The sequence below is a fragment of the Rivihabitans pingtungensis genome (assembly GCF_003201855.1).
Taxonomy (GTDB): Bacteria; Pseudomonadota; Gammaproteobacteria; order Burkholderiales; family Aquaspirillaceae; genus Rivihabitans; species Rivihabitans pingtungensis.
This window is the reverse complement of sequence record NZ_QJKI01000027.1, coordinates 1-46,167: the sequence shown is the minus strand read 5'-3', so window position 1 is coordinate 46,167 and position 46,167 is coordinate 1. Positions and strand designations below refer to the sequence as shown.

The following is a 46,167-nucleotide window of genomic DNA, read 5'->3' as shown; positions in this document are numbered from 1 at the left end:
CCCCACTCCTTCCCATCCCGAACAGGACAGTGAAACCACTTCGCGCCGATGATAGTGCGGATTACCCGTGTGAAAGTAGGTCAACGCCAGGCTCCTATTACAGCCCCCTGTAGCTCACGCTACAGGGGGTTTTGTATTTTTAACTCGGGTGTTAATTTGAAACTCAGCCATAAAAAAACGCTGGGGCATATTCTGCCGCAGCGTTTTTTTATGGGTTTGGCAAAGTATTTCAGGCCTGCTCCTGACGTTGCCGGCGGTGCTGACGAAACACAAAATGCGCCCACAAGTCTGCACTGGCCTCGTCTAGCGCCGGCGCCAGGCTGGCGATGGTGTGGCCATCTGCCTGGGTTTGGCAATGCACCGGAAAGGTCAACGGCAGGGGGCAGTGTGTATCCGGGTAAAACGTCAGCGTTGCTGCGCCGCTGGGCTCGTCGGCTTGGCTGCGCCAAGCAAATTGCTCCAGCCCCAGTCGGCATAGCCGGCTGTCGCCGTGCTGTTGTTGTGTGCTGTGGCCCAGCCAGGCCAGGCAGACGTCCAGCTTGGCTTCGATGCGCAACAGCACCGGGTCTTCGCTGGTTTGCTCGGCAGCGCCCAGCAGGCGCAGCGCCAGGCGGGTGTCGTGCTGCTGTGCGGCGCTGATCGGCTGGCTGCTCAGACGGCAGACCAGTTCGGCGTCAAAACTGAGGGTGTTCAGCGTCGGCAGCGGCATGGTGAGGGTGTCAGTCGGCAAAGAGGTTGATCACGCCGTCCAGGCCGCTGTAGCTGAGCGCCACATGCGCCTGATGACGCACCACCGGCTTAGCGTGGTAGGCAATGCCCACGCCGGCGGCGGCCAGCATTTTCAGGTCGTTGGCGCCGTCGCCCGTGGCAAACACCTGGTCGGGGCGCAGGCCCAGCTCGCCGCGCAGCTTGAGCAGCCAGTCGGCCTTGGCTTGCGCGTCGATGATGTCGCCCTTGACCATGCCGGTCAGCCGGCCGTTGACCACTTCCAGGGTGTTGGCGATGGCGTAATCCAGGCCCAGCTCTTGTTTGAGCCGGTTGGTGAAATAGGTGAAGCCGCCGGAAATCAGGCCGATTTTGACGCCCTTGGCCTGGCAGGCGGCAATCAGCTCTTTGGCGCCAGGGTTGAGTTTGACCTTTTTCTCGTACACCACTTTCAGCGTGGTTTCTTTCAGGCCGGCCAGCAAGGCCACCCGCTCACGCAGTGATTGCGAAAAATCCAGCTCGCCCGCCATCGAGCGCTCGGTGATGGCGGCGACTTTATCTTTCAGGCCGAGCATGCCGGCGATTTCGTCGATACATTCGATCTGGATCAGCGTGGAGTCCATATCGGTCATCCACAGGCCAAAGTGGCTGAGGGTAAGGCCGGCCGGCACATAAGCCCAGTCGCATTCCAGCTCGCGGCAGGCTTGCGACACCCATTCCTTGCTGCTCTCCTTGGCGTCGAGAAAACGCCAGGCCGTTTTGCTCAAAGGTTCAATGGCCGGCGAGCCGGCTTCCACGGCCAGTTCGGCCAGCACATCCATGGCCAGCGGTTTGCCCTGGATGATCAGATTCAACGACGACATGGCCTTGCGGCTCCTGCAATGCAAACAAAGCCGGAATTATACCGTCAGCCGGCGTCCGGGCGGCGGTATTCCACCTTGGGCCACAGCGGAATGCCGCCGCGCGGGGTGAAGCGACCTTCCACGCGCAGCCAGCGCGGCTGCAACAGCGCCACCAGATCATTGGCGATGCGGCACACGCAGGCTTCGTGAAACTCGCCATGCATGCGGAACGAGCCCAGATACAGCTTGAGTGATTTGGACTCCACGCACCATTGGTCGGGCTCCATATCAATGACGATGGTGGCGAAGTCGGGCTGGCCGGTCACCGGGCACAGGCTGGTGAATTCCGGGCAACTGATGTTCAGCGTGCCGGTCACCCCGGCCGGGTTGAGCTCGCCACGGGCAAACGGGTTGGGAAAGCGCTCCAGCAGAGCGGCGTCGGGTTGGTCGTAGCGGTAAGTCGTGCCGCTGCCCAGGTGTTGCAGGTGTTCGTGCAGAGTCATGGCCAGGTCTTTACAGGTGAATGCGGCCGAAGCGGCGTGGCCTCGGCAGAAATAACAGCAAAACTCGCCGTCAGCGAATGCGCAGCCATTTGTGCGTTTGCAGCGACAGCTTCCAGCGTGGGTGCGCCAGACAATAGTCCAGCGCCGCCTGTTGGTGTTCCGGGTGGGCGGGATCGTCCAGCGCTTGCAGGTAAAAATGGCGAAAATCCAGATGCGCCACCTGTTCCGGCGTGCAATCCGCCTGCGGGTAAACCAGCTTGAGCTCGTGCCCCCAGGTTTGCGCCAGCCGCGCCTTGCCTTTGGGACTGACGCAAATCCAGTCCAGCCCGCGCGGCGCCGGCAGCGTGCCATTGGTCTCAACCGCCACTTCAAAGCCTTGCGCGTGCAAGGCGTCGATCAGCAAGGCATCCAGCTGCAACAGCGGCTCGCCGCCGGTGCACACCACATAGGGTGTGCCGCCGCCCTGTGCCGGCCAATGGCCGGCAATGCGGCGCGCCAGCGCCTGCGCGTCGGCAAATTTGCCGCCATCCGGGCCGACGCCGACAAAATCGGTGTCGCAGAAGGTGCATTGCGCGCGTGCGCGGTCTTCTTCGCGCCCGCTCCACAGATTGCAGCCGCTGAAACGGCAAAACACCGCCGGTCGGCCACTGTGGTGGCCTTCGCCCTGCAAGGAGTAAAAAATTTCTTTGACGGTGTAGCTCATGCCGCCTCCACGCTGAATAGGCTGCCTTCGCCGGGGCGCTGATAGACATCCACCCGGCACAGTTCCGGGGTATTGGCCAGCTTGGCTGCCGCCCATTGGGCAATGCCGGCGCAATTGGCCACGCTCAGCCCGTCTACTTGGTCCAGCGGATAATGGTCCAACTGTTGGTAAAACGGCTTGAAGCGGGTTTTGACGTCGCCAAAATCCTGCACCCAGCCCATCACCTCGTCCAGTTGACCGCTCAGGTGCAGGCGCAGGCTGTAGCTGTGGCCGGTGTAGCGGCCATGGGCATCGAACGGCGTGGCGGCTTCAAAGCGCTGGGTTTTCCAGATGCGGTGAGTGTGGCCATTGAACTGGCTGCCGGCGGTGGCGGTTTCCCGCACGATCACATGGTCCAGCGCCAATACATCAGCCAATTGCCGCCACAGCCAGGCGCTGATCACCTCGCTGGTGGGGTTTTCCAGGCCGGGAATATCGTTGAGCATGCGTTGATGCAGCAGCGGGCGCAGCCGCGCCCAGGCTTGCTCCAGCTCGGCGTGGCTGGCGGCGGCGCACAGCGTCACGCCAAAGCCGTGACCGTGCAGGCGGCCGCACTGGTGGCCGGGCGGCACATTGGGCAACTGGTGGGCGGCTTCGAAGTCGGCGTGCAGCCAGTGCAGCAGCGGCGTCTGGGCGCTGGCGCGCAATACGCCGCGATCTGGCGCGCTGCGCAGCCACAGGCCGTCAGCGTGCGGCAGATGCCCGGCAATCCAGCCCAGCAGGCTGGCGTCGTCCGGCACGGCAACCGCCTGGTTGAGGTCGGCATAATCCAGCGGCGCCAGCGCAGTGGACAGCGCCGCGCCCACATCGGGCGCGCCGTCGGCCCAGCGCGCGCTGCACAAAAAGCTGTGGCCATGCAGGCAGCGGCGCAGGTCGGCGACGTTGCGCACGCTGCGCGCGGCCTCAAAGCCGCAACTGGCGGCGTGCATCAGCGGCATGCGGCCTCCTCGCGACAGCGCGCCACCAGCGGGTCTTCCACTCCGGCTTCGGCAAAGCCGCGCGCGCGCAGCTGGCAGGCGGCGCATTCGCCGCATGGCGGCACGGCGCCGTGATAACAGGTGTGGCTGTGCGCCAGCGCCGGCAAGGCGCCGACATCGGCGGCCAGACGCACGGTGTCGGCCTTGCTCAGCTGCATCAGCGGCGCGTGCACGGCAATGGCGCGATCCAGCCCCAGGGTCAGCGCCTGTTGCAGCGCCGCCAGTGTGGGCGCGCGGCAATCCGGGTAGCCGGAATAATCGGTTTGCGCCACGCCCACCACCAGGTGATCGAGCTGGCGTTGCCAGGCCAGCGCGGCGGCAAAGGTCAGGAAAATCAGATTGCGGCCAGGCACAAAGGTGTTGGGCAACTCGCTGTCGCCATCGGCGCGCAGGCCTGTTTCTGGGGCCATGGCCACGTCGGTCAGCGCATTGCCGCCCAGGGCGCTAAAGGTGTTGATGGGCAGCAGGTGCTGGCGCACGCCGGCGTCGGCGGCAATGCGCGTGGCGGCGGCCAGTTCCACGCGGTGGCGTTGGCCGTAGTCGAAAGTGACGGCTTCGACATGGTCAAAGCGGCGCAGCGCCCAATACAGGCAGGTGGTCGAGTCTTGTCCGCCCGAAAGCACGACAAGCGCCCGCCCACCGGAATGGTCGGTAGCAGGTGACATCATTGGCAGGGTCCGATAAACAGTCGGTGTGCGCCCTTCACGGCGAAGGGCTTGCCCGCGCTCGGGATCGGTCTCACCCGGCGCGCAACGCCTTGTTGGCGTCAAAGGCGGGCAGTATACGGGAAAATACGCAATAAAGGGGCACGATGGCGCGCTGAGGGCATGGAGAGGGCTTCACCCGGATGGGGTGCAGGCGGCAAGCCCGTGGTGTACTGAGCGGACATAAAAAAACCCCGCGACAGGCGCGGGGTTTTTTGCACGAGGCAAGGGGAATTACTTGGCAGCTTGCACGCCAGTGATTTCCACTTCCACGCGACGATCCGGCTCCAGGCAGTCCTTCAGCTTGGCGTAGGACAGCTTCTTGGCCTTGCAGGTTTCGGTCATCTTGGTTTCGGTTTCGCCCTTGCCGACGGCGGTCACTTTGTCGGCCGGGATGCCGTTAGCCACGAAGTAGGACTTCACGGTGTTGGCGCGGCTTTCCGACAGCTTCTGGTTGTACTTGTCGGAGCCCAGGTAGTCGGTGTGGCCTTCGACCACAACGCCTTGCAGGTTGGCGCCGTGTTGCTTGATCTTGGCAACAACCGGGTCCAGCTCAGCCTTGGCTTGCGGACGCAGGTTGGCCTTGTTGAAGCCGAACAGCACCTTGGCGGACAGGGCGATGCGCTCCTTGCTCACGGTCGGGGCAACGGCTTTCGGGGCGGCAGCAACAGCGTCGCCGCACTCGGCCAGGCCGTTGGCCTTGTCGAAGTAGGTGGTCTTCCAGCATTCGCCGTAGCTGTTGCGGGTCACAGCGTCGGTGCTTTGATCAACCACATAGCCCGGCTTGGCGGCGTGGGCCTGGGCGGAAAACAGAGCGACGAGCAGCGCGCCAGCCAGACCGCTGAGTTTCAGTTTGTTCATGGTATTCATCCGTGTGCCTCTTTCGTTAGAGAGTGTATTAAGCAGATAGCATGTGTTGTGCGTGCCGCAAGCAACAGGAAACGGTGGCTCGCAGTTACCGGGAATATAGGTTTTTGACTATATATTGTCAATTCGACCGGCATCCACAACTGTGGCGAGCAAGCAACATGTCTCTGACTCGCCACACACAATAACGCTATCAGGCCTGTGTTGCAGCCATCCTGTCAGCGCGCATGGCGGAACAAAGGCTGCTGACGCAGGAAAGTCTGCTGGTAGCCTAGGCTGAAGTCATGCAAACCAGCGATATCTTTGGCCGGATCGCGGTCTTCTCGCAGCGAAAAGGCGTTAAAACCGACTTGTTCCAGCGGATAGAGCTGGTCACGCAGCACATCGCCAATCGCACGCAATTCGCCGGCAAAACCGTAGCGTTCACGCAACAGTCGGCCAATGCTGTAGCCGCGTCCGTCGGCGAATTGCGGGAAATCTACGGCAATCACCGGCAGTTCGGCCGCCGCGCCGGCCAATTCGGCCGGGTCGTCGGCCGGGGCCAGCCAGACGCCAGTGTCGGCGGCGGCGCGGCTGTCGCGCAGGGTTTTCCACAGCGCCAGCGGCAGGATGGCCGGGCCTGCCGGCGCGCCGGCCTCGGCGTCGCGCACCAGGGTCCAGGCGTCGTCGATGATCTGGCGATCTTTAATGAGCGGCTTGGGCATAGACCTTCTCCTTGAACGGTTCCACGCCAATGCGGCGGAATGTGTCGATAAAACGTTCGTCAGCGTGACGTTGGGCCAGGTACACGTCGATGATTTTTTCGATCACGTCAGGCATGGCGTCCTGGGCGAACGACGGGCCAATCACCTTGCCCAGGCTGGCGTGTTCGCCCTGGCTGCCGCCCAGCGACACCTGATACCACTCGCTGCCCTGCTTATCCACACCCAGAATGCCGATATGGCCGATGTGGTGGTGGCCGCAGGCGTTCATGCAGCCGGACATGTTCAGCTCCAGCTCGCCGATGTCGTGCTGATAGTCCAGATTGTCAAAGCGCTGCTGGATAGCGGCGGCGATGGGGATGGACTTGGCGTTGGCCAGCGAGCAGAAATCCCCGCCCGGGCAGCAGACGATGTCGGACAGCAGGCCGATATTCGGCGTGGCAAAGCCGGCGGCGCGGGCTTGCTCCCACAGCGCGAACAAATCGGTTTCCCGCACATCGGCCAGAATCAGGTTTTGCTCGTGCGACACGCGCAGCTCGCCAAAACTGTAGGCGTCGGCCCAGTCGGCCACGGCGTCCAGCTGCTCGGCGGTGGCGTCGCCCGGCGGCACGCCAGTGGCCTTCAGCGACAGGGTGACGGCGCGATAGCCGGCCACCTTGTGCTTCAGGGTGTTGCGCGCCACCCAGCGGGCAAAGGCCGGTGATTCGGCCAGCTTGGCGGTAAAGGCCGGGTCGTCGGCGTTGAGGGTTTCATACGCCGGGGCGGTGAAAAATTCGGCCATGCGAGCGAATTCGCCATCCGGCACGGTGGCCGGGCCGTCTTTCAGGTGCGACCATTCTTCTTCCACCTTGGCGGCAAAGCCGTCGGCGGTCATCGCCTTGACCAGAATCTTGATGCGCGCCTTGTACTTGTTGTCGCGGCGGCCAAAGCGGTTGTACACGCGCAGGATGGCGTCCAGATAGGTCAGGATGTGCTTGGCCGGCAGGAATTCACGAATCACGCTGCCAATCATCGGCGTGCGGCCCAGGCCGCCGCCGACGATCACGCGAAAGCCCACTTCGCCCTCGGCATTGCGCACGGCGTGCAGGCCGATGTCGTGCACCAGGGTGGCGGCGCGGTCTTGCTCGGCGCCGGACACGGCAATCTTGAACTTGCGCGGCAGGTAGGTGAATTCCGGGTGGAAGGTGCTCCACTGGCGGATGATTTCGCAATACGGGCGCGGATCCACCAGCTCGTCGGCGGCCACGCCGGCAAATTGGTCCGTGGTGGTGTTGCGGATGCAATTGCCCGAGGTCTGGATGGCGTGCATTTCCACTTCGGCCAGCTCGGCCAGGATGTCGGGCACGGTTTCCAGCGCCGGCCAGTTGAATTGCAGATTCTGGCGGGTGGTGAAGTGGCCGTAGCCACGGTCGTAAGTGCGGGCAATGTGCGCCAGCTTGCGCACCTGGCGCGAGGACAGCATGCCGTAGGGCACCGCCACGCGCAGCATCGGCGCATGGCGCTGCACATACAGGCCGTTCATCAGCCGCAGCGGGCGGAATTCATCTTCGCTCAGTTCGCCGGCCAGGTAGCGGCGGGTTTGGTCGCGGAACTGGGCGACCCGCTCATTGACCAGGCGAAAGTCAACTTCGTCGTAACGATACATGTGGCGTCTCGGGGATAAGGATCAGGGGCGGAGCGCGGCTTGGCGCGGCGCACAACAATCAGTGCAGCGCGCGTCTCGTCAGGCACGCTGCATTGAGTTGGGTTGGCGGGCGCTTAGCTGCCGGGACGGCGCAGCGGCGAGGCTTTCAGATGCAGGCCACACTCCTTGGAGTCGGGGTTTTCCCACCACCAGCGGCCGGCGCGGACGTCTTCGCCCATGGAAATCGCCCGGGTACAGGGCGCGCAGCCGATGGAGGGGTAATGCTGGTCGTGCAGGGCGTTGTACGGCACGTCGTGGGCGCGCAGGTATTCCCACACTTCGGCTTCGGTCCATTCAATCAGCGGATTGAACTTCCACAGGCCGTTGTCGGCGTCGAACTCGCGGTCGGCCAAGTCCACGCGGGTCAGCGACTGCTGACGGCGCAGGCCGGTGATCCAGGCCTGGCGGCCGGCCAGCGCGCGCTTGAGCGGCTCGATCTTGCGCACCGCGCAGCACGCCTTGCGCTGCTCCACCGACTGGTAAAAGCCGTTGATGCCGTGTTCGCGCACGTATTGCTCGGTGGCGGCGGTCTGCGGGAAGTACACCGTCACCGGGTGGCTGGGGTAGCGCTCACCCACTTGTTGCAGCAGGGTGTAGGTTTCCGCCGGCAGGCGGCCGGTGTCCAGGCTGAAGATTTCAATGCCCAGGCCCAGTTTGGCGATCAGGTCGGTGAGCACCATGTCTTCCGCGCCCAGGCTGTTGGCGAAAACCGCCGGGGAGAAATCACGGGCAATGCTGGCAAGCAGCTGCTCGGTGGCGGGAAGTTTGTCGGCGTAGGCCATGCGGCAAAGCTCCAGAGTGGGAATCGTCATGCGGGCCGAGCCGCCGCCGGCGACGCCATGCCCATCTGCGGCCAACCCGCGCCGCGCGCTGGGCGCGCACTGGGGGATGAAACCGAAGCGGCATCTTACCCAAAGCTCAAGCGCACGCAAAAGAATAATGTGTTAGCATTTAAGAGCAGCTGGTTATTTGCCAACCCTGGCGGCCATGGCCCAGCCTGCCCGCCGCCCCTGTCTGATTGAACCACGCCCCATGAAACTGCAACAGCTCCGTTATTTGGTCGAAGTCGCCAAGCAAGGCTTGAACGTCTCTGAAGCCGCCGAAACCCTGCACACCTCCCAGCCGGGCATCAGCAAGCAAATCCGCCTGCTGGAAGACGAATTGGGCATTCAGGTGTTTATTCGCAACGGCAAGCGCGTGGTGGCGGTGTCCGAGCCGGGCAAGCAGGTGCTGCGCATTGCCGAGCGCATCCTGCGCGAAGCCAAAAACCTCAAGCGCGTGGGCGAAGAGTTCGCCAGCGAGGCCGAAGGCAGCCTGATCATCGCCACCACGCACACCCAGGCGCGCTATGCGCTGCCAGAAACCATCCGGGCGTTTCGCCAGCACTACCCGAATGTGCGCCTGCAACTCAAGCAAGGCAACCCCACGCAGATCTGCGATATGGTGGTGGCTGGCGAGGCGGACTTCGCCATCGCCACCGAAGGCATCCTGCTGTACAAAGAGCTGGCCGCCCTGCCCTGCCACAGCTGGAACCGCAGCGTGGTGGCCCCGCACGGCCACCCGCTGACCGAGCTGAATCGCCCGATTACCCTGGCCGATATCGGCGCCTATCCCATCATCACCTACGACACGGCGTTTACTGGCCGCACCCGCATCAATCACGCCTTTGAGCAAGCCGGGGTCACCCCCAATCTGGTGCTGACCGCCATCGACACCGACGTGATCAAAACCTATGTCGGCATTGGCCTGGGCGTGGGCATTATCGCTTCGATGGGTTACGAGCCCGAGCGCGACCGCGACTTGGCGGCGCTGGACGCCAGCCATCTGTTCGAGCCGTCCATCACCAAGATTGGCATCCGCAAAGACGCCTACCTGCGCGGCTTTGCCTATACCTTTATTGAACTGTTTGCCCCACACCTGACCCGCGCCAAGGTGGACGAAGCCATTCTGGCCGGCCAACAGCCCTGACGATTGTTTGCCGTTTGCCTGAGCCAAAAAACACGCCCCCGGCGCGCAAGCGCCAGGGGCGCCGTCTTGTCAGTTCCCGCAAGCACACATGCTTCAGCCGAAGCTGATGTCCGCCATGCTCAGCGTATGCGCTCCAGCCAGCTTGATGGCCAGATCCGACGCCGCCCAGGTCGGGTCGGCGGTGGTGTCCATGACCAGATACGTATCACCTTGCCAGACAAACTGGGTCAGCGCCGGCTGCGTGTAGGTGGTGGTTTGATGGATGGCCTGTGCCAGCAGGCTGGCCAGTGTGTCTCCGGCTTGTACGGCGAGAGTGTGAATGGTGGTCGGCGCAGCAATGCCGGCAGGCAGGCCAAAGCTGAGCGTGTCAGCGCCTTGGGTGAAATCGGTGATCAGCACCGTGTTGTCGCTCTCGGTATGGTTGCCGCTGTAGCCGGCCTGAAAACGGAATACATCATTGCCGGCGCCGCCGGTCAGCGTGGCTCCTTGCTGGGCGGCCGGGCCGCTGTCCAGGCGCAAGGTGTCGTTGCCGGCGCCGCCATCCAGCACATCCACTCCGCCACCGCCGTCCAGCAGATTGTCACCGCTGTTGCCGATCAGGGTTTCGTTGCCCAGCCCGCCCACTGCGCTCAGATTGGCCGTGCCTTGCAGCTCGACGCGCTCGATGCCTTCATAGATCACGGCGTATGGCTTGCTGGTGTCGAAATTGAAGTTGCCCATGGTCACCGAGGTGTAGGCTTTGACCACGTCCACGCTGGCGTCGGTGCCGGTATCCCAGATTTGATTGTTGCGGCCCACTACCCAATACGTGTCGGCGCCTTCGCCGCCATCGGCCATGTCGCGGCCAGTCAGATAAAGGATGTCATTGCCGTCCTGGCCGCTCAGAATATCCACTTCAGCATCGACGGTCACGCCGTCAATATTGCCAATCAGGATGTCATCGCCGGCACCCCCCAGCAGGAAATCTCCCCCTGTGCCGCCGATCAGCACATTGGCGCCATCGTTGCCAGTGAGGAAATTGTTTCCTGCATTCCCTGTGCCATTTACATCAGCCGAGCCGGTGAGTTGCAGATGGTCTTCCCCTGCGCCCAGGGTGTAGTCGGTCGAAGCGGTGATGATGATCGCCATGATTTAATCCTCTTCTTCGTGAAGGTGCGAACATTCGCCAGGTAAAGTTAATTTAAATAACAATGGCTCGCAATTCGTGCGAATACGGTTACTGCCAGGTAACTTGCTCAGGGGGTTTTGGGCGAGGGTTGTGAATGTTAACTGTTTTTTCGTGATGGAGTTTTCCCAGAGCGCAGAAAGAACAGCACAAAAAACGGAAGGCCAGTGGCCTTCCGTTTGACATGGCCGCGCCATATTGCCGCGCGGCCTGATTCATGCCATGTGCTGACAATCAGGCAAAGCTGAAGTCCGCCAGGGTCAGCGTCGGCGCACCCGCCAGTTTGATGGCCAGATTGCTGCCCACCCAGCTCGGGTCGGCCGTGCTGTCCAGCACCAGATAGGTTTCCCCGCCCCAGACAAACTGGCTCAGCGCCGGCATGGTGTAGGTGGAGGTCTGGTGCGAGGCGCGCGCCATCAGCGTGGACAAGGTATCGCCCGCCTGCACCGCCAGGGTGTTGATCTGGCCGGGCAGATACAAGCCAGAGGCAATGCTCAGGCGGATGGTGTCCACCCCGTGGGTAAAGTCGCTGATGACCAGTGTATTGCTGCCGGTGGCGTGGTCACCGCGATAGCCGGCATCAATCCAGAACGTATCATTGCCGCCATTGCCGGTCAGCGTGGCGCCTTGCTGGTAGTCGATGCCATTGCTCGGTGTGGCGGTGACGTGCAGCACATCATTGCCAGAGCCGCCCGTGGTCGGGCTGCTCGGTGCGGCCAGGCCAAAATCGGCCAGCGTCAGGGTTTTGGCGCCGTTCAGCTTGAAGGCCAGGTCGGTGCTGGCAAAGCTGCTGCTGGTGCTGGTGTCCAGCACCACATAGGTATCGCCGTTCAGGGTGAATTGGCTCAGCGCTTGCGGTTGGGCGGCCGTGGCCTGATTGCTGGCTTGTGCCAGCAGGCTGGCCAGGGTGTCGCCAGCTTGCACATTCAGCGTGGTCAGGGTGTTCAGCCCGGCATGCGACAGGTTGATCCAGTCTTGGCCCTGGGTGAAGTCGGTGATGGTGATGGCGGCCGTCCCTACGGTGTGATTGCCGGCAGCGTTGCTGGCAAAGCGGAATTCATCGATGCCGGCACCACCGGTCAGCGTGGCGCCGGTTTGCAGCGAGCCGACCCGCAGCACGTCATTACCGTCACCACCATTGAGGCTATCCACGCCGCTGCCGCCATCCAGCAGATTATTGCCGCTGTTGCCGGTCAGGGTGTTGTTCTGGTTGTTGCCGTAACCGTCAATGTTCAGCGAGCCGCTCAATTGCAGGTTTTCGATTTGTGCGCTCACCAAAGACGTGCCTACTTTATTGGCAGGGTCAAGGGAGATCGATTCGTCCGAAATCACCGTATCCACACCGCCATAATCACCGACGAAATTGTTGCCGCCAGTCAGCACAAAGACATCATCGCCATATCCGCCCAGCAAGAAGTCGCTGCCATTGGCGTACAGCGTGTCGTTACCGTTGCCACCATCCAGGGTGTCGCGCAAGGTGTCTTGCATGGCGAACAGGGAATTGTCTGCATAGAGTGTGTCGTTGCCATCACCACCATACAGACTGTCTGCGCCGCCATTGCCAGCCAGCAGGTTATTGCCGCTGTTGCCGATCAGCGTTTCGGCAGTAAACCCCCCGGCTGCGTCCAGGTTGGCCGAGCCTTGCAGCTCAATCCGCTCAATGCCGCCACTGGAGAAAGAGTACTCGGTGACGTCGCTGCGGCCCGAATCACCCTGGAAGAACGACACCGAGGCTTTGACGGTATCCACGCCAGTGCTGCCGTCATCAATTGTCAGGTTATAGGAGCCCGACACCCAATACGTATCCGCCCCCTCGCCGCCCTCGGCAAAGTCATTGCCATCCAGATACAGCACATCGTTGCCGGCGCCGCCATCCAGCCAGTCATTGCCGCCCAGGCCGTTGAGCACATTGGCGCCCGCATTGCCGATGATCTGGTTATTGCCGGTATTGCCCGAACCATTGATATTGCCCGTGCCTTGCAATGTTAGATTGTCTTCACCTGCGCCCAGGGTGTAGGTGGTGCTGCTGGAGATTGTTGTTGCCATGATGTTTTCCTCTCGATTCGCTGGTATGCGAAAGTTCGCCCTACAAAGTTAATTAATTTTACACATGCGGACAAGCGGAGAAACAAAAAATGATATTTGATTTTTGCTATGCGGCTCGCGCTGCGGGACTATGCACGGGAATTACGTAGAAATACGGAGTAAGTGTTTGCCGGGGTGGGTGGCAAAAATTGCCGGGATCAATAGTAATGTAAATTGTTATTACAAATACGGTAGTTGAAACAAGTGCTTGTCAGCTTGAGCATCACCGGTATCAGTCGGCAAAATTTTCATTTGCATAAAATATGTCGATACCAATCCGTGTGTCTGCTTTTTGCGACAGTTACCAAACGGTAACCTTATGGCATTATTTGGCGTTCAACAAAAAATGCCGCGCCAGGATGACTCCGGCACGGCATGGCTGAAAAAATGTTCGCTGGCAACACTCAGGGCGCGGGCTCAGTGACAAAGGCAATCTTCACCAGCCCCGCCTGCTGGGCGCTGGCAATCAAGCCGGCCACCGCCTCATAAGGTGTATGGCGGTCGGCGCGCAAATGCAGCTCGGGTTGCTCGGCCGCCACGGCGGCCAGCTTGGCGGCCAGCTGCTCGTGCGGCAGCGGCGCATCGTCCCAGAACACCTGCCCCTCGGCGTTCAGCGCCACACGCACCACCCGAGGCTCGTCGGGCAAAGGCGCGGCGCTGGCCTGCGGCAAATCCAGCACCACCGCCTGCTGCAACACCGGCGCGGTGATCAAAAAAATCACCAGCAGCACCAGCATCACGTCCACCAGCGGCGTGGTGTTGATCTCGGCCAGCGGCGGCGGGTGGCCGCCCTGACGGGAAAACGATGAAAAAGCCATGGTTCAGTCTCCTGGTGTTCAGGCGCGCGCATTCGGGGTGACGCGCACACCCGCAGCCAGCAAGGCATGCAGGCCGTGGGCAAAGCCGTCCAGATGCGCCAGCGTCAGCCGGTTGGCGCGGGTGCAGGCGTTGTAGGCCAGCACCGCCGGAATGGCGACAAACAAGCCGGCGGCGGTCATCACCAGCGCTTCGCCCACCGGGCCGGCCACTTGATCAATGCTCATGCGCGATGCGCCAGACAGGCCGATCAGCGCGTGATAAATCCCCCACACCGTGCCAAACAAGCCAACAAACGGCGCCGTGGCGCCCACCGACGCCAGAAAGGTCAGGCCGGATTCCAGCCGCGCCTGGGCGTGGGTCAGCGCCTGTTGCAGGCTGCGGCCGATGAATTCGCTGGCGTCCACCCCAGCGCCGATGCCGCCGCCCGCGCGCTGCTGCTCGTAGGCGCGCGCCGCCTGTTCAGCTTCCTGCGCCAAACCAGCAAACACCCCGCTGGCGTCTTCGGCGCGCAGGGCGGTCAGCGCCGCCTCACGCGACGGCGCCGCCCAAAAAGCCGGCGTCGCCACCCGCACCGTGTGGCGCACACGCCAGTGCGCCCACACCTTGCCCAGCATCACCGTCCAGCTCCACACCGACATCAGCAAAAGCGCCAGCGCCACCGTATGCGACACCGCGTCGCCTTGCGCCCAGAAATGGGCCAATCCAAGAGATGCATTCATGCAGATTTCCTTACGGGTAACTGAAAACAAAAACGGCCAGGCGTTTGGCTCGACAAGACAGTGCACCACGCACAACACGCAGCAAAGCCTTCCTGGCCAGGCGTGCGTCGGTCAATCAGAGCGGCATACGGCAAGGCCGCACCAGCACGTCAGGCGAGTTGGCTGCGCGGCGCTCAGGATGCGTTCTCCAGCCGGAACACAATCGGCACCAGCACGCTGGCGGCCACGGCTTCTTCGCCGCGCCGCGCCGGCACAAAGCGCCACTGGCGCACGGTGGCCAGCGCGGCCTCGTCCAGGCGCGCATAGCCGCTGCTGTGGCGCACCTCCACCTGTTCGGCCCGCCCTTGGGCGCTGACGCGCACGCTGAGCTGCACCCGGCCTTCTTCGCCATTGCGCCGCGCCATGGCCGGGTAGGCCGGCGCCGGGTTGTGCAGGTAGTCGGCGTCAAAGCGCGGCGCCGTCGGGGCAGCCTCGGCGACGGCGGTCGGATGGGCTGGCGCGGCGGCGGCGGGAGCAGGAACGGCGCTTGGCGCGCTGGCGGCGCTGGGCGCGGTGGGGCTGGCGGGCGCACGCGGCGCCGCCAGCGGCATCGGCCGCGCCGCCTTGGGCGGGGTGGGCGCGGGCTTGGGTTTGACCATGGGCTTGGCCGCTGGGGCGGGCGTCGCGGCAGGGAGCGCGGCCAGCATGCGCACCTGCATTGGCAAGGCGCGCGGCGCTTGCGTGGCTTGTGCGGGCGAGCCGCTCCACAAGGCGGCCAGGGCCGCGCCATGCGCGCACATCGCCAAGACGGCAATCGGCGCGTGATCACGCAAGGTGTGGGCCATGGCGTCGTCCCTCAAATCAAAACTGGCAAAGGCCGTCACCATAGCAGCCGGATCCCGGCTTGTCGTGCGACAAAATGCCGCATTCCCGCCCGTGCGCGATTTGCCCATACTGCCGGCCGACTCAGCCCCACCAGCATTGCGTGATGGCGGCAAAACATTGATTTACAAAAAAATATAATTTACCCGGAGCCCTGCCATGTCCTCTCTCTCCTCGCCCGTGCGCCCGCTGACCCTGGCGGTGTGCGCCGCGCTCGCGGCGCTCTCTGCTGTTTCCGCATTCGCCGACGAAGCCCGGCTGGGCGAAGTGCTGGTCAGCAGCGGCCGCGACAGCGCCGCGCCGGTCAACCTGCCCGCGTCGCAGGCCGGCATGAGCGCCGCGCAGCTTGCCGCCGCGGTGAATGTGATCAACACCGAGGACGTGGTGAAATACCTGCCCAGCGTGCAGGTGCGCAAACGCTATATTGGCGACCGCAACAGCATCATCGCCACCCGCACCTCGGGCCAGACCAGCAGCGCGCGCTCGCTGGTGTATGCCGACGGCGTGTTGCTGTCCAATTTGCTGGGCAACCGCTATGACTTTCCGCCGCGCTGGAATATGGTGTCGGCCGACGAAATCAGCCGGGTGGACATGGTGTATGGCCCGTTTGCCGCGGAATTTCCCGGCAACTCGGTGGGTTCGGTGGTGCTGCTGAACACCCGCGCGCCAGACAAATTTGAAGCCCACGTCAAGGCGCAGGCCTTCCGTGAGGATTTCTCGCTGTACGGCACCCAGCAGCATTACGACGGCAATAAACTGGAAGCCAGCCTGGGCGGTCGCACCGGTACGCTGGCCTGGCAGCTGGACGCCAGTCATCTGGACAGCCACGGCCATCCGATGACCTTTGCCACCAACCCCAGCCACTACACCGGCAGCGCCGCCGCCACGGCGGTCAGCGGCGCGCAGCGCGACACCGACCCCTACGGCGCCAGCCGGCTGGTGCTGGGCGCCACCAGCGTTGATCACACCACGCAAGACAGCGCTCGCGCCAAACTCACCTGGGACATCACTCCCACCCTGCGCGCCAGCTATCAGCTGGGCTACTGGCAAAACCGCTCGGATTCGACGGTGGACAGCTATCTGCGCAATGCTGCTGGCGAGGCGGTGTATAGCGGGATTGTCAGCATCGACGGCCAGAAATACACCCTCGGCACGCTGTTTGCCCCCAGCCAGCGCCAGGAAGCCCACCTGAGCAATGCGCTGACCCTGGCCAGCCACAGCGGCGGCGAATGGGATTGGCAGGCGGTGGCCAGCGATTACCGCTATCTGAAAGACCACAGCCGCGCGCCCAGCGTGGCCATTGCCAACCCGCGCCAGGGCGGCGCCGGGCGCATCACCCTGATGGACGGCACCGGTTGGCAAACCTTTGACCTCAAGGCCGACTGGCGGCCAGGCGGCAGCCGCGCCAGCGAGCACCAACTGCGCTTTGGCTACCACTACGACCGCTACACCCTGGACAGCCGCACCTACGCCACCAATGACTGGCTCAGCGGCGTGCAGGGCGCGCAAACCGACGCCTTTGCCGGCCACACCAGCACCCACGCGCTGTTTGTGCAAGACACCTGGCGCTTTTTGCCCGACTGGCGGCTGACCCCCGGCCTGCGCTACGAGCGCTGGCAAGCCTGGGGCGGACGCACGCTGACCGCAGGCAAAGCATTCAACCACGCCGAGCGCGACAACAATTACTGGTCGCCCAAGCTGGCGCTCAGTCACGACCTCAACCCCGACCTGACCCTGCGCGCCGCCTGGGGCCGCGCCTGGCGCATGCCGACCGTGTCCGAGCTGTTCCAGGGCAGCGCCGCCGGCAGCAACAGCATCGTCAACAACGACCCCACGCTGCGCCCGGAACGCGGCGACACACTGGAGCTGGCCGCCGAATACGCGCTGGGCGCCGACGGCCAACTGCGGCTGAGCGCTTTTCAGGAATCCCTGCGCGACGCGCTGCTGTCGCAGACCAACACCACGGTCAACCCCAATATCACCAATATCCAGAACATCGACCGCGTGCGCACCCGTGGCCTGGAGCTGGCCGCCAAAGCCAGCGACGTCGGCCTGCGCGGCCTGGACCTGAGCGGCAGCCTGACCTGGGCGCACTCACGCGTGCTGGCCAACAGCAAAAACCCGACTTCGGAAGGCAACGCCTACCCCGGCATCCCCACCTGGCGCGCCACCCTGCTGGCCACCTGGCGGCAGAACGAAGCGCTCAGCTACAGCCTGGGTGCGCGCTACAGCGGCAAACAAGCCTACGACATCAACAACACCGCCACCTACGACGCCAGCCAATACGGCGTCAACAGCCGCTACCTGCTGGTGGACGCCCGCGTGCAATACAAGCTGAACAAGCAATTCACCGTCTCGGCTGGCGTGGACAACCTCAACAACGACAAGAGCTTTGCCTACCATCCGATGCCGCAACGCACCTGGCACGCAGAAGTGAAGTTTGATTATTGACCCCGCCGCGCTCGCCTGGCCCGGCAGCGGCGCCGGATGGAGGGCGTCTATGTTGGTTTGTTCTGCCCATTCAGCGCACTGCACTTTGTGCCCAGCCGGGTTTGGGGTTCCCCATAAAGCCCGCTGAGCATCGCAGCCAGCCCGGGGGCAGTCCGGCCCGGTTGTTTGAGCGGCAGCGCAGCTGACGCGAGTTTCCGGGACGGCCCGGGCTGGCGAGAAGCGCAAGGGACCACCGTCGCCGCAGGCGGCGGACGGGCGGGCGTCCTGGGGTCGCCTTTCTTTGCCTACTTTCTTTGGCGAAGCAAAGAAAGTAGGGCGCGCACGGGGCGCTGACCCGTCTCAAAAACACTGCGCGTCAGCGCAAACCACGCCGCCTGAACAGGCGGCATGGTCATATCCCTTGGAATTTTCGGTGAAACGCACGCTTTTTATCCTCCACCGCTGGCTGGGCATCGCCCTGGGCCTGTTCATGCTTATCTGGTTTTTCTCCGGTCTGGTCATGGTCTACGCCGGCGCATCCCGTGTTGACAGCCACACCCGGCTGGCGCACAGCCAAGCTTTGCCCGAATCCGCCCCGCCGCTGAGCGCTGGCCAGGCCTGGCGACGCGCCTGGCCACAGCGTGCCGATGAGGCGCCGGCCGAGGCGCGGCTGATGATGCAAGCTGGCGAGCCAATGTGGCTATTGATTGATCTGGCTGGCCAGCGCCACATGCTGTCTGCCGTGGATGGCCGGCGCGTCTCCACCGACGCGGCGCGCGCCGTGCGGCTGGCGCAAGACTGGGCGGGCGCCGCAGGCCGCGCCGCCACGCCGAGTTTTATTGAAACCGTGCGCGCCGATGCCGGCACGCGCATGATGAATTTTGACCCTTTCCGCCCCTTGCACCGCGTGGCGCTGAACGACGCCGACGGCAGCCAGCTGCATATCTCCGCCAAAACTGGCGAAGTGGTGCGCGTCACCACCACCATCAGCCGCACGCTGACCTGGCTGGGCAGCTGGCTGCATTTTTTCCGGCCGCTGGACGACATCGGCCTGGGCGAGCAACGCAAGGACATTCTCACCTGGAGCGCCTTCGCCGCCTGCTTTGCCGTGCTGACCGGCCTGTGGGTGGGTTGGCAGCGCTGGCGGCCGGGCTGGTTTGGCCAGCGCCGCTATGGCAGCGGTCAGGTGCATCCCTATCGTGAACGCTGGCCGCGCTGGCATTTCTGGCTGGGGCTGACCGGCGGCGGTTGGGCGATGCTGTGGATTTTCAGCGGCTTTCTGGCCAACAACCCCTGGCATCTGTTCAGCCACGCCGGCATCAGGCCGGCCGAGCTGGCGCGCTACCACGGCGGCGGCTTGCCGGCTGGCGCGCTGGATTGGCGCGCGCCGCTGGCCACGCCGTCGGTGGAGCTGCACTGGCGTCGCCTGGGCGAACACGCGGTGTTGCTGGCCCACCAGGCCGATGGCCGCGTCAGCCGTCTGAGCGAATTTGGCGCGCCCCAAGCCGTCAACGCAGACCGCCCGACCTTCAGCGCCGATGAACTGGCGCGCGCCGCCCTGCGCCTGTATCCCGGCGCCCAGGTGACGCAAAGCGACTGGCTGAGCGAAGGCGACGCCTATTACTACCCGCGCCCGCGTGGCGACGATGCGCTGGACAAGCCGTTTCCGGTGCTGCGCCTGCAACTGGACGACGCCAGCGCCAGCTGGCTCTACCTCGACCCGGCCACCGGCCAATTGCTCAAGCGGGTGGACCGCAGCCGCCGCGCCTACCGCTGGCTGTTCAACGCCCTGCACAGCTGGGATGTGCCGGTGTTGCGCAGCCGCCCGCTGTGGGACGGCTGGATGATCATCGCCAGCGTGCTGGGCATCGGCCTGGGCGTCACGTCGCTGGTGGTGGGCGGCAAGAGGCTGGCGCGCACGCTGACGCCCAGGACGCGCCGCCGCCAGCCCAGCTGAGCGTCACAAAACCCTCCTGGCGTTGTTGCATGGCGCTCGCACTGTTTGCGCGCGCCCAGCTCGTTGCGCTGAGTTTTGTGAGCAGCTTTAAACCAAACGCACACCCAAACCTCCTCGTCGAGCTGGCGCGCCAAAGATATCTTCACTTGAGGAGAACCCATGTTTCGCCTGTCTCATCTGGCCTGGCGGCTGAGCAGCATTTTTGTCGGCGCCACGCCGCTGCTGACGCTTGCCGCTGAGCCAAGCACCGAACTGAACCCGCTGGTGATCACCGCCACCAAAACCCAGAAAGCCCTGCGTGATGTGCCGGCTGCCGTGTCGGTGATCAACCGCGAGACCATCGAGCAATCGCCAGCGAGCACGGTGGACCAGCTGCTGCAAGGCGTGCCGGGGGTGTATGCGGCGCGGATGGATGCCTCGTCGCCCAACCGCATTGCACAAACTTACACGCGCGGCTTGCCGGGCAACAGCCGCACGCTGGTGTTGCTGGATGGCGTGCCAATGAATGTGCTTTACGATGGCCAAGTGGATTGGTCGCAGTTGAGCACTCAGGATATTGAGCGTGTGGAGATTGTGCGCGGGGCCAGCTCTGGCCTGTACGGCGCCAATGCCATGGGCGGGGTGATTCATGTCTTGTCCCGTGCGCCCGAAGCCGGCAGCGTGACCCGGCTGGGGGCAGAGTATGGCAGCATGAACAGCAAGCGGCTGACGGCGTCGCATTCGTATGGCGCCGGCCCAACCTCGCTGCGGCTGTCGGCCAGCCATTTTTCCAGCGACGGCTATACCATGTGGCGCCCGGACGCCACGGTGCCCACCGCCAACCAGGACGCCATCGGCACGGTCAAGCAAAATGCTTCGCTGAAAGTGACGCACGAGCTGAGCGCGCAATCGCTGCTGGAGGCCGGGGTCAGTTACCTGAAAGACGAAGCCACCGGCTTTTATCGACCGGGTGCGCCAGGCTATCAGCCCTCCACCCGTGAACAATGGCTGCCCAGCGTGCGCTATGTGCGCGAAGCCGACGGCGCCAGCACCACCGCCATGGTGTACGCGCGGCAGGGCAAACAATGGGCCGATACCTTGAGCACGCCAAGCTACCGCAGCATTGCCGAAAAAGGCCTGTACCAAGACCGTACCGTGGGCGGCAATATCCAGCATGCCTGGACACTGACGCCCGGGCAGCAACTGACCGTGGGCGTGGATTATCTGGACGGTGACCTCCGCAACCATTTTGATTATCCCGGCAGCGCGCGGCTGCGCGACACGCGCGGCGATGTGCGGCGCTACGGGCTGTTTGTGCAAGATGACCTGCAACTGACTCCACGCTGGAATCTGAATCTGGCCGCGCGCTACGACCACTGGAAAACCGGCGGCAATCAAACCGACAGCGGTGCGGGACAACCCAATTCAGCCTACCGCAGCCAAACCGACAGCAAGCTGTCGCCCAAATTGGCCACTTTGTTCAAATTGAATGAGGCGGTCAATGTGCGCGCCAGCGCCGGGCAGGCGTTCAATCTGCCAGACATGTTCAATTTGTATGCCGACACCAAACGCGGCAATGTCACCTATTGGGCCAATCCGGCGCTGACCCCAGAAAAGGTCAATGCCTATGACTTTGGCGTGGATGTGTATTTTGGCCAGATGGGGTATGCCAAGGCCACGGCATATTACAACGACGCCAAGGACTTTATTTATTCGGTGCAGCGTAACGCCAGCAATGTAGACAAGATCAATATTGGCGCGGTGACCACGCGAGGGCTGGAGCTTGAGGCGGTGTATCGCCTGTTGCCGACGCTGACGCTGACCGGCAGTTACACCTTGAATCAATCCAAAATCGTCAAGAACCCGCGCGATGTCAGCCTGCAAGGCAAGCGCCTGACCAATGTGCCGCGCCAGCAGGGATTTTTGAAGGCAGACTATCACTGGGCGCCAGGCAGCACACTGTTTGCCACGTTCAACCATGTGGGCAAACGCTACGGCAATGACGCCAACACCACCGAATATCAAGCCTATTCCACAGTGGATATTGGCCTGAGCCACGCGCTGGGCAAGCAGCTGACTGCGCGCTTGAGTGTGGCCAATGTGGCGGACAAACAGTATGACGGGATTGGCTATATTGCCCCTGGCCGCACGGTGACGGTGGGGGTACAGGCCACATTCTGAGCAGAATCTCACCACAATAAAATGGGTGACTGTTGGCGTATGCGCCAATGGGGCAGCGCCATGGTGCTGCCCATTTTTTTATCTGTCATGATCGTGATCTGCTGCGACATTATGTCGCAGAGAGGGGGTTGGTAGAACTACTATAATCCGCCGCATCTTTGATTCTCTTGGCAATTGAGATATGGCCCTGTTTTCACACTGGCGGTCTATCGGCCTGGGCTTAGCCGGCATCGGGCTGGCGAGCGGCGCGCTGGCGGCACCGGCGCCACATGCGCATGCCGCCGCCACTGAGCGCCCGACCTGGACGCGCTATCCGCTGCTGCAAGCGCAAGCCGCACGCGGCGAATCCGCCGGCGGTGTGCGCATCGACGCGGTCAATCTGCCTGCCCCAACCCTGGTCATGCACACGGTGGCGCGAACGGATGGCCAAACGCTGAGCGGCTGGCGCGCCAGCCGCGAGCAGGCCGGCAGCGGCCATGTCTGGTTCAGCGCCAGCGGCGCGCGCGATGACCACACCGTGCTGCGCGCCAGCACCCATGTCTATTTGCCCGGCAAGCCGCTGTCACCCTCCGCCTTGCTGGCGCAGCGCCGCGACGGGCTGGAGATTGTGCCATTGCGCCTGCCGGAACATGGCGGCGTGCGGGAAACCAGCCAGTGGCGCTTTCAGGTGCGCTTCAATGGTCAGCCGCGACCCAATGTCGGCGTGGAGCTGCTTACCGAGCCCGGCACGCGCCGAGTGTGGGTCAGCGACACGCGCGGCGAGGTGGAAGTCACTTTTCCGCGTGATTTTCCCGAGGCGGCGCTGACAGGCCCCAACCCGATGAACGCCAGCCAGGGCTTTGTGCTGGCGGTCAACCAGGCCATCGACGGGCGCAACTATCTGAGCACCTACGCCCACCGTTACTACCCGGACCGCATGCGCGAACGCAGCCTGGCTGCCGGCGTGGGCGCGCTGGGCTTTGGCATGGTGCTGGCCGCCCCCTTGATCCGACGCAAACGGGAGCGCGCATGAAATCCATTTTGTCTGGGCTGTCTTTAGGGCGTGTGCGCCTGAGTGTGCAACTGCTGATGCTGCTGCTCACCGTCTGGGGGGCCAATCTGGTGGGCTATTACGCGGCAGAAAAAATCTCCACCGCGCTGCCGGCCTTGTCTTGCGCCTACGACACACAAAACGGCGGCTATTGCGCGCTGGTGCCCTTGCAGCATCAGCTGGATCATCAGGTGGGCGCCGCACTGGCGCGCGCCCAGCAGGTGGCGCTGCAAACCTTCTTGCCGCTACTGCTCACCCTGGGCAGCTTTTTATTGGCTTATCTGCTGCTGGGCAAGGCGTTTTGCGCCTGGGTGTGCCCGCTGGGCACGGTGCAGGAATGGCTATACCGGCTGGGGCGCAAGCTGGGGCTGGCGCGGCGCACCGTGGCCCCGACGCGGCTGCGCTGGCTGCGGCCGGTGAAATGGCTGGTGTTGCTGGGGCTGGTGTTTGCCTTGCCGCTGGCCGCCGGCCTGGGCGTGGCCCCGCATTCGGCAGGCAACCCCTATTGCGATGTCTGCCCGTCGCGGATTGTCACCACCTTGCTGACCGGCCAGACCGACGAGCTGGCGCTGAAAGTGGGCGGCGATGCGCTGGGGCTGGCGTTGAGCCTGATTGGCAACACGGTGGCCGGCTTTGTGTTGCTGGCCAGCCTGGCCGTGCGCCAGCCGTTCTGTCGGGTGTGCCCGATGTTGGCCATGAATGCGCTGGCGCGCCATGTGTCGCTGCTGCGTCTGGACAAGCGCGAACACAGCAAATGCGCGCAGTGCGGCATTTGCAGCCGCGCCTGTCCGATGGATATCCCGGAAATCCACCACCAGCACGGCCGCCGGGCCTTCACCGAAGATTGCACGCTGTGCGGGCGCTGCGCCGAATACTGCCCGGATGATCAGATCATCCGCGTGCGGGTGGGCCCGCTGGCCGCGTTCAGCTCCTCGCGCGACTACTACAAGCGTCAGGTCAAACGGGAAACCCCGGATGGCGAACGCAAGGTGATTCGCATCGCCCGCGCCAAACCGGTGGACAGCAGCCATGGCGGCTGATGCCTCGCTGACCGGTGTGCTACTGCTGGGGGCCTCGCTGGGACTCACCGCCTGCGCCGCCACCTGCATGCCCTTTATCGGCGCCTGGACGCTGGCTGGCGCTGGCGGCGCACGCGCCGGGCTGCGCGATGCGCTGAGTTTTTTGGGCGGGCGCTGGTTGGCCTATACCAGCCTGGGCGCGCTGGCGGCCAGCCTGGGCGACTGGTTTCTCCAGACCCTGCGCTCCGGCGTGGGCAATGCGCTGATTGGCGTCGCAGCGCTGGCCTGCGCCGGCCTGCTGTTACGCCCAAGCGCCCCGCACACCGCCGCCGCGCTGTGCCATCGCGCCGGCCGCATCGGGCTGAGCTCGCCCTTTTTGCTGGGCATGGCGCTGACCCTGATTCCCTGCACGCCATTGGCCACCTTGCTGACCACCGCCGCCGCCAGCGCCGACCCCGGCCAGGGCGCGCGGCTGGGCATGGCGTTTGGCGCGGGGGCCTTGCTGACGCCCATGCTGGCGCTGATTCCGGCCTGCGCCGCGCTGGGCCAGCGCCTGCGCGTCGAACACCCCTGGCTTGCCCCCTGCCTGCGGGTGGGCGCGGCGCTGGTGCTGGCGCTGATGGGCTGGCGGCGGCTGGCCACCGTGTCGGCTGCCTGGGCCACGCTGGCCTTGGCGCTGGGTGCCGCCGCAGTGGCCATGGCCCACCTGCGCCAGCGTCGACGCGTGCGGCGGGTGATCCCCATTGCCCCGCTGGCGCGGCCATAAACCATTTTCATTATTTGGCCTGGCTGTTGCAACGCCAGCGCCCACGACTTCAGGAGAGCTCATGTCCTTGCCCCTCTTGCTTGCCCGCCCCGCGCCGCTATGCCTGGCGCTGGCTGGCGCTTTCGCGCTGGCGGCCCACGCCGAAGACGCCTCACTTAAGCCGGTGGTGGTCACCGCGTCCAGTTACGCCCAGCCGGTGCAAGATGTGCAGGCCAGCGTGCAGGTGCTCAGCCGCCGCGATCTGGACGCCACCGCAGGCGTCAGCCTGGTGGACAACCTCAAGCAGGCGGTCGGGGTGGACACCCGTGGCACGTCCACCAACGCCACCATCAGCATGCGCGGCATGACCAGCAGCGGCACGCTGATTCTGTACGATGGCCTGCGCCGCACCCAGAAATACGGCTCGCGCGACCTGAACCTGTTTTCCAGCGAAGATGCCGAGCAAATCGAAATCGTGCGCGGCCCGATGTCGGCGCTGTATGGCGCTGACGCCTCGGGCGGGGTGATCAACATCATCAGCAAGCAGCCCAAATATAATAGCGGTCTGCACGGCGGCGCTTCCGTGCTGTACGGACTGTCGCAGGGCAATTCGCGCGACACCGACTTGTGGAAGGGCTACGTAGAATATGGCGGCGAAAACGTCACCCACCGCTTGAGCGTGGAGCAACGCAACCGTGACGAATACCGGGTGGTGGACAGCAGCTACCGCGCCGACCTCAAAGGCAGCGACGAAACCTACGTCAATTATCATGGTGGCCTGCGCGTGGCGCCGGGCCACACCGTCAAGCTGACGCTGGAGCGCGTGCTGCAAAACGACCGCGCCCCCGATCAGTTGGCCAGCGCGCCGTTCACCCGTTTTGTGGGCTACGAGCAAGAGCGCCGCGACTACGCCGGACTGAACTACACCGGCGACATCGGCCCCGGCCAGTTGGTGGTGGATATGGCGCGTGGCCGCTCGGACGCCAAAACCACCCGCGCCTATCCGCTGATTGAAGACACCCATTACACGCAAACCCAGTTGGGCGCGCGCTATACCCTGCCGCTGGGCCAGCATATGCTGACCTTTGGCCTGGGCCGGCAAACCGACCAATTGCGCATCGCCAACAACACCTCGCGCGAAGGCGACCGCCGCAACCAGTATGGCCTGGCGCAGGGCGACTTCACCCTGCTGCCCGACCTGCACATGCTGGCGGGCGTGCGCTACGACAGCTTCAACGAATTCGGCCACGCCGCCACCCCGCGCCTGTCGCTGCAATACACCCCGTCCAACTGGCGCTTCCGCCTGGGCTACGGCGAGGCATTTCGCGCGCCCACCGTGCTGGAGCAATACGCCACCTTCCGCCGTGGCACCTTCCTGATTCTGGGCAATGACGCGCTGGTTCCGGAAGAAAGCCGCAGTGTCGAGGCCGCCATCGGCTACCAGCGTGACGATTGGAACCTGGAGCTGGCCGCCTACCGCACCCGCGCCAGCAATTTGATCACCACCGTGTCGCAAGCGCGCCAGGCCAGCGACCCCGCTGGCGTGCTCAGCCGCTCGGTGTACGCCAATGTCGGCCGCGCCACCATTGAAGGCATCGAGCTGAGCGGTCAGTGGCGCTTTTTGCCGGGCTGGTCGCTGACTGGCGGCTATGAACATATCCGCGCCCGCGACGACAGCAGCGGCCAGCGCCTGACCGGCCGTCCGGGCAGCATTGCCCGCGCCGGCCTGCGCGCAGAAGTGGGGGCCTGGCGCGCTGACCTGCAAGGGCGCTATTACTTCAATTACTACAACAGCCACAACACCCTGCGTGGGGTCAACCTGTCCAGCAACCATGGCCTGACGGATTTCAAGCTGGCGTATCAAGTCAACAAACAGATCAGCCTGGCTGCGGGCGTGGATAATCTGTTCAACCGCCAGGCCCCGGACAACTGGGGATCGATGTACGCGCTGGAAGACCCGCCCACACGGTTTTTCTATCTTAGTGGCCAATACCGCTTCTGAGCGCTGACGGCGCGCATGGCCCACGCTTGGCTGATGTGCGCCCAGGGGCCGCCACTGGCGCCCCCTGGGCGCCATCAGTCAGCAATCTGGCCGTCATCGCCGTGCAATCTCTACTCGCTAATATCTCGCCATCTCAAGTACGGCCCCTGCCCCGAAACGCGGTTTGCGAGGGTGGTTGCAGACAGCTGGCCGGGGCTTGGATGACATCAGGCGGGGAATGTCCGAACTCCCTGCACCAATTCCGGCGCGCTGCCCCCGACGATGGTGGCGTGCCACACAACGGCCCGCCCATGTGCGGGTCGTTGGCGTTTTTGTGCTGGAACCTGACAAAACACCCCATGGTCTAACGCGTTGCCTGGCCGTTGTAGGCATATGTGTGCCGCGGCCGGGCTTTTATCCCCCTGACCACACACCAAGGAGAGCACCCAATGGGCCTGTTTGACATGTTCAAGAGCGACAGCGGCGAAAAAATGACCCCGCATCTGGCCTTCGCCACCTCGCTGCTGTACATGATGTCCGCCGACGGCGAGATGGATAACGAAGAAATCGGCCATCTGCTCAGCGTGCTGGGCGGCCAGGATGACGGTCGCGGCACGATTGGCGTGGGCGCGCAAAATCAGGCGCTGCTGGATTCCGCGCTGAAATACCGCCGCAAGAACTCGGTGGAAACCTTCCTGCAGGAGGCCACCCCGCTGCTGACCGATGCGCAAAAGATGTGCATGCTGGTCAACCTGATTGATTCTTCGCTGGCCGATGGCCAGCCGGAGCCAGAAGAACAAGTGCTGTTTGGCAAATTCCTGACCGCCTTTGGCATCTCGGAAGATCGCTTCCGCCCGTTCTTTGAGGTGATCGTGCTGAAGAACGACCGCAGCGTGTTCACCAACGACCACCATCCCAAGAACCAGCCGGGCTATCAGGTCAAGCTGCCCAGCTGATGCGTGTTTGCCCGGCCGCCCACGGGTTGGCCTGGCCTGACGCTGCCCACCTTTGCCTGGCTGTGCTGGTCAGGTCGGGGTGGGCGAATTTTTTTACAGCACAAAGCGGGCCGCCGTGGCGCGCAACTCGCTGGCCAGGGTGTTGAGCTGCTGCACCTGGCTATTCACTTCTTCGACCGCCGTGTCGGACTCATCCACCATCTGGGCAATCTGCTCGACATTGTTGGCGATGCTGTTGCTGGCCTGACTTTGTTCTTGCGCGGCATTGGCCACATCCCGCATTTTGTCCACAGCCATCCTCACCTGATGACGAATCTGCCCCAGGGTGGTGGCGGCTTGCTCTGCGCGCGTTACGCTGCCACTGACCTGTTCGCGCACGCCATCCATATGGTTGGCCGCCTGTTCGGTGTCATTGAGCACGCCATGAATGGTGGCGTGAATGCTGTCGGTGGCCTGCGCGGTGCGCTCGGCCAGCTTGCGCACTTCGTCGGCCACCACAGCAAACCCTCGGCCCTGTTCGCCGGCGCGGGCGGCTTCGATGGCGGCATTCAGTGCCAGCAGATTGGTTTGGTCGGCAATGTCCTTGATGATAGTGCTGGCGTTGCGGATTTCGCGCGAGCGTTCGGCCAACTGACGGATATTGCCCGCCGCTTCGCTGACTGACTGCGCCACCTGGCGGATGTCGCTGGCGGTGTCGCCCACCAGTTGTTCACCCTCTTGAGCCAGGCTGGCGGCCTGCTGGGAAAACTGTTCGGTTTCGCGGGCATTGCCGGAAATCTGGTCGATGCTGATGGTCATTTGCTCCACTGCCGCGGCTGTCGAGGCGGCAGCCTCGGCGGTGTGGCTGGCGCTGCGGCCCAGCAAGCCCATCTGGCTGGACAGCTGTGCGGTGGACGAGGCCAGGGTGTCAGATGCCTGGCTGAAATGGCCCACCAGGCTGCGCAGACCATCCCGCATTTGCCGCATCGCACCCAATACGCTGCCTTCTACCTGTTGCCGCCCCAACTGTACTTCCCGCGACAAATCCCCACGCGCAATAAATTGGGCAATTTCTGCCGCATATTGTGGCTCGCCGCCCAATTGGCCCAGAATGGTGCGTGATAATTGCCAGGCCAATGCCGCGATCAGTACAAAAATCATTCCACCCACAGTCAGCATGGTGAAGGCGCGTTGCCAGAAAACCTGTTCAATGTCGTCCAGATATCCGCCAAAACCAATAATCCAGTTCCAGGGCTGAAATAACGATAGTGCGTATAATTTGCCGACATTGCCTTCCACGCCAGGGCGGGTGCCTTGCGAAAATAAAAAGCCGACCTCAACCCCTTGCATGGCCTGGCGATATTCATCCCCTTTCTTTTTGGCATCAGGATCCGCATGATTAACCCGCTTGGGATTGGGGTGCACAAGGTTGACATCATTGCTGTTGTCACGCATCCACAGATAACGGTCACCGTCATGCAGGCTGGCAATGGCTTGTTTGGCCAGTTTCTGGGCTTCTTCCCGGCTCAGCTTGCCGTCAGCCTCCAGCTTGTGGAAGTACGCCAAACTGGCTTTGCCCTGGCTGACCAGCGCGCCAAACTGGCTTTGCCGCTCACTGATCATATTGGCGCGCAACACCGACAAGGAAATTACCGCGATGGCCAGCATGCTGATCAGCACGGCGGCCACCAGCAGTAAAATTCTACGACGAACCGGCATGAATGTATTCTCCTCCATTTTAATGTTGTCCAGTCATGCCACATTTATGCTTCCATGGAGCAATATCTGGCAATATTCTCAATTCAGCGTGTTGCGCATGAACGGCGGATCAGGTTAATTCTGTGCTTTCTGGCAGAAAGCGGCCTGCGCCGCCATGTTGCGCCATATTGTTCTACTGAAGCGGGTCTTTATTATATCCGGCACACATTCGCGGTTTGGCTGGTGGCAAAAATTAGCAAGGTTTTATTCCTGGCTTAATAAAATGGCGTGAATTGCTGCCATGAATAGATAAGTTTTTTTGAAAGCATTGCGCCATGGCGCATCTGGCATGGATGAGCTTGGCCAAAATGGGCCGCTGGCAGCGTGCGGCTGTGTGACACTGGGTAACATAAAGTAAAACCCGGGTCGTTCTCTTGCTGGGAAGATAATTGCCGCGCTAACCTGATCGGCACAATGCATGTCAGGAGCAAGCAAGATGAAAGCAGTACATTGGATCGTGTGGGGTAGCCTGGCGCTACTCAGTGCAGCATGGTGGCTGAGCGAGCCAGCACAGCTGGCGGCGCTGCACGGGTTTTTTGCCTGGCGCGGCGTGCTCACCCAATACACCGGCGCGCTGGCCATCGGAGTCATGAGCCTGGCAGTGATGCTGGCGGTGCGCCCGCGCTGGCTGGAAGGCCCGCTGGACGGATTGGACAAGCTGTACCGACTGCACAAATGGCTGGGCATTGCCGGGCTGACGCTGGCGGTGACGCACTGGCTGCTGGCCAAGGGCCCCAAGTGGCTGGTGGGCTGGGGCTGGCTGGAACGGCCCAAGCGTGGACCGCGTCCGCCATTAGAGCCGGGCTCGCTGGAGCAGATCTTCGCCCAGCAACGTGGCCTGGCGGAAAGTGTCGGCGAATGGGCGTTTTATGCCGCTGCGGCGTTGATGATTCTTGCGCTGATCAAGTGGTTTCCCTATCGGCGCTTTATGCAAACGCATAAATGGATTGCCGTGGCCTATCTGGTGCTGGTGTTTCACTCGGTGGTGCTGGTGAAGTTCGCCTACTGGAGCCAGCCGCTCGGGCCGTTGTTGGCCGTGCTGATGGCGCTGGGCAGTGTGGCGGCGGTGATGAGCTTATTCGGCGTGCGCGCCAGCGGGCGCAAGGTGGACGGCGCCGTGGCGGCGATCCAGCCTTATCCGGCGCTGGACGCCTTGGGCGTGGAGATTGCGCTGGCGCCCGGCTGGCCTGGGCATCAGGCTGGGCAGTTTGCCTTTGTGACCTTGCATGGCGACGAAGGCGCGCACCCCTTCACCCTGGCCTCTGCCTGGGATCCTGAGCAAGCCCGTGTGCAAGTCGTGATCAAGTCGCTGGGGGACTACACCGGCGCGCTGGCGCAGCGCTTGCGGGTGGGCGACGCCGTGCAACTGGAAGGCCCGTATGGCTGCTTTACCTTTGCCGGAGAAGCACGGCGGCAAATCTGGGTGGCTGGCGGCATTGGCGTGACGCCGTTTATGGCGCGTCTGCAAGCACGAGCTGAACAGGGCGACGACCGAGAGGTGGATTTCTTTTATTGCACGGCGCAATACGAGCCGATGCTGATCGAGCCGCTGCAAGCGCTCGCCAAACAAGCTGGTGTGCGGCTGCATGTGTGGTGGAATCAACGTGACGGCCGGCTGGATGTGGCGCAGTTGCAGGCGCGCACGCCGGGCTGGCGCGAGGCGGATGTGTGGTTTTGCGGGCCGGCGGGCTTTGGTCACTCCCTGCGCGAGGGCTTATGCGGCGAAGGTTTGCCGGCAGCGCGGTTTCATCAGGAGCTGTTCGAGATGCGCTGATGATCTGGCGTGACGGCCGGCGCTCAGGCCGGCGCAGCCAGCGCCGCCCGGGCGGCGGCGGGCAGGGTCATGGCGTGGCGCAGCACCGCTTCTGGCCCCAGCCCGGCCGCCCAGTCTGCCGCCACCAGCACGCGCGCCTGCGCCAGCGTGGGTAACTCCGCGCGGGCGGCGGCCAGCGCGGCGTCCGGGTGCGGGTAGGCGTGGCGGCGGCGGTGCACATGGCGTTCCAATGGGGCGTTGAGTACGCCGAGCAGGCCGTCCAGTTCGCTGTCCAGCAACAGGCCCAACACCGCGTCGTCCAGCCCCAGCCGCTCGGCCTGGGCCATGCCGCCCAGGCGGGCGCACACCAGCACTTCGCCATCCGGCGTGCGGTGGCTGATCTGGCTGCTGATGAATTCCACGCCCAGGGCAAACGGCCGCTCGCACTGCGGATGCCAGGCGCCGCCGGCGCGCAGCCGAAACGCCATGTTTTCGCGGTGATAGACGCTGTGCACGTCGATCATCGGCGCGTAGCGCACCTCGCCCAGCCGCGCAGCGGTCTGGGCAAAGCCGGGGGCCAGTAACAGCGCGGCTTCGCGGGTGGACACCGCCAGCACCAGCAAGTCGGCTTCATAGGTTTCCATGCCGGTCACCACGCACCAGCCGCGCGGTCGGCGAATCAGCGCGCCGACATGCTGGCCCAGCCGCACGTCCACCCGCGCCGACAGAGTGTCGGTCAAGGTGTCCAACCCCTGGCGCAAGCCGTAGCCGCCCACCCCCAGCAGGCGCGCCTGCAACTGGCGCGCCAGCGCCAGCCGGCTGGCGGGCTGAATCAGGTCGGGCAGCGTCAGCGCCATGTCGGCTTGTTCTGCATCCACGCCGTATTGCAAAGCCAGCCAAGGCGCCACCAGATAGTCATTGAACCAGTCGCCCAGATGCGCGCGCACAAACGCCGCCACGCTGCCGCCCGGTTGCACGGCGCCGGGGCGCAACAGGCTGAGCGACTCCACCAGCCGACGGCGTTTGCTGCTGCGATCCACTCGCCGGCTGAGCAGCCAGTTCAGCGGTGACTCCAGCCAGGGTTGATACGCTCCCTGATGCAGCACCCAGCGCCGGCTGGCGTAGGGCGTGGCCGGGTGCAGCGCCGGGCCCAGGCCCAACTGCTCCAGCCAGGCCAGCAGCGCGGCGTCCAGTTGCAGCACGCTGGGGGTGTATTCAAACAGGCAAGCGCCTTCGCGTTTGGACAAGGCCGGGCCGCCGGGGCGTTTGCCAGACTCGAACACCCGACAGGCGAAGCCGGCGGCGTCCAGATGCCAGGCGGCGGCAAGGCCGGCCAGGCCGCCGCCAATGACGGCCACGCGGGGCGGATGAGATCGGGCTGTCATGGCGAGAAACGTCTCCTCAGGGTTCGTGCATCGGGGTATTTGATCAATTATTGCAATGCAGCATGCGCATGGCAAGCCAGTGACGACCTCCTGGCCTGGCAAATGTCCGTTTGATGAAGTTTCATGAAAACGCAATTTTCTTGCGATGTGAATCCCCTATGATGTACGGCGGCCACGCCGTGGAAATTTCCTTATGGCGGGCGTTTTGTCCATTATCTCAAGGACCTGTCATGTCGCTGCTTGCTCTGTTGTCCCTGCGCACCCGCTTGTTGCTGCTGTTTGCCGTCACCCTGGCCGTGTTGCTGCTGACCGCCGCCGCCGGCATGCTGGGCGTGCACCGTCAGTCGCAGCTGGCCAGCGAGCTGGCGCAACGCGATCTGGGCCTGAGTGTGGCCTTGCAGGCGGCGCACACCCGCTTGTCCAATATGCGCCGTTTTGAAAAGGACATGCTGATTCAACGCCGCGAAGTGGCCAAGGTTGACGACTACTTTGCCAAATGGCAAGCCGAACAGCAGGCCTTGCAGGCTTCGCTGGCGCGCGCCACGGCACTGGCCGATGGCGAGCAGCGTACCCGGCTGGACGCCATCGGCCAGCAACTGACCCAGGGATATGCGCCGGTGATTGCCGCCGTGCACCAGCGCTTGCGCATGGGAGAATTTGATTCTGCCGCCGCTGCCAACGAGGCGCTGAACCCTGGCAAAGTTGCGGCGCACCAGGCCGAGACGCTGTTCAGCGCTGCCGAGCATGCTGTCGATGCCCACATGGCCGGCATGGCTGGCCAGTTTGCCAGTGTGCGCGACAGCGTGATGCAAGGCTTGCTGGCTTTGCTGGGCGGCGCGCTGCTGGTGTTGCTGGTGCTGTTCTGGCTGGCGGATCGCTCGATTCGTCAGCCCTTGCAGCAGTTGCGCGCCGATATGCGCAACATCGCCCAATCCCTGCGACTGAACCAGCCGGTCAGCGCACAGGGTCGCGACGAAGTCGCCGATGCCGCGCGGGCATTCAACCAGTTACTGGACGCCATGCGCGGCGCCTTGCTGGCCGTGCGCAATAACGCAGGTCAATTGGGTGACAGCGCCCGTCAGCTGAATCAGGCGGCTGATGCATCGTTGGTCAGCAGTCGCACCCAGATGGGCCACGCCACTGGCGTGGCCGAGGCGGTGGAGCAAATCAGCCAGGGCATGGCGCGGATTTCCGAGCGGGCTGGTGCGGTGCAAAACCTGGCCGATCAGACTGCGCGCATTGCTGGCCAAGGGGTCAGCATGGCCAGCCGCACCGCAGAGGGTCTGGGCGAGTTGCAAGCGCGCTTGCAAGAGAGCGTGGTAGGGGTTACCCGGCTGAATCAGCGGGTGGCAGACATTGGCGAGGTGGTTACCCGTATCCGTGAAGTGGCCGATCAAACCAATCTCTTGGCGCTGAACGCCGCCATTGAGGCCGCCCGAGCCGGCGAGCAGGGACGCGGTTTTGCCGTGGTGGCCGACGAAGTGCGCCAATTGGCGGAAAACACCGCACAAGCCACGGCGGCCATCACCCGTCATATTGCCGACATCCAGGGCGACACCCGGCAGACCGTGGCCGATATTCATCAACTGGCCGGTCAGGTCAGTGCCGAAATGGACGAAGCGCACGCCTTTGTCAGCCAACTGCACACCCTGCGCGAGCAGGCCGAGCATGCTCACCAACAGGTGGCCAGCATGGCGGGAGACACCGCCGAGCAACGCCAGGCCGGCGAGCATGCCAGTGCCCAGGTTGGCCATCTGGCTGGATTGTCGCGGGCGGCGGGTGACACCGCCGCCTCGGTGGCACAACTGGGGGATGGGCTGACGCAGGTTGCCGGGCAGCTGGATCAGGCCATCGGCCGGTTTCAGCTGGGCTGAGTGTGGCAGGTATGCGGCCAGGTGATGGGGGCCAGACTTGAGGAGCAGGGCGTGCTGCGGGGTTGGTTGGAAGCCGCTGACCAACGTCAGCGCAGCGGCTATGGCCAGACGCGCGGCTGCAGACAGTACAAGCCGTACGGTAAGGCCGTGCAATGATGCCAGGTGTGTTTTTGTTCGCCGCGCTTAGCTGCGCTCGTCGCGCTGGGCGTCGCCATCCGGGCCATGTTCCGCCGGAATGCGGTAGCCCTCATTCGCCCACTGACCGAGGTCAACCAGCTTGCAACGCTCGCTACAAAATGGCCGGAAGCGGTTTTCTGTGGTCCAGCGCACCGGGCGGCGGCACTGCGGGCAGGCCACCACGGGGGCGGTATCGGGATGGCTCATAGCTTGCAAAAGGCCAGGGTGAAGGGGATGTCGTCGGTCGAGGCGCGCGAGCGGGCGCTGTGCGTGGTGGGCTCGATAAAGCGCACATTGACCGCGTATTTATTGGCCGACACCTCAGGCGCCACGCCCAGCTTGCGATCAATGCTGACGCGGATCAAGTGCACCACCTTGCCGCCGGACATTTGCTGGAACGCACCCTGGCGGGCAGTGAAGGCGTTGCTCTTGCCGCTATCGCGCAGCAGTTTCAACAGCACTGCCACCGCATCGCGGGTGGCCAGCAGCGGCGCGGCCCAGCGTTGCAGATCGGCGCGGCGTGCCTCAGCTGGCAGGTTTTGCCAATAATAATAAGACGGTAGATCAAACTGGCAGGCGCCGCCGGCAATGGCCATGCGCTGCTTGATGTTCATCAGCCATTCATTGTCACGCAGCTCATGGCCAAATTTGCCGGTGTATTCCAGCTGGCGGCTCATGGCCGATTCGATCTCACCCAATACTTCGTCCAGCGCGTGTTCGGCGATGGCGGGATTGTCGCGCAGCGCCTCCAGCGCAAAGCGCTGGCGCTCCAGATCCTGGATCAACTCGGATTTGAGGTCGCCGCGCGCGCCCAGCTCGGCCATGTCGAACAGCGTTTGCAGGGCGACATGGTGCTCGTCGGCGCCGTCGGCGTCGCTGAAGTGGGTCAGCCGACGAAACAGCTCCTCCAGCCGCAGCAGGATGCGCACACGTTCGACAATGGGAAATTCAAAGCTGATCACAAGGCCACGGCAACAGGTTGGAGTTAGTCGGCAAGCGCCTGATGCGCCAAGCCGAGATAATAGCTGTGTTTGACGTCCACTTGAAGCCCAAGCGCGGCAAAATCCCCGGAATTGTCAATAATATCGTCAGCATGTGTCAGCCTGGCCTCACGGCTGGCCTGACTGGCCAGAATGGCGTCGATTTGCGCCTCTGGCAGGCCATTGCGTGCGCGCACCCGCTGGCGCTGGGTCTCTACCGGGCAGTCCACCACCAGCACCCGGTCGGCCAATGGCAGATAGGTTCCGGTTTCCACCAAGAGCGGCACCACCAGCACCAGATAATCCCCCGGACATGTCGCCAGCTCGGCCTCGGTCTGCGCGCGGATCATCGGGTGCAAAATAGCCTCCAGTTGCTGGCGCGCCTGTGGGTCGGCAAACACCCGTGCGCGCATGGCGGCGCGGTCCATGGCGCCGTCGGCCTGAACAATCTCAGGCCCAAACACCGCCGCCAGCGCTGGCATAGCCGCCCCACCCGGCGCAGTCAGCGCGTGCGCCACCCGGTCGGTGTCCACCACGCCGGCGCCCAGCGCCGCCAGCCGCTCGGCCACCGCGCTTTTGCCGCTGCCGATGCCGCCGGTCAGCGCCAGCACCCAGCGCGGGCCGTTTGCCGTACTGATCATGATAACGCTCCTGTCATAATAGTGTAACCCCAGGCCACAACCAGCCCGCCAGCCCAGCTGCCGCCAGCCATGGCCCAAACGCCAGCGCGCGCTGGCGGGTGAATAGCGCCCAGATCAGCCCGCCCAGCGCCGCCAGGGTGAGAATCTGTGGCAACGCCCACAGCCCCAGCCAGGCGCCCAGCGCCGCCAGCAGTTTGGCGTCGCCGCCGCCCAGGCCGTGGCGGCGGCGCAAGACCAGGTGGATGGCGTTCAGCCCGGCCAGCAGGCCATAGCCCAGCGCCGCCGCCCAGACATGCTCGGACAGCGCTGCCGGGGCGCGCAGGCTGGTGTACAGCAGGCCGGCCCACAGCAGGGGCAGGGTCAGCGCGTCGGGCAACCACAGGCTGCGCGCATCCAGCCAGGCCAGCGCCAGCAGGGTGAAGGCAAACAGCAGGCCGGCGGCCAGGCCAAGGCCATCAGCGCCGTGGCGCCAGCCCAGCAGCAGCGCCAAGGCGGCGCCGGTCAGCTCAAGCATAGTGTCGCCCATGCCCAGCGGCGCCTGGCAGTGTCGGCAGCGGCCACGTTGCGCCAACCAGCTCAACACCGGGATCAGTTCGTATATGCGCAGCCGAGTGTGGCAATGCGGGCAGTGCGACGGCGGCCGGCACAGCCGCGCCAGCAAATCTGTCGCCGTGGGGGCCGGGCTGTCCGCCAGCGCTGCCGGCCAGCGCGCCGCCAGCACGCCAACAAAGCTGGCCAGCGCCAGGCCAATCGCCAGCAGCGCCGGCCACGGCAGCGCCAGGTCGCTCATGCCGGCGGGGTGATGCGCACGCGCTTGACGCCGCGCGCCTGGGTTTGCAGCACCTCAAACACGCAGCCGGACAGGCGAAAGCAGGTGCCCGGCTCGGGGATGTCCTGAAAATATTCCACAATCAGGCCGTTGACGGTTTTCGGGCCGTCCAGCGGAAAATTCACCTGCAATAGCTTGACCAGATCGCGTACATTCATGCCGCCATCCACCAGCACGCTGCCATCGCTTTGCCGCTGCGCCAGCCGGCTATGCCCCGGCGCTTGCGTGGTGAATTCGCCCACTACTTGTTCCAGGATGTCTTCCAGCGTGGTCAGCCCCATCATCTCGCCGTACTCATCCACCACCATGGCGATACGGCGCTGGTTTTCCTGAAAATTCTGCAATTGGGTGAACAGCGGCGTGCCGGCCGGCACAAAGTAAGGCGGCCGCACAATGCTGAGCAGCCGCTCGACGGTGATGTCTTCGGTGGCCAAGTGCAGCACCTTGCGCACATGCAGAAAGCCCACCACATTGTCGTAGCCGCCGCGATAAACCGGCAGGCGAGTGTGCTGGCTGGTCATCAGCTGTTCGCGGATATGCTCGATGGGCGCGTCCAGGTCGATCATTTCCAGCTGGCGGCGCGGAATCATCACATCGTCTACGGTGAAGTTTTCCAGCTCAAACAGGTTCAGCAGCATGCTGCGGTGTTTTTTCTCGATGAACTGGCCAGACTCCAGCACCAGCACGCGCAGTTCTTCCGGGGTCAGCAGGGTGGTTTCCGGCTGCGGCTGCACGCGCAGCAGGCGGATGGCGGCTTTGACAAACAGATTGACGAACCACACCACCGGGTAAAACAGCTTGAGCAGCGCGGTCAGCGGGTAGCTGGCCCAGTTGGCCACTGCATCCGGGCGGGTGGCGGCAATCACCTTGGGCGTGGCTTCTGACACGATCAGGATGGCAAAAGTGACCGCCACCGTGGCCAGGCCCAGCGCGGCCTCGTTCTGGCCGAACAGGCGAAAAGTGATGACGGTGGCCAGCGAGGCCGACGCCGAATTGACAAAATTATTGCCCAGCAGAATCACGCCCAGCAGCTTGTCGGTTTGCCCCAACAGCCGCAGCGCCAGCCGCGCGCCGGTGTGGCCTTGCGCCGCCCGGTTTTTCAGCCGGTAGCGGTTGACCGCCATCATGCCGGTTTCCGACATGGAAAAAAACGCCGAGATCAGCAACAGCGCCACCAGCGCCGCCACCAGCAGGGATAAGGGAATGTCGTCCAAGGCGTCGCGCCCCCGAAAATCAAGACACGCGCAGTATGCCAGCATGGCGGCGGTTTGTGCGGATGGGCGTGTTGAGTGTCCAGCCTGCGTGCGGCTTGGGGCAGGCGGGCGGCAGCCCCATGACCGCTCACTTCATCCTCTTTGCCGTATTGGGGGTTGTGTTGTGCGCTTTTGCGCCACGATGCCAATTTTTATGCGGTGCTGTAATGGGTTATTCTATTTGTGTAAATCAAGAGGGGCTGATTTTGTTGGGGCGTGATGTTGAAAAATAGTCCGGATCGATATGGGTAATATGGTTTTTACACGTGTAGGGAGGATTTTTATCGGAAAATTAAAGAGGAGGGGAATAAATTCCCTCATGCGGGTGTGAAAAAAATGCGACAGTGATGTGTTTTATATCTCTATGTTATTGATTGGTTTTTTCTGTGCATTGGTAATTCTACTGGCATTTCTTGCTGGGGTGTGTGTTGACGTGGGTTCTGGATGGATGGCAATTTCTTTGCGTTGATTGCATGTCTTGTCATGACGCGCGGCACAGGTGGGCGGCATGGCTGGATTTATCCAAAAACCGTTTTTGTCGAGCCTGTTTACATCATGTCCGAAAGCAAAGAACCTGTTGTTCTCTCCAATGCGCCAGCTACCCTGACCAGCGCCAAGCCTCGCAGCATGAAAGGGCGGGCGCTGGATAAAAAAGGCGAGCCGATCAAGGGTGCGTCATTCATCATCTACGCGGGCAAACCGGTGGAGGGCTACAAAAATCTGCCTATTCATCCGGTTGTCGCAGGCAAGACGGATGCCACCGGCAACTTCAGCATATCGGTGCCTGCTGAATCCTATAAATTTGCCTATGCCACGCTGAGCATTGCGCCGGACAGCAAGCTGGAGATCGTGCTGGTTGATGGTGTGCTGCCAGAGTTCACCCTGCTGGTGCTGGACGTTGCCCAGGCCGACATCGTGCCCGAGCATGATGGCTGCGGCTGCCAGGATAAACCTGGCCGCCTGCCCGAGATGGAAGACCTGCTCAGCCCGGACAGCATTTACCAGCAAGACATCGGCGGCAGCTGCGTCAACTTCACCACGCCTAACCGGGCGCTGGAAGAATTTGCTTTCACCACCGTGGTGCGCACCACCGACCCGGAAATCATGAACGCGCCAGGTTATCTGGGCAATCTTGGTTTACGCATTCGCACGCTGCAAAAAGCCATCGAGGACGCCAAAAAGCCCAAGCCAAAAGTTGAGCCAGAACCCGAGATCAAAACCTCGGTATGGCTGTCTGGCTTGGCTGAAATCAAAGCCAATTTGTCGAATTACAATACCGTGCCGACTTTTGTGGCTCGGCTGAGCTATTGGAGCAAGCAAAGCAAAGTCTCTTCTGGATGGACATTTGGCAATCAAATTACAGATGTTGAAACCCGGTTACGGCTCAATCAAAACACCTCCATCGCCAACGAGCTGGAAGGACTGATCAAAACCGAAAAAGCCCGCCTGGAAGCACAGGGCAAGCCTACTGCCTCGACATTGCAGGCCTTGCCGGTGTCGCCAGCCAGTGATACGCGACAATTGCTTGATCTGGAGTGGATGAGCCGTGAGCTGGCCAGGCTGGAGGCCGAGCGCGCTTATGTCACCGCTCAGCAAAATCAGCTGATGAAACGCCGTACGGTCAGCATGGCCAATCCGATCCAGTGGGATTCGCCCTTGCCATTGGTGCAATCGGCCTCTATCTGCCACGGACATATTCTCAATTTTCGCCAAGTGTGGCGCGCCGATGGCTACAGCATGGGGGATTTGCTGTATTCACTGCCGCTGGCGCCAGGGCAAAAAAAGCAGATCGTCATCCATGACTGGGAGCGTCGGGAAACCGCCAGCCGCTCGGAAAACCAGCTGGCTGAAGACAGCCTGAGCAATACCCTGACACAGGATCGTGACATCAACGACATTGTGGATGCCACCCTTCATGAAATGTCAGAAGGCCATAGCAAAGTCAAAACCAAAGGCTCTGCTGCTGGCTTTGGCATGGGCTCACAAACTGCCGTGGATGCCCCGATTGACCCCAAAATCAGCATCAGCGCAAAAGTGGGGTATTCCGGTGGCCTGAGTGCCTCGCGAGGGCAGTCGGAATCCTGGGCCAGTCAATCTTCCTCGCGCGATATTTCTTCCAGCGCCTTGCAAAGCATCCGCGATAAAACCACCCAGCACGCCTCTGCCATTCGCTCGCAACGCACCACCGTCGTCACCAGCATGTCGCAATCGGAGACCACGACTGTGCAGTCGGAGTCGGTGGCCAATTACAACCACTGTCACGCCATCACCATCGAGTATTTTGAAGTTCTGCGTCATCTGGCGGTGCATACTGAGCTGGTTGATGTGCAGGAATGTTTGTTCATCCCGTTGACGCTGAGCTTTTTTGACGATGCCAAGGTAATCCGCTGGGCTGATTTGCTGCGTTATGCCTTGCGTGCCCCGCGTAGCCAATATGCCCGGTTGGTGCGTGGTTTTGATGCCTTGCGCCGTTATTATGATGTCAATGCGTTGGGCAAATCGCAGGCCGACGTATATTACAATGTGCCGGCTGGCCGCTATTGTGATGAGCCAGTATTGGAGATTGCGGGGCAATTTACCCTGACCGTGCATTTTGCCTGCCCGAAGAAAATCCAGAAACCCATGGATGATCAGCACGCCCAAGTGCTGAGTAAAATTGGCGACAGTTGGTTTGGCCAGCCGGGTGTAGCGGCCGCGCTGGGCCAAGCGCACGAAGATTGGCTGCGCGACCTATTGATTGACCAGCAAGCAGATCAGCAAAACTGGCAAAACCGGCTGGGCTTTATCAAAGAAATCGAAGATATCCGCCTCAAGGTGAATAAAGCGCCCGATGCCCAGCGTGAACTGGTGTTCCAGATCGAGCTGGCCCGCGTAAACGCGGTGGGGCAATTTGCCAAATGCCTGCGCCTGCGCATGACCACTGGCGCCACCGTCAACCTGGATGCTCGCATCACCCTGACCCGCGCAGGTGACAACAAACGCGCCAAAATGAGCGGCAGCGTGCCGGCATTTGACTTTGCCTTCCGTTCCATCAGCGGCCGCTTGGCCGTGCAGCGTGATGATATTCTGCACTTTGGCCTGGCATTGGAATGGGCCAATCTGCCTGAAGGGTCGGTTGTCAATCTGGAGCGCCTGAGCGCCCAGTATGAATCCCGTTACGTCAATACCCGTCTGCTGCTGGCCGCACCCAATGATGACCTGTGCGCCGGCGCTTCAATGAGCCCAACGCCCATGCAGGATTTTGAGCTGGTAAGCCCACGCCAGGAAGATTTGCAACTGCGCGGTGAGCTGCTCGACCATCTCAACACCAATATGGAGTACTACCACAAAGCCATCTGGGCGCAGATGGACCCCGACCGGCGCCTGCTGCTGCTGGAAGGCTTTGATATCGAAGTCCCCACCGAAAACCCCAATTACACGCCAGGCGGCGCCGAGCCGCGCTTGCTCTCCCCGACGCCGCGCCGCAGTGTGGCCTCCGTGGTGGAAAACCGGCTGATCGGCATTGTCGGCAACACCCTGGTGATGCCGGTGGCCAAGGGCCTGAACCTGGATCCGGTCTACCGCTTTGCCAGCGATAGCATCGAAGTGGATGGCAAACCAGTGTCGCGCCTGATGGCGCACTACATGCCGGAAAAAGGCTTCCGCGACACACCGTTCCGCATCAGTCTGCCCACCAAAGGCGTATTTGCCGAAGCCGTCATGGGCGCGTGCAACAGCTGCGAGAAAATCGACAACAGCCGCTTCTGGAAATGGGAGGAACACCCGATTCCGGACAACCCGACCGCCATCGAACCGGTCAGCACCGACAGCCGCCGCGCCGAGCCCGCCAATCTGCAAGCTGCCCAGTTGGCGCAATCGCTGTTGAGCCAGCAAGAAGGCAAAACCCTACCCGACCCCACCGGCCTGGCCAACGCCCTGGCCCTGCTGGGCAAGAGCGATCTGTTCAATGACATCACCGGCCTGGCCGGCAATCAGACCAACGCCCTGGAAGCGCTCAAAACCAATACCGAAGCCGCCAAACACTACGCCGACCTGGCCGCCGACCTGGCCAAAACCGCCCAAGTCACCAAGCACGGCGACGACTTTGCCAACTCGGTCCGCTCCAACATCACCGACCCGAAAAAGCAGCAAGAAATCCTGGAGCAATATTACAAGGCGGCAGGATCGGCTTCACAGGGCACTGCTGCTGATAATGTATTGAGCGATGTGGCCAAGGATCTTCTCTCAAGTGTGAGTCATGCCGATAAAGGCAAGGCAAAGGTTCAATTACCCGATGGCACCTCTGTAGAAACAGAACATGAGCGGCTAGGAGAGGTTGAGGTTGAGCCTGTTGTCGTCAATGGAGAGGATTCGGGAAGTGAGTTTTTACCGGCAGTCGGGTGGTCGGAGATTGGACGTGAGCCAAGCTCTTTTGCAAGCGCGGATATTCCTGAGTCTTTTGATCGTGGTTATGTATAAAACAACATGGTATAAGGTGTGATATGGGAAGCCCTCTTAGCCCTGATGAACGTACTGATATTGCTGGCCTTATTAAAGGGTTTCAAATTTCAGATGTTGCGAACGTATATTTTGATGCGGTAAATAGCATTTTGGATGAATTTAAAGATCTGGAGGAAAAATTAGAAGAAGATGCTAAGGATTTTCGTGAGTTAATGATTGATTCCGCCGTCTGTTTTTTGCCATTTAGTCCTTTTTTAAAAGTGGTGATGTCAGGGTTGGGAACGAGTGTGGTTAAGAAACTTGGGGGTATGGATTTTACTAGAACTGCTATCGCTGATGGGGCAAAAGAGTTGGTTAAGGCGCTTATGGCAGAGAAGATTTTTACGGTAGAAGAAAAAGAGGAGTGGGCGGCATTAGAAAAGGTCGCGACAGAAATGAAGGAGGGGATGCGTAAACGAATGTTTGCGCTGTACCAGTTTGTTGACAAATATACTGATGGCAAAAATCATGATGTAAATGCCAATGTAAAGATGTTGCCAGACTCTGTTTTGATTGCGATATACTATAAGTATCATGTTGATAATTATAGCCTGCTTTCCGTGAGGCGTATGATTTGCGAGCAGTTTAAGGTTGTAAAGTATTTTCTTGTTGCGCCTTGGAAAGGAAGGGCGGCTGTACGTAAAGATTCTGGGTTGCCTGAAAAGCTACCATCGCTCTCCTCTCCTACTAGATTACTTGCCGAATGGAGTCTGTATTTATTTGAGTTTCAGCCTGATGCAAAACATAGATATTTTCTTCCCGTGATGAAGGTCTCTTATTTTGAGGTCAATCCGCATCGTTCTGAGGGGGATGGTCGGTATAAAAATACTCGTAATGTGTTCACCGTGGTGCCTCCATTTATTTTGATTCGAGCTATACGAAAAGGGCTGAGTGTTGGCATCGTGACGGTGTGCTCTTCAAGTAAAATGCCTGTGGAGGATCTGGTTAAGTGTGGTATTTTAGGGGGCGATAAACGTATTGCTAAAAAATATGCTTATAGTCTTGTTAGGATGAGGGGTTTTCTTGTTGATAGTGCAGATAAATTTGAGATTGTTAATATGTCGCTCCCTTCGGAAGTTGACTGGGTGAGTGACTATTGAATGATTTTTGGTGGTGCGTTGGAGGGCGCCCCCAAACAAGAGCAACAGCGTGAATGTTTGCCCGCGCCTCGTAACTCTATTGTCGCCGTCCAATCTGTTATGGGTCAATCAGACAAAGTCCCAGGATTGCGTTCACGCTGCGGGTTTTCATGATCAGCACCCGCACTCATCACCATCAGCGAAGCCGCTTTGCGGCTTCGCTCTCCATCTCCCCCTGCCTTTCCGCTACCCCACCACCCGCAGCGTAGCCATCATCCCCTGGTCTTCGTGTTCCAGAATATGGCAGTGGAACAGCCGGTCGCCGGGCTGGCGTTGCACAAAGCGCAGCGCCAGCGATTCGTCCGGCTTCAGGTTGACCACGTCGCGCCAGGCGCGCAGGGTTTCCGGCGCGCGCGGGTGTTGGGCGCTGGCTTGCCGCCATTGCACCTGAAACGCCGCACCGTGCAGGTGGAAGGGGTGGTCCATGTCTGAGCGGTTGTGCACCGTCCATTCTTCCACTTCGCCCACCTTGCCGGTGAAATCGGCGCGGTTCATGTCGTCGTAGCGGCGGTCGTTGATCAAAAAGGCCATCTGGTGTTTGCCGCCTTCCATCGACATGGTTTCGCTCAGCACCACCTCGCGGCGCACGGCCGGCGCCGGCAGCGGGGCGATGTCGGCCAGGCGGCGCGGCAGCGGCGGGCGCGCCTGGGCGGCGGTGCGCTGGTAATGCACGCTCAGGATGGGCTCGGGCCGGCTTTGCTCGGCACTGACCATCTTGCCACGCACATAGGGCAGCGATTGCAACACCGCCCGGCTGCCCGGCGCGCCATCCAGCGCCACCAGCACATCGGCGCGCTCGCCTGGCACCAGCAAGAGTTGTTTGACCGGCGCTTGCACCTGCTCCAGCCAGCCGCCATCGGCGCCGATTTGCCGCCAGAGATGGCCGGGCAGGCTCAGGTGCAGGTAGCGGGCGGCGCAGGCGTTGATCAGGCGCAGGCGCAGCCAGCCGCCAGCGCGCACGCTCAGCACCGGCTGGTATTGGCCGTTGACCAGCAGCAGGTCGCCTTCGCGGCCGTCCATCCAGTCGGCGTCGCTGTGCGGGGCAATGCGTCCGTCGGCCAGCAGGCGCTGGTCGGTGATCATCAGCACGCGCTCGTCGATGCCGTCGGCAGGCAGCGGCGAGCGCCCGCCGCGCACGCGAATCGGCCCGGCCAGGCCCATGGCCACCTGAAAGGCAGTGCGGCCGTGCGGGTGTGGGTGATACCAGAACAGGCCGTCCACCTCGGGCACGGTAAAGCGATAGGCGCGGCGCTGGCCGGCCTCCACCGCGTCGCGCGGGTGGCCGTCTTCGCTGGCTGGCACTTCCAGCCCATGCCAGTGGATATTGCTGGCTTCGGGCAGGGCGTTGACCAGGGTCATGTCCACCGCCTCGCCCGCGCGCCATTCCAGCAGCGGGCCCAGCGCCGCGCCGTTATAGCCCCAGCTGGGGGTGTTCAGCCCGCCGCCCCAGTGCAGCAGGCCGGGCGCAGCGCGCAATTCGCCGCGCGCGCCCAGCGTGGGCCAGGCGGCCAGCGGCGCGCCGCCCGGCGGACGCGGCGACGCGCCGGCAGCCGGCGCCGCCGGCATGGCGTGGCCCATGGCGGCGTGGTCCATCGTGGAATCGACCGCGCCTTGGGCGCGGGCTAATAGTGGGAAAAACGGGGCCGCCAGGCAGGCGGTCAATACGGTGCGGCGATGCATCAGACGTGCTCCGATCAGAAAGCGGTTGGCGACCAAAAGCCGCAACGCCACATTGCCTACAAATCAGCCTGTGGCGCGCGCATGGGAGGCTTATTTCATGCCCGGCATCATCATCATCTTGTGCTCAGGCTGCATGCCTTGCGGCGGGCAGGACGGGCAGTGTGGCATCCCGTGTTGTGGCATGGATGAGTGCTGAGGGGAGGAAATCGCGGCTGGGCTGTTGACCGCGCTGGATGCTTGGCGTTCCCGCATCTCGCGCACGCGGTCCAGGCCGCCATCCGCCATGACCATGGCCGGCGTCAGCAAGGCGGCCAGCAACAGGATTCGGGTGTTTTTCAGGAGGGGCAGCAGCATGATCTTGACCTTTTCAGAATGTTTCCGCAGAAACGTGTTGAACATGGTGAGATGATGCCTGCCGCCCCTGGTCACAGAGCTGACCCGCGCATGACAATTCTGTCATGCATGGTGGGGGCAAGGCGCGCGCCGCAAACAGGCATGGCGGCGCGGGGTTGGCGGGGTGGGGTTTAGAGCCTGTTCTGAACTATCCCATAGCGGTAAAATCCAAGCCCCATGGAAAACCGCAAACCTTACCCATCCGATGTCAGCGACGAAGAATGGGC

The 46,167-nt window shown here is 62.6% G+C and carries 38 protein-coding genes and 1 rRNA gene; 15 read left to right on the top strand and 24 right to left on the bottom strand.

Annotation, left to right across the window (positions count from 1 at the left end; all coding sequences use genetic code 11):
* Positions 1–92: ribosomal RNA gene (rrf, locus tag DFR34_RS17975) — 5S ribosomal RNA — on the top strand; the annotation flags it as partial.
* Positions 93–229: 137 nt separating this feature from the next.
* Here the strand turns inward: rrf and DFR34_RS14775 are convergent.
* From DFR34_RS14775 to DFR34_RS14730, 10 genes are all read right to left on the bottom strand, one after another.
* Complete coding sequence (locus tag DFR34_RS14775) at positions 230–730, bottom strand: PilZ domain-containing protein (RefSeq protein WP_146215168.1); 501 nt, start codon at positions 728–730, stop codon at positions 230–232.
* Positions 720–1,568: a phosphoserine phosphatase SerB gene (gene serB, locus DFR34_RS14770; protein WP_110391924.1), complete on the bottom strand. Its 849-nt coding sequence runs from the start codon at positions 1,566–1,568 to the stop codon at positions 720–722. Before serB ends, DFR34_RS14775 begins: the two co-directional genes overlap by 11 nt.
* Positions 1,569–1,612: 44 nt before the next feature.
* Entirely contained in the window at positions 1,613–2,050 is a 438-nt protein-coding gene (gene queF / locus DFR34_RS14765; RefSeq protein ID WP_110391923.1) for a preQ(1) synthase, read from the bottom strand.
* A gap of 70 nt (positions 2,051–2,120) precedes the next feature.
* Positions 2,121–2,753: a 7-carboxy-7-deazaguanine synthase gene (gene queE, locus DFR34_RS14760; protein WP_110391922.1), complete on the bottom strand. Its 633-nt coding sequence runs from the start codon at positions 2,751–2,753 to the stop codon at positions 2,121–2,123.
* Positions 2,750–3,730 carry a 6-pyruvoyl trahydropterin synthase family protein gene (locus DFR34_RS17970; protein WP_110391921.1) on the bottom strand — a complete coding sequence of 327 codons (981 nt, stop codon included), beginning with the start codon at positions 3,728–3,730 and terminating at the stop codon, positions 2,750–2,752. Before DFR34_RS17970 ends, queE begins: the two co-directional genes overlap by 4 nt.
* Positions 3,721–4,392, bottom strand: coding sequence for a 7-cyano-7-deazaguanine synthase QueC (queC, locus tag DFR34_RS14750; RefSeq protein ID WP_245906909.1), 672 nt, complete (start codon positions 4,390–4,392; stop codon positions 3,721–3,723). The genes DFR34_RS17970 and queC overlap by 10 nt, the downstream gene beginning before the upstream one ends.
* A 315-nt stretch (positions 4,393–4,707) precedes the next feature.
* A complete protein-coding gene (locus tag DFR34_RS14745; protein WP_110391928.1) occupies positions 4,708–5,334 on the bottom strand; it encodes an OmpA family protein in 627 nt (208 codons plus the stop codon).
* Positions 5,335–5,558: 224 nt separating this feature from the next.
* Entirely contained in the window at positions 5,559–6,044 is a 486-nt protein-coding gene (locus tag DFR34_RS14740; RefSeq protein ID WP_110391920.1) for a DUF934 domain-containing protein, read from the bottom strand.
* Positions 6,025–7,686, bottom strand: coding sequence for a nitrite/sulfite reductase (locus tag DFR34_RS14735; protein ID WP_110391919.1), 1,662 nt, complete (start codon positions 7,684–7,686; stop codon positions 6,025–6,027). Before DFR34_RS14735 ends, DFR34_RS14740 begins: the two co-directional genes overlap by 20 nt.
* A 113-nt stretch (positions 7,687–7,799) precedes the next feature.
* Positions 7,800–8,537 carry a phosphoadenylyl-sulfate reductase gene (locus DFR34_RS14730; protein ID WP_373277979.1) on the bottom strand — a complete coding sequence of 246 codons (738 nt, stop codon included), beginning with the start codon at positions 8,535–8,537 and terminating at the stop codon, positions 7,800–7,802.
* Positions 8,538–8,757: 220 nt separating this feature from the next.
* On the opposite strand from DFR34_RS14730, the gene cysB reads away from it, so the two are divergent.
* Positions 8,758–9,693, top strand: coding sequence for an HTH-type transcriptional regulator CysB (cysB, locus tag DFR34_RS14725; RefSeq protein WP_110391927.1), 936 nt, complete (start codon positions 8,758–8,760; stop codon positions 9,691–9,693).
* Between the two features lie 93 nt (positions 9,694–9,786).
* On the opposite strand, the gene DFR34_RS14720 is transcribed toward cysB, so the two are convergent.
* From DFR34_RS14720 to DFR34_RS14700, 5 genes are all read right to left on the bottom strand, one after another.
* Positions 9,787–10,821: a calcium-binding protein gene (locus tag DFR34_RS14720; RefSeq protein ID WP_110391917.1), complete on the bottom strand. Its 1,035-nt coding sequence runs from the start codon at positions 10,819–10,821 to the stop codon at positions 9,787–9,789.
* 271 nt (positions 10,822–11,092) lie between these two features.
* Positions 11,093–12,904, bottom strand: coding sequence for a calcium-binding protein (locus tag DFR34_RS14715; protein WP_110391916.1), 1,812 nt, complete (start codon positions 12,902–12,904; stop codon positions 11,093–11,095).
* Between the two features lie 443 nt (positions 12,905–13,347).
* A complete protein-coding gene (locus tag DFR34_RS14710; protein WP_110391915.1) occupies positions 13,348–13,761 on the bottom strand; it encodes an ExbD/TolR family protein in 414 nt (137 codons plus the stop codon).
* A gap of 18 nt (positions 13,762–13,779) precedes the next feature.
* The gene (locus DFR34_RS14705; protein WP_110391914.1) at positions 13,780–14,481 is read right to left on the bottom strand and encodes a MotA/TolQ/ExbB proton channel family protein; all 702 of its coding nucleotides are present in this window, start codon (positions 14,479–14,481) and stop codon (positions 13,780–13,782) included.
* A gap of 173 nt (positions 14,482–14,654) precedes the next feature.
* Positions 14,655–15,305 carry an energy transducer TonB gene (locus DFR34_RS14700; RefSeq protein ID WP_110391926.1) on the bottom strand — a complete coding sequence of 217 codons (651 nt, stop codon included), beginning with the start codon at positions 15,303–15,305 and terminating at the stop codon, positions 14,655–14,657.
* Here DFR34_RS14700 and DFR34_RS16975 point away from each other — a divergent pair.
* From DFR34_RS16975 to DFR34_RS14660, 9 genes are all read left to right on the top strand, one after another.
* A complete protein-coding gene (locus DFR34_RS16975; protein ID WP_146215167.1) occupies positions 15,304–15,483 on the top strand; it encodes a hypothetical protein in 180 nt (59 codons plus the stop codon). The two genes, DFR34_RS14700 and DFR34_RS16975, sit on opposite strands and share 2 nt — an antisense overlap.
* Positions 15,484–15,501: 18 nt before the next feature.
* Entirely contained in the window at positions 15,502–17,793 is a 2,292-nt protein-coding gene (locus DFR34_RS14695; RefSeq protein WP_110391913.1) for a TonB-dependent receptor, read from the top strand.
* 412 nt (positions 17,794–18,205) lie between these two features.
* Positions 18,206–19,729, top strand: a complete 1,524-nt coding sequence (locus DFR34_RS14690; RefSeq protein ID WP_146215166.1) for a PepSY domain-containing protein — start codon at positions 18,206–18,208, stop codon at positions 19,727–19,729.
* A gap of 159 nt (positions 19,730–19,888) precedes the next feature.
* Entirely contained in the window at positions 19,889–21,889 is a 2,001-nt protein-coding gene (locus tag DFR34_RS14685; RefSeq protein ID WP_110391911.1) for a TonB-dependent receptor, read from the top strand.
* Positions 21,890–22,070: 181 nt separating this feature from the next.
* Complete coding sequence (locus DFR34_RS14680; RefSeq protein WP_110391910.1) at positions 22,071–22,901, top strand: hypothetical protein; 831 nt, start codon at positions 22,071–22,073, stop codon at positions 22,899–22,901.
* Complete coding sequence (locus tag DFR34_RS14675) at positions 22,898–23,959, top strand: 4Fe-4S binding protein (RefSeq protein ID WP_110391909.1); 1,062 nt, start codon at positions 22,898–22,900, stop codon at positions 23,957–23,959. The genes DFR34_RS14680 and DFR34_RS14675 overlap by 4 nt, the downstream gene beginning before the upstream one ends.
* Positions 23,949–24,704: an urease accessory protein UreH domain-containing protein gene (locus DFR34_RS14670; protein WP_110391908.1), complete on the top strand. Its 756-nt coding sequence runs from the start codon at positions 23,949–23,951 to the stop codon at positions 24,702–24,704. Before DFR34_RS14675 ends, DFR34_RS14670 begins: the two co-directional genes overlap by 11 nt.
* A gap of 61 nt (positions 24,705–24,765) precedes the next feature.
* Positions 24,766–26,685, top strand: a complete 1,920-nt coding sequence (locus DFR34_RS14665) for a TonB-dependent receptor plug domain-containing protein (RefSeq protein WP_110391907.1) — start codon at positions 24,766–24,768, stop codon at positions 26,683–26,685.
* Positions 26,686–27,113: 428 nt separating this feature from the next.
* The gene (locus DFR34_RS14660; RefSeq protein ID WP_110391906.1) at positions 27,114–27,620 is read left to right on the top strand and encodes a tellurite resistance TerB family protein; all 507 of its coding nucleotides are present in this window, start codon (positions 27,114–27,116) and stop codon (positions 27,618–27,620) included.
* 93 nt (positions 27,621–27,713) lie between these two features.
* Here the strand turns inward: DFR34_RS14660 and DFR34_RS14655 are convergent, their stop codons facing one another.
* Positions 27,714–29,318 carry a methyl-accepting chemotaxis protein gene (locus tag DFR34_RS14655; RefSeq protein ID WP_158281851.1) on the bottom strand — a complete coding sequence of 535 codons (1,605 nt, stop codon included), beginning with the start codon at positions 29,316–29,318 and terminating at the stop codon, positions 27,714–27,716.
* Positions 29,319–29,793: 475 nt separating this feature from the next.
* On the opposite strand from DFR34_RS14655, the gene DFR34_RS14650 reads away from it, so the two are divergent.
* Positions 29,794–31,131 carry a ferredoxin reductase family protein gene (locus DFR34_RS14650; RefSeq protein WP_110391904.1) on the top strand — a complete coding sequence of 446 codons (1,338 nt, stop codon included), beginning with the start codon at positions 29,794–29,796 and terminating at the stop codon, positions 31,129–31,131.
* A 23-nt stretch (positions 31,132–31,154) separates the two neighbouring features.
* On the opposite strand, the gene DFR34_RS14645 is transcribed toward DFR34_RS14650, so the two are convergent.
* Positions 31,155–32,495: a protoporphyrinogen/coproporphyrinogen oxidase gene (locus tag DFR34_RS14645; RefSeq protein WP_110391903.1), complete on the bottom strand. Its 1,341-nt coding sequence runs from the start codon at positions 32,493–32,495 to the stop codon at positions 31,155–31,157.
* Between the two features lie 230 nt (positions 32,496–32,725).
* Between DFR34_RS14645 and DFR34_RS14640 the strand changes: the two genes are divergently transcribed.
* Positions 32,726–34,369, top strand: a complete 1,644-nt coding sequence (locus DFR34_RS14640; protein ID WP_158281850.1) for a methyl-accepting chemotaxis protein — start codon at positions 32,726–32,728, stop codon at positions 34,367–34,369.
* Between the two features lie 183 nt (positions 34,370–34,552).
* On the opposite strand, the gene DFR34_RS14635 is transcribed toward DFR34_RS14640, so the two are convergent.
* Genes DFR34_RS14635 through DFR34_RS14615 form a run of 5 tightly spaced genes read right to left on the bottom strand, consistent with a single transcriptional unit; the run spans position 34,553 to position 38,255 of the window.
* A complete protein-coding gene (locus DFR34_RS14635; RefSeq protein WP_110391901.1) occupies positions 34,553–34,753 on the bottom strand; it encodes a DNA gyrase inhibitor YacG in 201 nt (66 codons plus the stop codon).
* The gene (gene zapD, locus DFR34_RS14630; RefSeq protein WP_110391900.1) at positions 34,750–35,508 is read right to left on the bottom strand and encodes a cell division protein ZapD; all 759 of its coding nucleotides are present in this window, start codon (positions 35,506–35,508) and stop codon (positions 34,750–34,752) included. The genes DFR34_RS14635 and zapD overlap by 4 nt, the downstream gene beginning before the upstream one ends.
* 23 nt (positions 35,509–35,531) lie before the next feature.
* Positions 35,532–36,167, bottom strand: a complete 636-nt coding sequence (gene coaE, locus DFR34_RS14625; protein WP_110391899.1) for a dephospho-CoA kinase — start codon at positions 36,165–36,167, stop codon at positions 35,532–35,534.
* Positions 36,168–36,180: 13 nt separating this feature from the next.
* A complete protein-coding gene (locus tag DFR34_RS14620) occupies positions 36,181–36,957 on the bottom strand; it encodes a prepilin peptidase (protein ID WP_110391898.1) in 777 nt (258 codons plus the stop codon).
* Positions 36,954–38,255 (bottom strand): HlyC/CorC family transporter, encoded by a 1,302-nt coding sequence (locus DFR34_RS14615; protein WP_245906908.1) that lies wholly within the window; start codon positions 38,253–38,255, stop codon positions 36,954–36,956. The genes DFR34_RS14620 and DFR34_RS14615 overlap by 4 nt, the downstream gene beginning before the upstream one ends.
* A gap of 549 nt (positions 38,256–38,804) precedes the next feature.
* Here DFR34_RS14615 and DFR34_RS14610 point away from each other — a divergent pair.
* The gene (locus DFR34_RS14610; protein ID WP_146215165.1) at positions 38,805–42,707 is read left to right on the top strand and encodes a hypothetical protein; all 3,903 of its coding nucleotides are present in this window, start codon (positions 38,805–38,807) and stop codon (positions 42,705–42,707) included.
* A 23-nt stretch (positions 42,708–42,730) separates the two neighbouring features.
* Positions 42,731–43,828: a hypothetical protein gene (locus tag DFR34_RS14605; protein WP_146215164.1), complete on the top strand. Its 1,098-nt coding sequence runs from the start codon at positions 42,731–42,733 to the stop codon at positions 43,826–43,828.
* A 225-nt stretch (positions 43,829–44,053) separates the two neighbouring features.
* Here the strand turns inward: DFR34_RS14605 and DFR34_RS14600 are convergent, their stop codons facing one another.
* Positions 44,054–45,547, bottom strand: a complete 1,494-nt coding sequence (locus DFR34_RS14600; protein ID WP_146215163.1) for a multicopper oxidase family protein — start codon at positions 45,545–45,547, stop codon at positions 44,054–44,056.
* Between the two features lie 90 nt (positions 45,548–45,637).
* Complete coding sequence (locus tag DFR34_RS14595; RefSeq protein ID WP_110391893.1) at positions 45,638–45,946, bottom strand: hypothetical protein; 309 nt, start codon at positions 45,944–45,946, stop codon at positions 45,638–45,640.
* Positions 45,947–46,167 lie beyond the last annotated feature (221 nt).

Coding starts and splice junctions, on each gene's coding strand:
- DFR34_RS14695 (WP_110391913.1), top strand. CDS start 15,502: ATGTCCTCTCTCTCCTCGCCCGTGCGCCCGCTGACCCTGGCGGTGTGC.
- DFR34_RS14615 (WP_245906908.1), bottom strand. CDS start 38,255: ATGCTGGCATACTGCGCGTGTCTTGATTTTCGGGGGCGCGACGCCTTG.
- DFR34_RS14705 (WP_110391914.1), bottom strand. CDS start 14,481: ATGAATGCATCTCTTGGATTGGCCCATTTCTGGGCGCAAGGCGACGCG.
- DFR34_RS14600 (WP_146215163.1), bottom strand. CDS start 45,547: ATGCATCGCCGCACCGTATTGACCGCCTGCCTGGCGGCCCCGTTTTTC.
- DFR34_RS14710 (WP_110391915.1), bottom strand. CDS start 13,761: ATGGCTTTTTCATCGTTTTCCCGTCAGGGCGGCCACCCGCCGCCGCTG.
- DFR34_RS14730 (WP_373277979.1), bottom strand. CDS start 8,537: ATGACGATTCCCACTCTGGAGCTTTGCCGCATGGCCTACGCCGACAAA.
- DFR34_RS14635 (WP_110391901.1), bottom strand. CDS start 34,753: ATGAGCCATCCCGATACCGCCCCCGTGGTGGCCTGCCCGCAGTGCCGC.
- DFR34_RS14720 (WP_110391917.1), bottom strand. CDS start 10,821: ATGGCGATCATCATCACCGCTTCGACCGACTACACCCTGGGCGCAGGG.
- DFR34_RS14640 (WP_158281850.1), top strand. CDS start 32,726: ATGTCGCTGCTTGCTCTGTTGTCCCTGCGCACCCGCTTGTTGCTGCTG.
- DFR34_RS14700 (WP_110391926.1), bottom strand. CDS start 15,305: ATGGCCCACACCTTGCGTGATCACGCGCCGATTGCCGTCTTGGCGATG.
- DFR34_RS16975 (WP_146215167.1), top strand. CDS start 15,304: ATGGCGTCGTCCCTCAAATCAAAACTGGCAAAGGCCGTCACCATAGCA.
- coaE (WP_110391899.1), bottom strand. CDS start 36,167: ATGATCAGTACGGCAAACGGCCCGCGCTGGGTGCTGGCGCTGACCGGC.
- DFR34_RS14685 (WP_110391911.1), top strand. CDS start 19,889: ATGTTTCGCCTGTCTCATCTGGCCTGGCGGCTGAGCAGCATTTTTGTC.
- cysB (WP_110391927.1), top strand. CDS start 8,758: ATGAAACTGCAACAGCTCCGTTATTTGGTCGAAGTCGCCAAGCAAGGC.
- DFR34_RS17970 (WP_110391921.1), bottom strand. CDS start 3,730: ATGCCGCTGATGCACGCCGCCAGTTGCGGCTTTGAGGCCGCGCGCAGC.
- DFR34_RS14745 (WP_110391928.1), bottom strand. CDS start 5,334: ATGAACAAACTGAAACTCAGCGGTCTGGCTGGCGCGCTGCTCGTCGCT.
- queF (WP_110391923.1), bottom strand. CDS start 2,050: ATGACTCTGCACGAACACCTGCAACACCTGGGCAGCGGCACGACTTAC.
- DFR34_RS14740 (WP_110391920.1), bottom strand. CDS start 6,044: ATGCCCAAGCCGCTCATTAAAGATCGCCAGATCATCGACGACGCCTGG.
- DFR34_RS14675 (WP_110391909.1), top strand. CDS start 22,898: ATGAAATCCATTTTGTCTGGGCTGTCTTTAGGGCGTGTGCGCCTGAGT.
- DFR34_RS14680 (WP_110391910.1), top strand. CDS start 22,071: ATGGCCCTGTTTTCACACTGGCGGTCTATCGGCCTGGGCTTAGCCGGC.
- DFR34_RS14650 (WP_110391904.1), top strand. CDS start 29,794: ATGAAAGCAGTACATTGGATCGTGTGGGGTAGCCTGGCGCTACTCAGT.
- DFR34_RS14715 (WP_110391916.1), bottom strand. CDS start 12,904: ATGGCAACAACAATCTCCAGCAGCACCACCTACACCCTGGGCGCAGGT.
- DFR34_RS14645 (WP_110391903.1), bottom strand. CDS start 32,495: ATGACAGCCCGATCTCATCCGCCCCGCGTGGCCGTCATTGGCGGCGGC.
- DFR34_RS14605 (WP_146215164.1), top strand. CDS start 42,731: ATGGGAAGCCCTCTTAGCCCTGATGAACGTACTGATATTGCTGGCCTT.
- DFR34_RS14665 (WP_110391907.1), top strand. CDS start 24,766: ATGTCCTTGCCCCTCTTGCTTGCCCGCCCCGCGCCGCTATGCCTGGCG.
- DFR34_RS14595 (WP_110391893.1), bottom strand. CDS start 45,946: ATGTTCAACACGTTTCTGCGGAAACATTCTGAAAAGGTCAAGATCATG.
- DFR34_RS14620 (WP_110391898.1), bottom strand. CDS start 36,957: ATGAGCGACCTGGCGCTGCCGTGGCCGGCGCTGCTGGCGATTGGCCTG.
- DFR34_RS14610 (WP_146215165.1), top strand. CDS start 38,805: ATGTCCGAAAGCAAAGAACCTGTTGTTCTCTCCAATGCGCCAGCTACC.
- serB (WP_110391924.1), bottom strand. CDS start 1,568: ATGTCGTCGTTGAATCTGATCATCCAGGGCAAACCGCTGGCCATGGAT.
- DFR34_RS14670 (WP_110391908.1), top strand. CDS start 23,949: ATGGCGGCTGATGCCTCGCTGACCGGTGTGCTACTGCTGGGGGCCTCG.
- DFR34_RS14655 (WP_158281851.1), bottom strand. CDS start 29,318: ATGCCGGTTCGTCGTAGAATTTTACTGCTGGTGGCCGCCGTGCTGATC.
- DFR34_RS14735 (WP_110391919.1), bottom strand. CDS start 7,686: ATGTATCGTTACGACGAAGTTGACTTTCGCCTGGTCAATGAGCGGGTC.
- queE (WP_110391922.1), bottom strand. CDS start 2,753: ATGAGCTACACCGTCAAAGAAATTTTTTACTCCTTGCAGGGCGAAGGC.
- DFR34_RS14660 (WP_110391906.1), top strand. CDS start 27,114: ATGGGCCTGTTTGACATGTTCAAGAGCGACAGCGGCGAAAAAATGACC.